The following is a 55,347-nucleotide window of genomic DNA, read 5'->3' on the forward strand; positions in this document are numbered from 1 at the left end:
CGCTGTGAGGCGTTGAGCTAACCAATACTAATTGCCCGTGAGGCTTGACCATATAACACCCAAACAATCTGCCCTCGAAGCAGAGGGTGTCGATGGTGAAGTCGACAGAAAGCCGAAAATTTGCGAGAGCTACAAGCCTCTATCACGTATCCAAGGGATAGCGTCCACGACGAGATCCCAACCGAATTGCTTGACGACCATAGAGCGTTGGAACCACCTGATCCCATCCCGAACTCAGTAGTGAAACGACGCATCGCCGATGGTAGTGTGGTGCTTCACCATGTGAGAGTAGGTCATCGTCAAGCTCCTATACGAAACCCCAGATCGCTAACGCGGTCTGGGGTTTCTTCTTTGCGGCGCGGAAAAGCCTGGCGTAGGGTGCGCTGTGCGCACCGGAACCGAAACTCCGAGCTCAAGGCCATGGTGCGCGCAGCGCACCCTACGCAGGTTCGAGGTGGCTCGATACATACGGAGGTTCGAGCAGCCTGTAGATGCGCTGTGCGCGCCGACACTCCGGCTTCATGGCCACGGTGCGCGCAGCACACCCTACGGGCCAACATGTCAGCCTTTGCCGTTGCTCGGGTAGAATGCGCCGATCCCTGCAGGTGACATGCATGCCCGACTCGACACCCGAATCCTCGCTCTCTACCTTGCCAATCGAGCAGTTGATAGCCTGCCACGAGTGCGATCTGTTGTTGCGCAGGCCCGTGCTGCATGATGGCGAGAGCGCGCAATGTCCGCGTTGTGGCTACGAGCTGTCCAGCCACCGGCTGCATGTGGTGCGGCGTAGCCTGGCATTGGTGCTTACTGCTCTGCTGCTGTATATCCCGGCGAACTTCCTGCCGATCATGCAGCTCAATCTGTTGGGGCAGACCTCTCAGGATACGGTCTGGAGTGGTGTGATCGGCCTGTATGAAAGCGGCATGCAAGGCATCGCCATGGTGGTCTTCCTGTGCAGCATGGCCGTGCCGTTGCTCAAGCTGCTTTGTCAGTTGCTGGTGCTGCTCAGCATCCGTCTGGATCTGGGGCGTAGCTATGGCCTACTGCTCTATCGCATCTATCACCATCTGCGCGAGTGGGGAATGCTCGAGGTCTATCTGATGGGCATTCTGGTGGCCATGGTGAAGCTCAAGGATCTGGCCGATCTGAGTCTCGGACTGGGGCTGTTCTGCTTCATCGCGTTGTTGCTGGTGCAGGTATGGCTGGAGGTGACGATGTCTCCGCAGCAAATCTGGGAAGCCCTGTCGGGGGAGGATATCCATGCGGGCGATTGATGCCGGTTTGCTGGTCTGTCATGAATGCCATCAGCTCAACCCCATCGAGCCAGATGCTCAGCATCAGTACTGCAGTCGTTGCGGTGGTCTTGTGCATGCACGCAGACCCAACAGCCTGGTGCGCACCTGGGCGCTTCTGCTGACCTCGGCGATTCTCTACATTCCGGCCAACCTGTTGCCGATCATGACGGTGAACAGCCTTGGCAAGGGGGATCCGTCCACCATCATGGGCGGTGTCGTCGAACTGCTGCATCACGGCATGTTGCCCATCGCAGCGGTGGTGTTCATCGCCAGTATCCTGGTGCCGACCTTCAAGCTGGTGGGTATCGCGCTGTTGCTGTACTCGGTACAGCGCCACCAGCCAATGTCGGCGCGTCAGCGCATCATCATGTATCGCTTCATCGAATGGATCGGGCGCTGGTCGATGCTGGATATCTTCGTCATCGCGATTCTGGTGGCCGTAGTGAATTTTGGCAGCTTGGCCAGCATCGAAGCTGGAGCCGGTGCTGCTGCGTTCGCCAGTGTGGTGATCCTGACCATGCTCGCAGCCCTGACGTTCGACCCCCGCCTCATCTGGGACAATACGGAAACCGAATATGACTGACCTTCCTCTGGCCAAGACGCGTCCTGCCTCGAACTGGTCTGCCATCTGGGTGCTGCCGCTGATCGCCTTGCTCATCGGTGGCTGGCTGGCCTGGCGCGCCTACAGCGAGGCGGGGATTGAGGTGGAGCTGGTCTTCGCCAGCGGCGAGGGCATCCAGGCCGGCAAGACCGAGCTGGTGTACAAGGGCATGGCCGTGGGCAAGGTCACGGATATCAACCTCGACACCAGTGGCAAGAACCGCGGCGTGGTCGCGAAGCTGGAGGTGAACAAGGAGGTCGAGCAGTTCCTGCGCAGCGAGACGCGCTTCTGGCTGGTCAAGCCCAATGTGAGCCTGGCGGGCATCAGCGGCCTGGAAACCTTGGTATCGGGCAACTACATCACCTTCAGCCCAGGGGAAGGTGAGCCTTCGCGCAGCTTCACCGCTCTGGAGCAGGAGCCACCGATGGGCGACGACGTTCCGGGCCTGCACCTGACCCTGAAGGCCGACCGCCTCGGTTCGCTCAACCGTGACAGCCCGGTGTTCTACAAGCAGATTCAGGTCGGGCGAGTGAAGAGCTACAAGCTCGGCGAGGATCAGAGCACCGTCGAGGTGAAGGTGTTCATCGCGCCGGAATATGCTCATCTGGTGCGCAAACATACGCGCTTCTGGAATGCCAGTGGCATCAGTGTCGATGCCGACCTGTCGGGCTTCAAGCTGCGCAGCGAGTCATTGGCCAGCATCGTCGCCGGCGGTATCGCTTTCGCCACCCCGGAAAACCGCAAGGATAGTCCACCGACCGATCCCAGCCTGCCGTTCCGCCTTTACCAGGACTACGACGAAGCACAGGCAGGCATCAAGGTGGTCGTGACCTTCAGTGACTTCGAGGGGTTGCAGGAAGGACGGACGCCGGTGATGTACAAGGGCATCCAGGCGGGGACGCTGAAGACCCTGAAGGTCAATGCTGACCTTACCAGCGCCACCGCCGAGCTGACCATCAACCCCCTGGCCGAAGACTATTTGGTCGAGGGTTCGGACTTCTGGGTGGTCAAGCCCTCCATTTCGCTGGCTGGCATCACCGGGCTGGAGGCCCTGGTCAAGGGCAACTACATCGCCATGCGGCCAGGGGAAAAGGGCGGCACGCCGGCTCGAAAATTCGTCGCCCGGAGCAAGGCGCCGCCCCTGGATCTCGGTGCGCCCGGGCTGCATCTGGTGCTGTTCTCCGATCAGCTCGGCTCCATCGAGGTGGGCAGCCCGGTGCTCTACCGGCAGCTCAAGGTGGGCTCGGTGCAGAGTTATCAGCTTGCGCGGGACAACCAACAGGTGGTGCTGGGGGTGCATATCGAGCCGGACTACGTGCACCTGGTGAACACCTCGACCCGTTTCTGGAATGCCAGTGGCATCACGCTCAAGGGTGGACTGTCGGGCGTCGAGGTGAAGAGCGAATCGCTGCAGACGCTACTGGCCGGCGGCATTGCCTTCGAGACACCTGATCTGAACGCGGCCAGATCGGATCGGCAGATTCAGCGTTTCGCCCTGCACCCGGATCGCGACAGCGCCTTGCAACTGGGCCAGCAGATCAGCATTCGCGTGGCCGACGGCGATGGCCTGCAGCCGGGGACGGCGGTGCGTTACAAGGGCTTGGAAGTCGGCAAGGTTGAGAATCTGAGCCTGACCGACGACTTGCAGGCGGTGATGCTCAACGTGCGCATCACCCAGGCGGCCGAGCAGATAAACCGTGAGGGCACGCAGTTCTGGGTGGTGCGGCCGGAGTTGAGTCTGACCCGTGCGGCCAATCTCGGCACCCTGGTCAGCGGCCAATATCTGGAGGTGCAGCCGGCGCTGCAGAAAGGGCCACGTCGTACCCAGTTCGTGGCTTTGGACGGCCCGCCGAATCAGGCGGTGAGAGAGGAGGGTTTGCGTCTGGTGCTGAGTGCGCCGCGGCGTGGTTCGATCAAGCCGGGGGTGATCGTCAGTTACCGCGAGGTACCGGTGGGCAAGGTGGTGGATTTCGAGCTGGGGCCGACTTCCGACCGCGTGCTGATCCATATCCTGATCGAGCCACGTTATGCGCCGCTGGTGCGCAGTGGCACCCGCTTCTGGAATGCCAGCGGCATCGGTGTGGACGCGGGGCTGTTCAAGGGAGTGAAGGTGCGTACCGAGTCGCTGGAAGCCTTGATCGAGGGCGGCATCGCCTTCGCCACGCCGGACAATGCAGAGATGGGCGGCCCGGCGCTACCGGGGCAGACCTTCGCCCTGTTCGACGAACCGGGGCAGGGCTGGCTGGATTGGGCGCCGAAGATCGTGCTGGAGCAGTAAGACCGTCTTAGAAACGAAAGGGGCCGCAGTGAGCGGCCCCTTTCATTTTGGCGGCTATAAAAGCTCGCGGCCGAAGCGGAATGCCGCCCAGCCGCTCCTACAGTTGCATCCTGCACCGTGGGAGGGGCTTCAGCCGCGACGAGTCAGGCGGGCTCGGTGGCTTCTTCCTGCTGCGGTGCCTGCGCCTTGGCGCTCTCGCGCGGCTTGATGAACTTCCAGTCCGCCTCGTCGATATAGATGCCGTTGGGGCCGCTACCGCCTTCCAGGTCGATGGCCACGTGCGCCGAGACCTGCGGCTTGACCGACGCCAGGATCGGTACGAAGCCGAGCTGCAGACTGGTTTCGATCAGCGCCTGCTGGTTGCGCTCGTCGATATCCGCCGCCTCGTCGAGGTAGTAGGGCAGGCGCACGCGTCCGGCCTGCTCGCGATCCATCAGGTGCAGCAGCAGGTACATGTTGGTCAGCGCCTTGATGGTCATGGTGGTGCCGTTGGAGGCGGCGCCATCGATGTCCGTGTGGATGACCGGCTGGCCGTGCACCTTGGTGATCTCGAAGGCCAGCTCGAACAGATCCTTCAGACCGAGCTGGTTACCGTTGGCTGCCACCAGGCGCGACAGGTAATCCTTGGCTTCCTCGTTCTTGGCGTCCTGCTCGGCCGACTGCGACAGGTCGAACACCGACAGGGTCTCGCCTTCCTCGTACTGGCCGGCGCTGTGGATGATCTGGTCGATATGGCGCAGGGCTTCCTTGTTCGGCGCCAGGACGATACGGAAGCTTTGCAGGTTGGAAACCTGGCGCTTGTTGATCTCGCGGTTGAACAGGGCCAACTGGTGTTCCAGGTTGTCGTAGTCGCTGCGGATATTGCGCAGGGTACGGGCGATGTCGGTGACCGCCGCACGGCGCGCCTTGGCCAGGGTGAGGGCTTCGTCCTGGCGATGGGCGTAGGCGTTGACCAGCAGTTGCAGGCGGCGCTCGACGTCGTCTTCGCTGTCGAATTTGGCCACGCCTTTCAGGCGCACCTGGGCATAGAGCGCTTCGATCTGGCCGTCGATACGCTGCAACGCCTGCCAGGTGTCCTGGTAGTCATTGAGCAGTGGTAGCAGGTTGTCCAGCGAGTCGTCCACCGGCTCCATGAACGGCGTGCCGAAGGGCAGGTCGGCCGGCAGCAACTGGCGACGGCGCAGGGCGTCCTCCAGGGTGCGTTCCTTGGCTTCCAGATCGGCCAGTTGGCGACCGACCAGTTGCAGCTTGGCGGAAATCTGCTGCACACGTTCGGCGAAGGCATCGCTGGCGCGCTTGAGTTCGTCCTGAGCGGCTTCCAGTTCGGCCAGGCGCTCCAGCTTCTGTGGCTCCTCGGCAGCCAGGGTCTGGCTCTTGCGGAAGTCTTCCAGGGCCTTCTGCGCATCCAGCACGGCCTGGTACAGCGTCTCGGCCTGGGCCTTGCTGGCGGCGCGGTCGGCGGCCACCGACTGCTGAGTCTTGAGCTGCTTGAGCTCGCGTTCCAGGCGATCCTTCTGGTCACGCAGGGCGGCGCGGTCGGCCAGGGCCTGCAGCGCCGGCGGCTCGATATGGCTGAGGTCGATGGACAGGCCCGGCACGGCGAAGGTGTCGCCCTTGAAGCGATCCAGCACCGCTTCGACGGCCTTGACCCAGTCGTCGCCCTCGGCCTGGATGCCTTTCTCACCCAGCGGCAGACTGAACAGTTGGCCGTTGAACAGGCGCATCAGGCGGTCGACGTCCTGCTGGCTGAACTCCTCGCGCAGGCGCGAGTAGCTGTTGTTGTCGGCGTGATCGAGCTGCTGCTTGACCGATTTGAGGCGTTTTTCCAGGTCGCGCAGGCGTTCGTCCAGATCTTCGCTGGAGAACTGCCGCGACTGCGCCAGGGCGCCGGCCAGTTCGTCGTGGGCGTCCTTGGCGGCGAGCAATTGCTCTTCCAGCACCTTGGCGTTTTCCACCAGGGCGAAGCGGTTTTTCAGCACCGCCAGTTCGCCCAGCCAGCGTTGAATTTCGCTGATCTCACGCTCCAGGCGCATCAGCTCATTGGTACCGCCGCGCTGCTCGTTCTGCAGGCCGTCCTGCTCGTTACGATAGTGTTCGGCCTGGATCACCAGCTCTTCTTTGCGTGCATCGGCGTAGTCGTGCCAGGTGCCCAGCAGGTTGTCGAGCAGAGGCGAGAGACGATGCAGCTTGCCACGCAGCATGTCGCGCTGGTTGACGCCCGAGGCCAGGGCTTCGATCAAGGGGCCGGCGGTGACCAGGGCCTGGTAGTCCTGCTCCATGCGGCGCACGTCACGGAAGGCTTCCTCGGTGGCGGCGATATAGTCGACGCTACCCGAGCGCAGGCTGTGCTCGAAGGCATCGAGGAACAGCTGCTTGAGTTTGGCGGCGGTGATCTCGCGCATGTGCAGCAGGTTGATAAACAGCGCGCGGAAGGTTTTCAGGCTCTGCTCGCTGGTGGAGCGCAGCGGGATCAGGGTCAGATCCAGCGGGATGCTGGTGTGGCCACCGACCAGCAGGCGACGCAGTTCGTCGGGCTTGAGCTCGTAGGCGGTGATGCCGGCCTGGCCGAGGTTCTTGAACAGCTCGCGCTGACGCAGGCAGGTGCCGTTCTGCTGATAGTGCTCAAGATCCAGCTCGCCAGCGTAGGCGAAGAACTGATGGCCGAAGCCGCCGCCCGGGCCACGCCCGGCCACGCCGATCACGTGCGGGCCATGGGGTAGGGACACTTCGACGAGAATGTAGCTGGTGTCGCTGGCGAAGTAGAACTTGCGCGAGGCCTCCAGGCTGTACTTGCCGAAGCTCATGTCCGACATGCGCGCCAGGATGGGGAACTGCAAGGCGTTGATCGAGGCGGACTTGCCCAGGTTGTTGGCGCCGTAGACCGACAGCGGGTTTTCCAGCGGGAACAGTCCGAGGCTGTAGCCGGCGGTATTGAGCAGGGCAAAGCGGCGAATACCATAGCGTTCCTGGGTCATGCGTCTTGCTCCTGTGCGGCACGTTCTTCGGCCATGGCGCGGGCCAGGGCGTCTTCCTCGGATTCTTCGCTGTCGGTGACAGCCGTGTCGGCGTCACCGTCATCGTCCAGCAGCATCGGGGCCGGCAGCGGCAGGTCGCTGCTGTGCAGGCTGGCGGCCAGGTCGCGGTCGTGCTGCACCGACAGGCAGACGTCTAGGAAGCGGTGCATCGGTGGCAGGAAGCGGTACACGCCGTTGCTGTCCTCGGCGAAGCCGAGTTGGGTCAGGCGACGGATGATCTTGTCTTCCAGCTCCTCGAAGGTGGTGACTTCGGCCTGCAGGAACAGGTCGCGGTACTTCTCCAGCAGCGCCGGCAGCTCGTCACGGCCGATGCTGCCGCCGTCGAGCACGGAGAGCGGATCGCGCCCCTGGTCGGCCAGGTGTTCGACCAGGATGAAGGTGAACAGCGCCAGACGCTGGGCGGTCTTGTTCACCTGCGGTGCGACCTGCTCGGGGACGAAGTAGTAGAAGCCGCGCGGGTCGCAGACCAGCTCGAAGCCGAGGGCGCGGAACAGCGCGCGGTACTGGTCCTGCATGCTGGACAGCTGGGCGTAGCACTCCGGCTCGCTGCGCGAGATGTGGTAGCCCTTGAACAGGTCGCGGAAGGCGGCCGCGAGCTGGGTCATTTCTTTTAGATCGATGTTCATACGCAATGCTCACGGGCAGTCGTAGGGTGCGCTGTGCGCACCATGTCGTCGGTTGCGGTGCGCACAGCGCACCCTACGGGCAGCTCAGCCATTGGGCTGGCCTACCAGGGCAAAGGAGGCAAGGCTGACCTCGTGCTCGCGGGTCAGATACTGACGGCGCTCCAGGCGTTCACGCTGGAAGCGCGACTCGCGTGACAGGCGCGAGAACCAGTAGAGCAACTCGTCGGTGGCGCCTTCCGGCTCCTGTTCCAGCAGCCAGGCCATCAGATCCGGCAGCGGCAGGGCCTGTTCGCAGCGCTCGATCATCTCCCGCGCGGTCTTCGGTGCCTTGGGCGCGCCGCCTTTGCGGCTGCCGCTGGCCTTGGGGAAGTGCGCCGGCTTGGCCTCGAAGCGGGCCAGGGCGTAGACGTAGGCCTCGACCTGACTGGCCGAACCCAAGAAGTTGCTCTGCGGCCGGGTGAACAGCGGCATGGCGGCCTGCGGCACGGCGTCGATACCTTTCTTGCGGATCACCGACAGCGCCAGCGCCGCGCCACGGGTCACCGCGTTGTGCCGGCGCGCTTCCTCACGCAGCGGCAGCAGCAGTTCGCGGGCCTTGCGCAGGGTTAGCTGGGCGGTGGTCTGCATTTCCAGGATGCGCGCGTGGGTGCGCAGCAGCAGGTCGTCGTCCACCAGTTGGCCAAGACGCTGCTGATCGCCGAGCAGACGCAGCAGCACCTGTTCTACACGGCGCACGCCCTGCTCGAAGGCCCCGTCGGCGGCGACCAACTGGATCATCGGCTCGACGTATTCGTCCCAGGTGGCCAGCACCTCGGCGTAGCGCTGGCGCAGGGGAATCTGCCGGTCACTGGTCTTGGCCCGGTCGGCCACGCCAACCAACGCCTGTTCATCGTTGGCCAGCTTCTTCAGCACGTCGCGCACGCGCATGTCGAGCAGGCGCAGTTGCCGCGCCAGGTCGTTGGCGTCGCGCACCTCGAAGGCGTCCTGGATATAGCCGGCCAGGCGTTCCAGATGGCGCAGATAGGCTTCGATCTCCAGGCACAGGCCGAGGCGGTGCTCGCGGCGCAGGTAGGCCAGGAAGTCATGAATCTGTGCGTTGAGCTCGAAGCGGTTGGGGCTTTTGGCCACCGGCACCAGGATATCCAGGCGGATCCAGGTGTCGAGCAGGGCGGTGGTGTCGCTGGGCGTGGCGTCGGGCAACTGCGTGGCGAGCTGGCTGCGCAGCTCGACCAGGCTCAGGGTGCCGGCGTCGAAACGCTCACAGAGCGGTTCGAGCAACGTCCAGTGTTCGGCGAGGGCGCGCAACACGCGCTTGGGATCGATCATCGGGGCGCCGGGTTCCAGGCAAGTGAAAGGCGGCGATTGTACTGCATGGTGAGGGGTGGGTTTGAGTCCGAATCGATCGGAGGCTGATATGGCACGCTCCGTGACGAGTGCCGGTGGCCAGTCCTGGCTTGTTGGCGGGCGCGGTGACGCAACTGTTGCTGCTGGTAACACCTTCGTCACGTCTGCAGTGCTTGGCCTGGGGTTTTCTCGACTATGGGTCGGGTCGCCGCTCAGGGGTGGCCACTATAGTGGTACTCAGAGGCGGAACCAGCCGCCCGACCAGGAGGAACCTGTCATGCGTCCGTCCCGCCGTCTCTTGCAACCTGCCTTCGCCCTGCTGTGTTCGGCGATGCTGCTTGGCACCGCCGAGGCGGCCATGGAGCCGCTGGACGACAGCGAACTCGCCGAAATCAGTGGTCAGGCGCTGATCAATCTGGATGCGCTGACCTACAACGGCTTCGAGTACACCCGTATCAATTTTGGCACCGACATCGACATGCTGCTCAACGTCGATGAACTGCGCCTGGGCAACTACCCACGCTCTGATGGCAATACCGTGTCGAACCAGCCGGCCGATATCTGGATCGACAACTTCGCCCTGGGTCGTGTCGACAATGCCAACTCCCCCAACGCCAGCGTCGTGCCTTTCCAGGTACGTGACCCCTATCTCGAACTTGCCTTCAAGACCAACGCCAGTGGTGTGCGCGAGGTAGCAGGTGTACGCATTGGTTTCGGTCGTGCCCGTGGTGATCTGTCCGGTGATATCCGCTCGTTGACAGGCGTGATGCAGGGCCTGACCACAGGCTCTGCGTCCACGGCGCGCGAGTACTACATGAAGCAGAACAACCTCAACAACGCTACATGTCTTCTCAACGCTAACTGCCTGGCGTTGACCGTGGCGGGTGATGCGGAAATCCACGCCCAGGTCGAATTGCTCAAGTCCGGAACGGGAGAAACTACCGTCAATGGTCAGCCGATCAATCGTGCGACCGAAATCGGTGTGCCCAAAGGTCAATCCTTCCATACCGACAACGCCTTGCTCGAGGCGCTGTTGCCCGCGCTTTCCACCAACAACGGTGACTGCAAGGCATCCGGTTTGCCGGCCTGCTTTCCCCTGCTCAACTACAAGAGCATCTTCGTCGGGGATCGTACCCAGGCCGACCTCAATGTCGGGGGGGCGCAAGGCATCTTCTTCGCGCTGCAGAACCAGAATGTGCCCTGGCAGGATCTGGCCTCCAGTACCGGTAATTTCATCGAGACCCAGAAAGGCGCCTTCGCCAACTTCGCCAAGACCGGAACGGGTGCCGATGCCATCTATCCATTCGTCATTTCGCTGTACGAGGCGCTCAACGGTGCGGCGCGAGTGCCCACCTGCATGGGTGGCCAGGGCAAGGGGTGCTGAGATGAAAGTCTGCATAGGGAGTGCGATCCTGCTGTTGCTGCCTGGCCTGGCAAGTGCCATGCAGTCCTTGGATGACGCGGAACTGAGCCAGGTGAATGGCGCCGGGGTGGGATTCTTCCTCGACGACTTCTATTACGACCAGGGCAGTGCCACTGCACAGTTGAGCGATATCAAGGACAGCCAGGGCAACCCGATTACCGTCGATATCGAGCGCAGTTACGTCAAGGGGGAGGGGAGCCAACGTGGTGCGCTAGATACCCCGGCACGTCTGGGCACGCCGTTGCATCCCTTCAGCCTGCGGGTCGGTGGTACCGAGCTGGCGCCGAGCCTGCCGGCTGGCGCCACTGCCTTGCAGATCCGCACGCCGACCTGGAGCGACCCGCTCAACGATACCCACCAGTATGGCCTGTGGGCTTATTACCAAGGCTGCCTGTATGGCGAGCCCGGCTGTACCGACCCGATGCGTGCACAGGCTGCCATCGATCAGGAACTCAGTGCGCTTGGTGGTCGGCGTGACGAGATCATGGCGCGCTACCAGAATGTGGGTTTTCTTACCCTCAAGAGCGGTATCGATCAGGACATGCAGACGGTCAACCAGCGTCGTGCCCAGGTCGACCAGGAAACCCAGGATGTGCAAACGGCTCGCGGCACCATGCGAACCCGTTATGATGCCGCACCTGATAGTACCGGTCTCTTTGGTATTTATAAAAAGCCGGCGTTCGGTGAAAAATACGGCTGCGGTGATCTTTGCACAAACAGCGCCGTGCGCGCTTACAACCAGTCGGTGGACGACTACCAGAATCAGGTCAGCGAGCTTGCCGATGCGCAGAAGGCTCTGGGCGAAGCCTGGAGCGTCGAGCGTAACGGCTACACCCTCAACCAGCGGGTCACCGATTACGACGAGTTCACCGGCCTCTGTGGTACGCCGACAGCCGAGTCGCCTAGCTGCGTCATGGGCCGCATCAAGAAAACCGAGGACAATCGCACTGTGCTGACCCTGGTCGCCACCACCCTGCAGGCAGGTGGCAAGCGGGTCAAAGGCATGGACGTCGGGGTGGAAACCACCTTCAACCTGCCTAGCGTCGCTTACAGCAAGGATGGCAACGGCAATATCGTCAAGGGCGCTACCACCAGGCGCCAGGATTTCTTCTCCATCAACCTGGAAGGGTTCACCCTGCATGGCGCCTACCTCAACCTCTGGGGGGACAACAATGGCCTGCAAGGTGAAGCCAGCCTACAGATGTATGCCGATAAACTGGTTCTGGGTGGCTGCCGTAACTGCACCGATGCCAACCGCATGGTGGCGAAGAACCTGTATTTCGACATCAACCTTGGTCACGGCAAGTACCAGCCCTTGAGCCTGGCTGTGCAGTCCAATGGTGAGCTGCGCCTGACCCTGCCGGCTGTCACCTGGGAAAATCACCAAGCCTTTTACCAGCAGGTGCCCAAGAGCAATATCAGTGTCGGTAACCTCAGCATGAGTGGCGTCGACCTCGGCTCCCAGGTGGTGCGTGGCATGCGCCTGGACTATCTGGATGTACGCACGGTCAACCTGCCGCGATGAAAAGGAGCATGCTCATGTCGATCAGACCGCTATGCCTCGCCCTGTTGTTCGTTGCTGGGCCTGTAGCCGCCGAGCTGCAACCCTTGCAGGAGGATGAAATGCAGCAGGTCAGCGGCCAGGCCGGGTTGAGCATCGCCGCCAACCTGAACTTCGCCGCCAACCCGGCGCAGACCCGCTGCCCGGGCGGTTGCGGTACACGCGTGGCGATCCGGCCGGGCAACAGTGCTGGGGTCATAGTGCTGGACAATATTCGCGGCATGTTCAGTTTCGACGGCGTGACCATCGACATGGAGAAGCTCAACAGCGGCTTCGATGGCGATGGTGCAGCCTTCAATTCGGGTGTCATGCGCGTTGGTTTGAGCAATGTGCGCTTCGGCGACTTCCGCTTCACCCTGGGCGGCTCCAATAGCGAGACAGGTACTCCCACGGCGGGTTTTCAACAGACCAACCTGCTTTCCTTCCGCGCCAATGGCGAGGCGCGTCTGCATGGCAATGTCTACATCATGGGCCTGCCCTGAGTGGCTTTTGCTGCCTCGCGCATGCGCCTGTAACAAAGTCTGCGTCATCCTCTCCCTCGATTCGTTGGCAAAATCCGTGCTCGGCCGTGTAGGCTGGCCGAGCAATCGATAAGCGCCCGTTGTACAAAAAATCCTCAATGCCCTTTCGATATGCGCCGGTTATCGGCACAATTCGCGTCCACTTTTTTCTGGGGGCATTGAGCACCCCATTGGCCGATCTAGCTGGGGCGACGAGATGATCCAGACGCCGTACTACCTCATCGACAAACAGAAGCTCTTGGTCAACCTGGAGAAGATCGCCTACGTGCGCGAGAACTCCGGCGCCAAGGCGCTGCTGGCGCTGAAATGCTTCGCCACCTGGTCGGTGTTCGACCTGATGCAGCAGTACATGGACGGCACCACGTCCAGCTCGCTGTACGAGCTGAAACTGGGCCGGCAGAAGTTCGTCGGTGAAGCCCACGCCTACAGCGTGGCCTGGGCCGACGACGAGATCGAAGAGATGGTCGCCAACTGCGACAAGATCATCTTCAACTCCATCGGCCAGCTCGAGCGCTTCGCCGAGCGGACGGAAGGCACCATCCGTGGCCTGCGCGTCAACCCGCAGGTGAGCAGCTCCGACTACCTGCTGGCTGACCCGGCGCGCCCGTTCAGCCGCCTCGGTGAGTGGGATCCGACCAAGATCGAGCAGGTCATGGGGCAGATTTCCGGCTTCATGTTCCACAACAACTGCGAGAACGGCAGCTTCGAGCTGTTCGACAAGATGCTGACCACCATCGAGGAGCGCTTCGGCCACCTGATCGCCCAGGTCGAGTGGGTCAGCCTCGGTGGCGGCATTCACTTCACCGGCGAGGGCTATCCGATCGATGCCTTCTGCGCGCGGCTGAAGGCCTTCTCCGAGAAATACGGTGTGCAGGTGTACCTGGAACCGGGCGAAGCGGCGATCACCCTCAGCGCCTCGCTGGAAGTGACCGTGCTCGATACCCTGTACAACGGCAAGCACCTGGCCGTGGTCGACAGCTCCATCGAAGCGCACATGCTCGACCTGCTGATCTATCGCCTCAACGCCAAGATGGCGCCGAATGACGGCGAGCACACCTACATGATCTGCGGCAAATCCTGCCTGGCCGGCGATATCTTCGGCGAGTACCAGTTCGACAAGCCGCTTGAGATCGGGGATCGCCTGTCGTTCATCGATGCCGCGGGTTACACCATGGTCAAGAAGAACTGGTTCAATGGCCTGAAGATGCCATCCATCGTGGTGAAACAACTCGACGGTAGCATCGAGGTGGTTCGTCAGTTCGAGTTCGACGACTACCTGTCCAGTCTGTCGTGATATCCCGCAGGATGGATGGTGTTTTTCTCATCCACCCTGGCGAAGGTATTCGGTGGACGGGCGAAGCGTCGTTCACCCTACGGCAAAGCGCTTTCTTTCCAACGCAGCAATTGTCCTGAAACGCAGTACCGAGGAGGTGAAACAATTGAAGAAGAATGTCCTGATCATTGGTGCAGGAGGTGTTGCCAAGGTGGTGGCCCATAAGTGCGCGCAACACAACGACGAACTCGGTCGTATTGCGATTGCGTCGCGCAACATCTCCAAATGCCAGGCCATCATCGACAGTGTGCAGGCCAAGGGCGGACTCAAGCAGCCCGGCGAGATCAAGGCCTATGCACTGAACGCCCTGGACGTGGAAGCGACCAAGGCGCTGATTCGTGAAACCGAGTCGCAGATCGTCATCAACGTGGGCTCCGCTTTCCTCAACATGTCCGTGCTGCGTGCCTGTATCGATACTGGCGTGGCGTACCTGGACACCGCGATCCACGAAGACCCGAGCAAGATCTGTGAAACCCCACCGTGGTACGGCAACTACGAATGGAAGCACCTGGCCGAATGCCAGGAAAAAGGCGTGACCGCCATCCTTGGTGTCGGCTTCGACCCAGGCGTGGTCAACTCCTATGCCGCCCTGGCGCAACAACAGTACTTCGACAAGATCGAGTCGATCGACATCCTCGACGTCAACGCCGGTTCGCACGGCAAGTACTTCGCCACCAATTTCGACCCGGAAATCAACTTCCGCGAATTCACCGGCACGGTCTACAGCTGGCAGAACAGCCAGTGGGTGAGCAACCGCATGTTCGAAGTCAAACGCACCGACGATCTGCCGGTGGTGGGCGAACAGAACCTGTACCTGACCGGCCATGACGAGGTGCACTCGCTGTCCAAGCACCTCGACGTACCGAACGTCCGCTTCTGGATGAGCTTCGGCGATCACTACATCAACGTCTTCACCGTGCTGAAGAACCTCGGTCTGCTCTCCGAGCAACCGGTCAAGACCGCCGAAGGCCTGGAAGTGGTGCCGCTGAAAGTGGTCAAGGCCGTGCTGCCCGATCCCGCCTCGTTGGCGCCGGGCTACAGCGGCAAGACCTGCATCGGCGACCTGGTCAAGGGCACCAAGGATGGCCAGCCGCGCGAGCTGTTCATCTACAACGTGGCCGACCACGAAGACGCCTTCGCCGAGACCGACAGCCAGGGCATTTCGTACACCGCCGGCGTACCGCCGGTTGCCGCCGCGCTGCTGGTGGCACGTGGCGAGTGGGATGCCAAGCGCATGGTCAACGTCGAAGAGCTGCCGGCCGAGCCGTTCCTGGGCCTGCTGGATGTGATGGGCCTGCCCACGCGCATCAAGGACGAGCACGGCGACCGCCCGTGGAATCAGCCTGCCTGATTCGCCCCGCAGCATGAAAAAAGGATCGCCTCGGCGATCCTTTTTTCATGGGCGTTAATGCGAAGCGGTGTTTTCTTCGGGCGCCTGGCCATACAGACGCCGTACCAGTGGCCCGATGGACAGGCCCTGCAACAGAATCGACACCAGTACCACGATATAGGTCAGGCTCAGCAGCAGGTCGCGCTCCTCGCCCAAGGGCAGCGATAGCGCGAGTGCCACCGACACGCCGCCGCGCAGCCCGCCCCAGGTGAGAATGCGGATGGCGCCGTGGGACACCTGACGGCGGCCGCCAGCGGTACGCCGGATCAGCAAGACGGTGGGCGCCACGGTCAGCAGGCGGGCGATCAGCACGGCACCGCCGAGGCCGAACGCCGCCACCACATGCAGCCAGGAGAATGGCAACAGCAACAGCTCCAGGCCGATCAGGGCGAACAGCAGGGCATTGAGAATCTCGTCCACCAGTTCCCAGAAGCCGTCGACATAACGCCGCGTCTCTTCCGACATGGCGTGACTACGTCCCAGATTGCCGATCAGCAGACCGGCCACCACCATCGCCAGCGGCCCGGACACATGCAGCCGCGAGGCCAGCGCCGCACCGCCGAAGACCAGTGCCAGGGTCAGCATCACCTCGACCTGATACTGATCGATGCTGCGCAGCATCAGCAGCACGCCATAACCGATCACGGCGCCCAGCAGCAACCCCCCGACGGCTTCGTGAATGAACAGCCAGCTCACCGTGCCCAGCGTAGGCGTGCTGCCCAACTGCAGGATGCCGAGCAGGATGGCGAATACCACCACGGCGGTACCGTCGTTGAACAGCGACTCGCCGACTATGGTGGTGGCCAGCGGTTTGGGGGCGCCGGACGACTTGAGAATGCCCATCACCGCAATCGGATCGGTCGGCGAGATCAGCGCGCCGAACAGCAGGCAGTAGATGAAGTCCACGTGCCAGCCGAACAGGTCGAACAGGGTATAGGCGAAGGCGCCGATCATGCCGGTGGCCAGCAGTACGCCGAACGTGGCGAGCAAACCGATCGGCAACTTGTGGCTGCGCAGGTCGCGCAGGTCGACATGCAGCGCACCGGCGAACAGCAGCGCGGGCAGGAACCAGGTCATGAGAATGGCGGAGAAGTCGATGCGGCGGATGACTTCCTGGGCTTCATGTTCGATCAGCGGATAACCGATCAGGCTCAGGCCCTGAGCCAGTAGCGAGAAGACCAGCGCGGTGGCCATGACGCCGATACTCGGCGGCAATTTGACGAAGCGGTAATTGACGTAGGTAAGCAGGGTGGTGAGAACGATGAAGGCAGCGACGAGATCCAGCACGGGGGCTCCTTGGCACAGCGGTTACAGCCAGCGCCGCCATCCTGACGAGCGCCACGAGCCCTGATCATACCGGCGCTGTAACAGGATGTGTGCCTTTGTCTCGCGCCGCTGGTGGCCAAAAGGGGCTGTAACCCCCTTTTGGCGTCTGCCTCAGAGCGATACGACGCCCAGCAACAAGGCGGCTGCCAGCATCACCAGGCTGATGCCCCAGGCCCACAGCGCGGTGTAGCGGATGTGCTTGTACAGCTCGACACCGGCCAGGCCGATGGCCAGGTACACGCTGGGTACCACCGGGCTGATGCCGAAGCCGGTGTTCTCGCCGATCAGCATGGCCTTGGCCACTGCGGCCGGGTCGACACCCGCCGCCACGGCGACATCGCGGATCACCGGCAGCAGGGCGAAATAGTAGGCATCGGGCGAGAACAGCATGCCCAGCGGCACGCCGAAGGCGCCGATGATCACATGCAGCCAACTTGCAGAGCCCTCCGGCAGCACGTTGATCATCCAGTGCGCCATGCCGTTGGACATCCCCGAACCCGAGAGCACGCCGAGCAGGATGCCGGCGGCGAGCATCACCAGAGCCATCTGCAGGGCATCGCTGGCGTGGCGCATCACCGCTGCATTCTGTTCGTTCAGGTTGGGATAGTTGAGCACCAGGGCCAGCCCCAGGCCGACCATGAAGCAGGCGAACAGCGGGAAGGCGCCGGTGAACAGGCAGACGAGAATCGCCAGGGTAAGCCCCAGGTTGCCCCAGTAGCGCCAGCTACGCGGGCTGAGCTGGGTCGTGTCGTCGCTGGCCGAGGTCGCCGCCGCGTGCGCGTCGATGTCGCCAATGCCGGCCAGGCTGCGTTGTGCACGGCGGCCGAGGAACACCGCCAGGCCCATCACCAGCGCCAGGCCGATCAGTTGAATCGGGATCAGCGAGATCCACAGCTGCGAGGCGTCGATGCCGGTCACCGCCGAGGCACGGGCGGTGGTGCCGCCCCAGGGCACCATGTTCATTACTCCGGCGCTGAGCACCACCAGGCACAGCAGCATTTCCCGTTTCATGCTCAGGCGCAGGTACAGCGGCAGCAGGGCGGGAATCACCAGCAGGAAGGTGGCGGCGCCGATGCCGTCCAGGTGGGTTACCGCAGTCACCGCGACGGTCACCACCGCCACGGCCAGCGGTCTGCCGCCGGTGCTGCGCAGCAGGAAGTTGACCAGCGGGGCGAACAGGCCACGCTCGCGCATGATGCCGAAGTAGAGGATGGCGAAGATGAACAGCGTTGCCGTCGGGGCCACGGACTTCAGCCCCTCGGTGATGAACTTACCGATTTCGGCCGGAGTGAAACCGGCCAGCGCACAGGCGATGACTGGCAGCAGGGTGAAGGCGACCAGCGGGGTGATACGTCGCATCAGGATCAGGGCGACGATGACGAACATCAGGGTAAAGCCGAGGGCAGTGATCATGCCGATGTCTCCGATTTTATTGTTGTTGGAGTCGAGGTGAGCGAGGCGTGGCGGTTAGCCTGGCGGCGGCAGCCTCAGATCGAGTAGCAGGTAGCTCAGGCTCTTGCCGTGCCGGTCGATGCCGGGGCTGGCGTTGACGCCGCCTTCCAGGGCGTCGTCGACGACGAAGTTGAGGCCGCCCAGGTTGGGCAGCTCGTAACGCCGCACCTGGCCGGTGCGCCGGTGCGCCAGGCAGGCGGCGACGCGCTCGGCGGTGAGTTGGGCGGCCAGCCAGGGATAATGCGCGGCGTCATAGGCGAATACCGCGACGCTCAGGGTGTTGCCCTTGTCGCCCGCGCGGGCGTGGGCGTAGTCGCACAGCAGCACTTCGGCGCTCATCAGAACCACTCCACATGTTGTTGAACCTGATCGCGCGCGATAAGAAAGCTCGCGGTGGACAGCGACTCGCTCAGGTAACGGCGCACGCCGCCGCCGCCGGCCGGGCCATTGGTGTAGAGCGATTCGGCGTCGAGCAGCAGGCGTTCGAGCAGCGCCTTGTCGCGGTCGATAAAGCTGATGCGCAGGCGCACGTCCTGCGCCTCCTGCGTGTCCGCCAGGCGGGCATCCAGCCACTGGCCGGCGCGGTCATTGAATAGGCTGGCGACGCCGATCAGGTCGATCCAGGGCGTCAGTTGTGGCGCCAGGCGCGCGCTGCGTTGCAGCAGGATGTCGCGGGCCAGGGCGGCGCGGGCCAGGGCGCCGGGGCCGGCGTAGGAGATTTCCGCCTCGGCGAACCATTTGCCGCGCAGGCCTACCAGCCCTTTGAGACGCGCCGGGCGGGGATGGCCGCGTACACCCTCGACCGCGACCTGGTCGGCGGCCACCTGGCGCACGCGCACCTGGCTCAGGTCGAGGGTCACGTCCGGGGTCAGGTAGGCCGCCGGGTCGTGGACTTCATACAGCAGTTGCTCCTTGACCGTCTGCTCGGTGACGCAGCCGCCGGTGCCAGCGGCCTTGCCGATGATGATTTGCCCATCGGCAGTCACCGTGGCGATGGGGCAGCCAGGGTTGGCCGGATCCGGCACGTCCTTCAGGCCCGGATGGGCGAAGTAGCCGCCTGTGACCTGGGTGCAGCATTCGAGCAGATGGCCGACGCTGGTGGCCAGCGCCAGGCGATCCCAGTCATCGGCCTGCCAGCCGAAGGCGTGGCACAGCGGGCCGACGGCCAGGCTGGGGTCGGCGACTCGGCCGCAGAGCACGATATCGGCGCCTTCGTTCAGCGCCTGGGTGATGCCTTCGGCACCGCTGTAAACGTTGACCGACACCACCTCGCCATCCAGGGATTCGGGTAGCCACTGCTGCAGGTCGATGTCGCCGGCCAGCAGATCGTCGCCCAGCACGCAGGCGATGCGTGCCGCCGCGTGACCTGTGCTCTGCAGGTGCTGGCGCAGGCGTCGGGCAGCCGCTGCCGGGTTGGCCGCGCCACCGTTACTGATGATCGGGATGCCGGCGTCCAGGCAGGTTTCCAGCACCGGTTCGAGAAACTCGAACAGGCGTGTGGCGTAGCCGCTGTCGGCATCGTGCAGGCGGCGCAGTTGCGCCTCGGCCAGGGTGCGCTCGGCGAGCAGTTCGAAGAACAGGAAGCGTCGCCCTTCGCGGCCTGTCAGGTCATTGGCCAGGGCCAGGGCGGCATCGGGGCGGTCGTTGGCAAAGCCTGCGCCACAGCCGATATGCACGGTTTTTGTCATGGTCGAGCCCGTTGGCAATTCGCTATGGCAGCCATCCTGCGTGGGTTCGATTAAGTTGTGAATTAGAAATGTGGTATCAATTGATAAGATATTTTTATAAGAGGTGGCGCTGTGGACGTCAGCTTTCGCCAGTTGCAGGCCTTCGTGCTGATCGCCGAACACCGCAGCTTCAGCCGCGCCGCCGAGCGCATTCACCTGTCGCAGCCGGCGCTCAGTTACAGCTTGCGCAAGCTGGAGGACGCCCTCGGTCTGGCCTTGCTGGCGCGCAACACGCGCAGCGTGGAGTTGACCGAGGCCGGGCTGCGTTTTCTCGAACAGGCGCGGCGCTTGCTGCGCGACATGGACAACGCCGTGCACGATGCGCGCGAGCAGTTGCATCTGGAAAGCGGCTCGCTGCGCATCGCTGTGCTGCCCTCGGTGGCCATCGACCCGCTGCCTCGGGTGCTGCAGGAGTACCGGCGGCGTTATCCCGGTATCGACATCAGCCTGAGCGACGGCCGTGCCGGGGAGATCCGTCAGTGGGTGAGCGCCGCCGAGGTGGATTTCGCCATCACCTCGACGGTGGACGATCTCGGCGCGCTGGATTTCCAGCCGCTGTACGACGACAGTCTGGTGTTGCTGGTGCGTGGCCATGAGCGCCTGCGTGGCAAGGCGCTGCTCGCTGCGCTGCGCGAGCAGGACTACATCGCCATGACGCGCGACACCAGCCTGCGCGGCATGGCTGATGTAACGCTGCAGCGCATGGGGCTGCTGCACGAACCGGCGTGGGAAGTGGCGTACATGAGCAGCGCCGCTGCCTTGGCGCGCGCGGGGTTGGGCTTTGCGCTGTTGCCGGCCAGCGTCGCCGACACCTTCAACAGCGACGGCAGCCTCGCGGTGCACGTATTGAGCGAGGCGCCGGCGCGCAGTATCGGCCTGCTGCAACGCAAGCCGTGCTATCTGAGCCCGCCGGCGCAGGCTTTCGTCGCCCTGCTGCGCCAGCAGACGGGCACCGCTCAGGGGCTATCCGCGACCGCCGATTCACGCGACAATCGCCCCCCTCTGAAATGACCGCACGGGATACTGCTGCTTTGAACGCCGAGCTGCGCCGCCGCGCCTACCTCGATGCCATGCAGGTGACCACCTGGCTGCCGCGTACCGAGCTGCCCTTTGCTGCGCCATCGCGCGCCGAATTGCTCGCCCCGCCGCCGGCCGAAGCGCCGCAGGAGGTGGCAGTCGAGCCTGTGGTGAAGGTTGCCGAGGCAGTGCGAGAGGCACCGGTCGAGCGGCTGAAAATCGAAATTCCGCGCCCAGGCACGCAACCGCGCCAGGCTGCTGTCGAGCCAGCGGCAGAGCCGGAGCCAGTGGAGGAAAAACCGGCTCGGGTCAGCGCGCCACCGCCACGCTTCGCCCTGCAGTTGCTGCGTGCCGGCGATTGTGCCCTGCTGGTGGAACTGCCCACTGGCGAGCCGTTCCAGAGCCGCGACCCGGCCTACATCCTGCTCAAGGACTTGCTGCGCGCTGCCGGCCTGCCGGACAGCCCGCAACTGCTCGGCGAGCCGGTGCGTTGGCCGCTGTTGGTACGCGGCCAGATGGATCAGGGCCCGGAGGCGGCGCTTGAGTTCGTGCAGAGCTTCGTCGCCGCGCGCCTGGAAGAGCAGCCCAGCGCCTGCCTGTGGCTGGTCGGGCTGCCGGCCATCCGTTTCGCCGGCGAGGGCGACGAGCACAGCTACAACCGCGAACTGCAGGTCGAAGGCCTCGGCGCCTGCTGGGCCTTGCCAGGGCTGGAGCTGCTGATGGACGAGCCCGCGCGCAAGCGCGAGCTGTGGCAGGCCATGCGGCGAATCCGTCAGCGCTGGCTGGCTCCCGCTCACTCCTGAGAATACTGTCCTTGCGCCTGAGTGACGCCCAATGAGCGATGCGATTTCCTTCCGTCCGATGACCGAGGCGGATCTCGATGCCGTGCTGAAGGTGGAATACGCCGCCTTCAGCCACCCTTGGACCCGTGGCATCTTCAGCGATGCGTTGAAGTCCTATGACTGCTGGCTGATGTTCGAGGGCGGGCAGCAGGTCGGCCATGGCGTGATCAACCTGATTCTCGACGAAGCGCACCTGCTCAATATCACCGTCAAGCCGGAGAGCCAGGGTCGCGGGCTCGGCCTGCGTCTGCTCGAACACCTGATGCAGGAGGCCTATAAGCAGGGCGGGCGTGAGTGCTTCCTCGAAGTACGCGCCAGCAACCAGACGGCCTATCGGCTATACGAGCGATTCGGCTTCAACGAAGTGGGCCGCCGTCGTGACTACTACCCGGCGGTGGGCGGGCGCGAGGATGCGCTGGTGATGGCCTGTACCTTGATCGATTAGCAGGCCGTTGAAAAACGTAGGCGAGGCAGGAAAGACAAGGAAAAAACAGCCGAAAAAGCGCAGTTTACGCGTTGTAAATGAGCATTTTGAGGCTGTTTTTAACGCAGTATTGCCAACGCAGGTAGTTTTTCAGCAGCCTGCTAGCTCCAGCGATCCCTGCGCCAGGTGCTACGCGCCTCGCCATCCTTGAAGCTCCAGGCCACCAGGCGGCTCTGCTTCTGCCCCTGGGACATGCCGAGGATGCGCACCTCGGCTGCGCCGGCCCGATCCAGCCAGCCTTGCAGCAATTCGACGTTGCTGACCTTGGACACCAGGCTACTGAACCACAGCACCTGTTCGGCGATCTGCGCGCTCTCGCTGGCCATGCGCTTGAGGAAGGCCGCTTCGCCGCCTGGGCACCACAACTCGGCGGCCTGCCCGCCGAAGTTGAGCAGCGGCAGCTTGCGCTTGGGGTCGAGCTTGCCGAGGTTGCGCCATTTGCGCGTGCTGCCACTGCTGGCTTCGGCGGCGCTGGTGTGGAAGGGCGGGTTGCACAGGGTCAGGTCGAAGCGCTCATCGCTGTGCAGCAGGCCAAGAAAGACATGCTCGGCATTGGCCTGCTGGCGCAGTTCGATGGCGCCGCTCAGTTGCCGGTTGCCGTCGACGATGGCGCGCGCCGAGTCCAGGGCGGCGGCTGCGGTATCGGCACCGAGAAAATGCCAGGCGTATTCGCAATGGCCGATCAACGGGTATATGCAGTTGGCGCCGACGCCGATATCCAGTGCGCGGATGCGCTCGCCACGAGGAATCTGCTCGTCGTTGTCGCTTGCCAGCAGGTCGGCGAGGTTGTGCAGGTAGTCGGCGCGGCCGGGAATCGGCGGGCACAGATAGCCGTCGGGAATGTCCCAGTGCTCAATGCCGTAGTACTGGCGCAGCAAGGCGCGGTTGAACACCTTGACCGCTGCCGGGTCGGCAAAGTCGATGCTCGGTTTGCCGTAGGGGTTGGTGATGACGAAACGGCCCAGTTCGGGACTTGCCTCGATCAGCGCGGGAAAGTCGTAGCGTCCCTTGTGGCGATTGCGTGGGTGCAGCTCACCCTTGGCCGGTGCCGTCTTCACGGCTGCGGTGGCGGGTTTGCGGGGGCGCTTCGGTGATTGCGGCATGCTGGTCGTCTGGTCTGGCGGTCGCGGGATTTTCCCATGCTTTGCGCGCAAACCGTAGCTCGGTGAAGAAGCACGTGATCTGTGCTCTGGTTAACGGAATTTCGCAGGTGCCATAAAGCAGCGGAGCATGCGTTGACCCAGGTCAATTTGGCGCCGGCCTGAGGCTCTAGACTGCCGCATCTTCGATCTGCAGCAAGGAGGCACCATGGCATATCTGCAGTGGAGTGACGACCTCGATACCGGCATCACGGTAATCGACGATCAGCACAAACGTATCGTCGCGATGATCAATCAGCTAGACGACGCTCAGCGCAGCGCCAACAAGGCGAAGGTGGGCGCCGTCATCGACGAGTTGATCGACTATACCGTCTCACATTTCGCCTTCGAGGAGGCGATGCTCGAAGAGGCTGGTTATGCCTTCACCAAGGCACACAAGCGGGTGCACGCGTTGTTCATCAAGCGTGTGGAAGACTACCGCCAGCGCTTCAACGGCGGTGAGGATATCGCCGACGAACTCAAGGGGCTGCTGGGACGCTGGTTGTTCAGCCATATCCGCAGTGACGACCGCAACTACGTCGAGGCCGTCAACGATAACCTGCGTCGGCTGAGCGCCGACGTCTCCGAAGGTGGATGGCTACGCCGCGCCGGGCGACGCTTCTTCCGTGGTGCCGCGTAAGCGCTTTCAGAGCGGAAAGAGCAGCGGCACCAGCACCACGCTGACCAGCATCACCAGCAGGGTGAAGGGCACACCGATGCGCACGAAGTCGCCGAAGCGGTACTGGCCGGGGCCGAGCACCAGAGTATTCACCGGCGAAGAAATCGGTGTCATGAAGGCCGCCGAGGCGGCCAGGGCGACGGTCATGGCGAAGGGCAGCGGCGAGGCGCCCAGCGCCTGCGCCGTGGCGATGGCCACCGGCGCCATCAGCACCGCCGTGGCGGTGTTGGAAATGAACAGGCCGATCACTGCGGTCAACGCGAACAGGCAGGCGAGGATCAGCCGTGGCCCGGCGTCGCCCAGGCCACCCACCAAACCCTGCACCGCCAGCTCGACGCCGCCGGTTTGTTGCAGCGCCTGGGCGAAGGGCAGCATGCCGACGATGAGGATCAGCGTCGGCCAGTGGATGGCGCGGTAGGCACTGTCCAGATCGATGCAGCGAAACGCCCCCAGCAGCAGGCAGGCGATCAGTGCGGCCTGTACGTTGGGCACCAGGCCGCTGACCATCAGCCCCACCATCACCGCCAGGCTGAGCAGGGCATAGGGCGCCTTGCGCGCAGCAGGTGCCACCTCGGCCACCTCCGCCGGCAGGCTGAGCACCAGAAAATCGCGGCTCAGCCCCTGCAGACGGTGGATGTCGCGCCAGGCGCCGGCCACCAGCAGGGTGTCGGAAGCCTTGAGCTTTTCGTCCACCAGCACGCCTTCCAGCGCCTGACCCTGGCGGCGCAGGCCGACCACATTGAGCTTGTGCCGCGAGCGAAAGCCCAGCTCCTGGATGCTCTTGCCCGGCAGTTGCGACTCCGGTGGCAGCGCCACCTCGGCCAGGCCCAGTTCATGGGCGTGCAGGCTGAAATAGGAGTGCGGCAGCGGCATGGGTTCCAGGCCCAGGGCCTGGTAGCTGCCGAGCAGGCCGATGGTGGGGCTGGCAATGTCCACCAGCAGCACGTCACCCGGCTCCAGCAGGGTGTTGCCGCTGGCCATCAGCAGCAGGGTGCGCAGGCGTTGGCGGCGCTCGACGGCGATGACGTTGATGCCATGCTCGCGGCGCAGTTGCAGCTCGTTGAGTATCTGGTTGGCCAGGGGCGAATCGGCGCGCACCTGCAGGCGCCGCTCGCGCTCACCCAGGCGGTAACGCTCGGCCAGGTCGGCCAGGGTCAGGCGTGGCGGCTCGGCATTGCCGCCTGGTGCGCTGCGCACCAGCCAGCGCCGCGCGACCAGCATGTAGCCGACACCCAGCACCAGCACCGCCAGGCCGATGGGGGTAAAGGCGAAGAAGTCGAAGCCATCCAGCCCGGCGCGGCGCAGCTCGGCATGCACCACCAGATTCGGCGGTGTCGCCACCAGGGTGAGCATACCGCTGATCAACCCGGCGAAGGCCAGCGGCATCATCAATCGTGCCGGGGCGATGCGCAGGCGTGCAGCCACACCCAGCACCACGGGGATGAAGATGGCCACCACGCCGGTGGAACTCATCACCGAACCGAGGCCAGCCACCGCCAGCATCAGCAGGATCAGCAGGCGCGTTTCACTGCTGCCGGCGCTGGTCACCAGCCAGTCGCCCAGGCGGTAGGCGATGCCGGTGCGCACCAGGCCATCGCCGATGATGAACAGCGCGGCGATCAGGATGACGTTGGCGTCGCTGAACCCGGCCAGGGTCTGCTGCAAATCGAGCACGCCAGTCAGCGGCAGGGCGACCAGCACCAGCAGGGCCACCACGTCCATGCGTGGCTTGCCGATGACGAAGAGGGTTACGGCGCCGGCCAGCAGGCCCAGCACCCAGAACAGATCAGGATTCATCACGCTTCCCATTGAACAGGGAGGCGATTATCTCAGGGATAACCGAGCGTAGCCTTGATCTGCTGCAGGTTGGCGGCGATCCAGTGCTTGTCGAAAGGCCCCCAGTCGCGGATGCGGTAGTGCCCGGCATTGTTGCGCTCGCCTTCGGCCTGCTCGAACTGGCAGTCGATATCCAGCTCGGCCAGGGCGGTGAGGGTGTCCTGCGCGGTGCGCCGGGGCATGCCGGTGGCCGCCATCAGCGCCGGTACGCTGACGGCCTGGCCGCTGTCGATCAGCCAGGCCACGTAGAGGCGGCGGTAGAAGCTGGTTCTGGTCTTGCTCACGTCCATGTCGGGCTCCCGCTTACAGGCTAGCGAGCAGCATATAGGTGCCGGCGCCGGCCAGGTAGCCGAGGAACGCCAGGCCAGTGATGCGCTTGAGATACCAGATGAAATTGATCTTCTCCATGCCCATGGCCGCCACGCCAGCGGCCGAGCCGATGATCAGGCAGCTACCGCCGGTGCCGGCGCAGTAGGCGAGCATTTCCCAGAAGTGGCCATTGACGACGAAGCTGCCGAGCCAGGATTGCTCGGCGACGTCGGCCAGTTGCAGTGCCTCGGTACTGACCAGCGGGTACATCTTCATGGCCCCGGCCACCATGGGCACGTTGTCCACCACTGCCGAGAGCAGGCCGATGGACAGGGCGATGCTGTAGACGTTGCCCAGGCTGTCCTTGAGCAGCGTCGCCACCTGAGTCAGATGGCCGGCGCTGGACAGCGCCGACACCGCCAGCAGGATGCCGAGGAAGAACAGCACGCTGGTGATGTCGATGCGCCGTAGCACGCCCACCACCGACAGCGGATCCTTCTCTTCGCTGTTCTTGCTGCGGTGGATGATCTCGGTGGTGATCCACAACAGGCTGAGGCCGAAGAGAATGCCCATGTACGGCGGCAGGTGGGTGACGGTCTTGAAGATCGGCACGAAGATCAGCGCACCCAGGCCCAGGCCGAAGATCAGGTTGCGCTCGAAGGGTGTGGTCGGGTCGCGGCGGCTTTCGCTGCTTTCCTTGAGCCGAGGGGGCGCGACTTCGCCCTTGAGGATGAAGCTCATGACAATCAGCGGCAGCAGCAGGCACATCAGGCTGGGCAGGAAGAGCTGGACAACGATGCCACTGGCAGTGATCTGGCCGCCGATCCACAACATGGTGGTGGTCACGTCACCGATGGGCGACCAGGCGCCGCCGGCATTGGCGGCGATCACCACGATGCCGGCGTAGAACCAGCGTTCGTGCTGCTCGGCGATCAGCTTGCGCAGCAGCGAAATCATCACGATGGTGGTGGCCAGGTTGTCCAGCGCCGAGGACAGGAAGAAGGTGATCAGCCCCACCAGCCACAGCAGATGCACGCGCTTCTGGGTGCTGATGCGGTCGGTGATGACCTTGAAGCCTTCATGGGCATCGATCAGCTCGACGATGGTCATGGCGCCCATGAGGAAGAACAGGATCTCGGAAATCTCGCCCAGATGATGGCGCAGTTCCTCGATGGCGTGATGGGTATTGGTGCTGGAGCCGGCGGTGCCCGAGCCGATCATCGGCAGGATGCTGTCGGCGCCCATCACCAACAGCGTCCAGGCGATGACGGCGGTCAGCAGCGCGGAGGCGGCCTTGTCGATCTTCAGTGGATGTTCCAGGGCTATGCACAGATAACCGAGGACGAACACGAGTGCCATCAACGCATACATGGGGATCCGCCTGTTGTTTCTTATCGATGAGGTAAAGGTCGGTAGGCGGAGGAAGATGCCTGAAACACCTTGTAAAAGGGAAGGCTTTTATAGCTAAAAGTGCAGGAACGACAAGGCCCGCGCTGTGGTGGGCGCGGGCCTTGTCGGGATGAAGCAGGAAGGTGCCGCTATCAGAGCGCGGCGATCTTGCCGCGCTGCTCGACCATCTTGGCCAGGGCCTGCTCGGCCTCGGCCAGCTTGGCGCGTTCCTTCTCCAGCACTTCGGCCGGGGCCTTGGCGACGAAGCCTTCGTTGGCCAGCTTGCCGCCGACACGCTTGACTTCACCTTCCAGGCGGCCGATCTCCTTGTCCAGGCGCGCCAGTTCGGCGTCCTTGTCGATCAGCCCGGCCATCGGCACCAGCACTTCCATCTCGCCGACCAGAGTGGTGGCGGACATCGGTGCTTCTTCACCTGCAGCCAGCACACGCACCGACTCCAGCTTGGCCAGCTTGTTCAGCAGCGGCTCGAAGTCGGCCAGGCGGCGTTGATCTTCCGCCGAAGCGTTGGCCACGATGATATCGATGCGCTTGGCCATGGAAATCTTCATCTCGCCACGGATCTGGCGTACGCCGAGCATCAACTGCTTGACCCACTCGATGTCGCCTTCGGCGGCGGCGTCGATGCGGCTGTCATTGGCCACCGGCCAGGGTTGCAGCATCAGGGTCTCGCCCTGCACGCCGGCCTGGCCCTTGATGCGCTGCCAGATTTCTTCGGTGATGAAGGGCATGAAGGGGTGAGCCAGGCGCAGGATCACTTCCAGCACGCGCACCAGGGTGCGGCGAGTGCCACGCTGGCGCTCGATGGGCGCGTTCTCGTCCCACAGCACCGGCTTGACCAGTTCCAGGTACCAGGCGCAGTACTGATCCCAGACGAACTCATAGAGCGCCTGGGTAGCCAGGTCGAAGCGGAAGGCGTCGAGCTGGCGGGTGACTTCGGCTTCGGTGCGCTGCAACTGGCTGATGATCCAGCGATCCACCGAGGACAGCTCGACTTCTTCGCCATTCACGCCGGTGTCCTGGCCATCGGTGTTCTCGATGACGAAGTTGGCGGCGTTCCACAGCTTGTTGCAGAAGTTGCGGTAACCCTCGACGCGGCCCATGTCGAACTTCACGTCGCGGCCGGTGGTGGCCAGCGAGCAGAAGGTGAAGCGCAGGGCATCGGTGCCGTAGCTGGCGATGCCTTCGGGGAACTCGGCCTTGGTCTGCTTGGCGATCTTCTCGGCCAGCTTGGGCTGCATCATGCCGCTGGTGCGTTTTTCCAGCAGTTCGTCGAGGGTGATGCCGTCGACGATGTCCAGTGGGTCGAGCACGTTGCCCTTGGACTTGGACATCTTCTGCCCCTGGCCGTCACGCACCAGGCCGTGCACGTACACGGTCTTGAACGGAATCTGCCCGGTCAGGTGGGTCGACAGCATGATCATCCGGGCGACCCAGAAGAAGATGATGTCGAAGCCGGTGACCAGCACGTCGGTGGGGTGGAAGGTCTTGAGGAAATCGGTCTGCTGCGGCCAGCCGAGGGTGGAGAAGGTCCACAGGCCGGAGCTGAACCAGGTGTCGAGCACGTCTTCATCCTGGCGCAGAACAGCATCGCCGAGGTTGTGCTTGGCGCGTACTTCCGCTTCGTCACGGCCAACATAGACGTTGCCGGCCTCGTCGTACCAGGCCGGAATGCGGTGGCCCCACCACAGCTGACGGCTGATGCACCAGTCCTGGATGTCGCGCATCCAGCTGAAGTACATGTTTTCGTACTGCTTGGGCACGAACTGGATTTCGCCACTCTCGACCACGGCGATGGCCTTCTCGGCCAGTGGCTTGGTGGAGACGTACCACTGGTCGGTCAGCCAGGGTTCGATCACGGTGCCGGAGCGGTCGCCTTTCGGCACCTTCAGCGCGTGGTCTTCGATCTTTTCCAGTAGGCCGGCGGCCTCGAAGGCGGCGACGATCTGCTTGCGCGCCTCGAAGCGATCCAGCCCGGCGAACTGCGCCGGAATGTTGGCTTCGATCTGCTCGTTGACGCTGCCGTCGAGGTTGAACACCTGGGCAGTGGCCAGCACCGCGGCGTTCTTGTCGAAAATGTTGATCAGCGGCAGGTTGTGGCGCTTGCCCACTTCGTAGTCGTTGAAGTCGTGCGCCGGGGTGATCTTCACGCAGCCGGTGCCGAATTCCGGGTCGCAGTAGTCGTCGGCGATGATCGGGATGCGACGGCCCACCAGCGGCAGTTCGACGTAGCTGCCGATCAGCGCCTTGTAGCGCTCGTCTTCCGGATGCACGGCCACGGCGCTGTCGCCGAGCATGGTTTCCGGGCGGGTGGTGGCGACGATCAGGTAGTCATTGCCTTCGGCGGTCTTCTTGCCGTCGGCCAGCGGGTAGCGCAGGTTCCACAGCGAGCCTTTCTCGTCGTGGTTTTCCACTTCCAGATCGGAGATGGCGGTGTGGAACTTGGTGTCCCAGTTGACCAGGCGCTTGCCGCGGTAGATCAGGCCATCGTCGTGCAGGCGGACGAAGGCTTCCTTGACCGCTTCGGACAGGCCGTCGTCCATGGTGAAGCGCTCGCGCGACCAGTCCACCGAACTGCCCAAACGGCGGATCTGCCGGGTGATGGTGCCGCCGGACTGGTTCTTCCATTCCCAGACTTTCTCCAGGAATTTCTCGCGGCCCAGGTCGTGACGACCGATGCCCTGCGCGGCGAGCTGGCGCTCCACCACCATTTGCGTGGCGATACCGGCGTGGTCGGTGCCCGGCTGCCACAGGGTGTTGCGGCCCTGCATGCGGCGGAAGCGGATCAGCGCATCCATGATGGCGTTGTTGAAGCCGTGACCCATGTGCAGGCTGCCGGTGACGTTCGGCGGCGGGATCATGATGGTGTACGGCTCACCATGACCTTGCGGGGCGAAGTAGTTGTTCTTCTCCCAGGTCTGGTACCAGTTGGATTCGATGGCGTGCGGCTGGTAGGTCTTGTCCATGCGCGGCGGGACCCTTGTGACGGCTGATCAGGAAAAACCGGGGATTATAAAGGCAAAGCTGTATTTATGGGCTGAGAGTTTGCGGCTCGCGCCGTAGCTCGGACGCAATCTTGCGAGGTTCCCCGGATTGCATCCGGGCTGCGGGGCTTGGATGGGTTACTTGCGCGGCGGCAGCAGGCGCGGCAGACGGGCTTCGAGGCGGCGCTTGAGCTCGGCTTCGATCTGCGGCACGAAATCGTCGATCACATCCTGCAGGATCAATTGCGCGGCGGCGCGCAGTTCGCCGCTCAGGTGCTGCAGCTCGCGGGCGCTGTCGTGCAGGCGCGGCTCCAGGCTGGCTCGCACGGCCTCACGGGTCGGCGCGGTGGTGGCTTTGGGCGCTGGCGCGGGCTTCGCGGGCGGCGTCGCGTGGAAGGGCGGCGGCGGCCCTGGTGGCGCGCTGACGATATCGGACAGCACGGGGATGCTGTCCGGGTCGAGCGAGTCGATCAGCAGTGACGGCTCGCTGCTGTTGTCGCCCAGCAGCTCGCGAATCGACTCCAGGTCGTGCAGTAGCTGAGCGGGCTTTTGCGGAGGCTTGGGGGTGTCCATGGTGATCGACGCAGCGGGTAAGAGGGCTGGGGTGACGAGAATTGTGAGCGTCGCTGCAGGCTAAAGTTCGACGCGCTTGGGATCATACCCGCGCTGGCGATAGGTACGGAAATTCTCGCGACAGGCGCTGAGCAGTTCGGGCTGCTGGTTGACGATCTCGATGATGCGGGAAAACCGTTCGACATGGGGCGACAGGCTGCTGCCGAGGTTGATCAGCACGCCCTGTTCGCTGCTGGGTACTTCGTCGGTGCCCAGTACCACCGGCGACAGCGGCGCGTCGGCATGCAGATCGTGGGGCACGAAACGTTCGGCCTTGAAGCGCCAGAGCAACTCGTCGAGCTCGCCGCACTGTGCCTCGTCGCTGCCACGCAGGAACACCGGCAGGCCGGCGCTCCAGGCCTTCAGCGCCAACTGGCAGGCCGCGCGCAAGCGACCTTCGGCATCAGCAGAGGAGAGGACGTAGAACTCGATTCTGGGCATGGTGGGCAAGTCTCAAGCTTCAAGCGGCAAGCTGCAAGAAAAAGCAGGGGCACGTCGATGTTCCGAAGTGCCCCGTTGGCTGGGTTGCAGGGCTGTTACTTGGCGCTTGCGGCTTGCGGCTTGCGGCTGCTTTCGCTGCGATCCAGCAGATACTGGGTCAGCAGCGGTACCGGTCGGCCAGTGCCGCCCTTGTCCTTGCCGCCGCTGATCCAGGCGGTGCCAGCGATGTCCAGGTGCGCCCAGTGGAAGTTCTTGGCGAAGCGCGACAGGAAGCAGCCGGCGGTGATGGTGCCAGCCTTCGGCCCGCCGATGTTGGCGATGTCGGCGAAGGGGCTGTCCAACTGCTCCTGATACTCGTCGTACAGCGGTAGTTGCCAGGCGCGGTCGTCGGCGCTTTCACCCGCCTTGAGGATCTGCTTGATCAGCGTGTCGTTATTGCCCATCAGGCCGGAGACGTTGCTGCCCAGGGCGACGATGCAGGCGCCGGTGAGGGTGGCGATGTCGATCACCGCCTGCGGCTTGAAGCGCTCGGCGTAGGTCAGGGTGTCGCACAGCACCAGGCGGCCTTCGGCGTCGGTGTTGAGGATTTCCACGGTCTGCCCGCTCATGGTGGTGACGATATCGCCGGGGCGGGTGGCGCGGCCGCTGGGCATGTTCTCGGCGCAGGCCAGCAGGCACACCAGGTTGATCGGCAGTTGCAGTTCGAGCACCGCCTTGAGGGTGCCGAACACACTGGCGGCGCCGCACATGTCGTACTTCATCTCGTCCATGCTGGCGGCCGGCTTGATGCTGATGCCGCCGGTGTCGAAGGTGATGCCCTTGCCGACGAGGGCGAAGGGTTTGTCGTCCTTCTTGCCGCCCTGGTAGTGCATGACGATCATCCGTGGCGGCTGCTCGCTGCCCTGGGCCACGGCGAGGAAGGCGCCGGCGCCCAGCTCCTTGAGCTTCTTCTCGTCGAGGATTTCCACCTTGAGGTTCTTGTGCGCCTTGCCCAGAGCCTTGGCCTCTTCGGCCAGGTAGCTGGGGTGGCACAGGTTCGGCGGCAGGTTGCCCAGATCCTTGGTGAAGGCCACGCCCGTGGCGATGGCGCGGGCATGCTGCAGGGCGCGTTCGGCATCGGCCAGCTCGGCCTTGTCGACCACCAGCGTGATTTTCTTCAGGGCACGCGGGTCGCTCTTCTTGCTCTTGAACTGCTCGAACAGGTAGCTGCCGTCGGCCAGGGTTTCCATGATCAGGCGAGTCTTGCCGTAGGCATCACGGCCCTTGACCTTGAGCTCGCCCAGAGCCAGCAGGGCGTCGCCGCCGCCCAGGCCCTTGAGCACACCGTGCACGCTGGCAACCAACTTGCGCAGTTGGCGGTCGGACAGATCGCCCTTGCCACAGCCCACCAGCAGCACGCGCTCGGCCTTGAGCCCCGGCAGACCGTGCAGTAGCAGGGTCTGGCCCGGCTTGCCAGCGAGGTCGCCACGCTTGAGTACCGCCGTGATCGCGCCGTTGCTGGCTTGGTCGACGGCCTTGGCGGCATCACCCAGCTTGCGGCCTTCGCCGATGGTGACGACCAGGGTGGCGGTCTTCAGGGTTTCCGGGCGGGTGCTTTTGACGAGAAATTCCATATTGAGCTGTCCCCAAGACAAAGAGTCGGGTTTGACGGATAATGGCCGCCATTTTTTCGAGGGCCCACCCTGCGGTGGGCCGGCAAGTAGGTGCGGCTAGTTTGAGCGCTCGCGCCTGAGCCTGACAACCCTGGAGCGTCCGGTTTGATCGTCTTCCGTTATCTGTCCCGCGAAGTGTTGGTGACCCTCAGCGCGGTGAGCGCCGTGCTGCTGGTGATCATCATGAGCGGTCGTTTCATCAAGTACCTGGCCCAGGCGGCGCAGGGCGTGCTCGACCCGAGCGTGCTGTTTTTGATCATGGGCTACCGGATTCCCGGTTTCCTGCAACTGATCCTGCCGCTTGGCCTGTTCCTCGGCTTTCTGCTGGCATACGGCCGCCTGTATCTGGACAGCGAAATGACCGTGCTGTCGGCTACCGGCGTCAGTCAGCAGCGCCTGACTGTCTACAGCATGGCGCCGGCCCTGATCGTCGCCCTGCTGGTCGGCTGGCTGAGCATGGGCCTGGCGCCGCAAGGCGTGGCCGGGGTGGCGCGCATTCTCAGCGAGCAGGATGCCCTGACCGAACTGGATACCCTGGTGCCCGGGCGCTTCCAGTCGCTGCGCGATGGTTCGCGGGTGACCTACTCGCAGGAGCTGTCTGCCGATCGCAGCGAGCTGCGTGGTGTGTTCATGTCGGAGAAGCGTTTCTCCTCCGACGGCCGCTCCGAGCGCGGCACCACCGTGCTGGTGGCTGAAAGTGGCCGCCAGGAAATTCACCCGGACGGCAGTCGCTATCTGATACTGGAGAACGGCTATCGCTATGACGGTGAGCCGGGCGAGGCCGATTACCGTGCCATTCGCTACGACACCTACGGTGTGCTGCTGCCCAAGCCCGAGGTGGCACTCGAGGCCAACGAGCGCGAGGCGATCCCGACCCGCGACCTGTTCGGCAGCGACGATCCGGTGATGCAGGCCGAGCTGCAATGGCGTCTGTCCCTGCCGCTGCTGGTGTTCGTGGTCACCCTGTTGGCGGTGCCGCTGTCCAAGGTCAATCCGCGCCAGGGGCGCTTTCTCAAGCTGCTGCCGGCGATCTTCCTCTACATGACCTACCTGGGCTTGCTGATCGCCGCCCGTGGCGCGCTGGACAAGGGCAAGCTGCCGCCAGCCTTGGGCTTGTGGTGGGTGCACCTGATCTTCCTGGCCATCGGCCTGATCCTGCTTTATTGGGAGCGTTTGAGCCTGTGGTGGGCCAGTCGTCGCGTGTCGGAGGTGGCCCATGGCTAAGCTGGATCGTTATATCGGTGTGCAGGTATTCATCGCCATCCTGGCGGTGCTGGGCATCATCCTCGGCCTGGCGCTGCTGTTCGCTTTCATCGACGAGCTGGGTGATCTGAACAAGGGCGACTACGGCCTGCCGCAGGCGCTGTGGTACGTCCTGCTGACCGCGCCGCGCCGCGCCTACGACATGTTGCCGATGGCCGCGTTGATCGGCTGCCTGATCGGGCTCGGCTCCCTGGCCAGCAGCAGCGAACTGACCGTCATGCGTGCCGCGGGTGTCTCCATCGCGCGTATTTCCTGGGCGGTGATGAAACCCATGCTGGCCTTGCTGTTGGTCGGCATTCTGATCGGCGAATACGTGGCGCCCTGGACCGAGAACCAGGCCCAGGCCAGCCGCGCCATCGCTCAGGGTGGTGCGCAGGCGCAGAGTTCCAAGCGTGGCCTGTGGCATCGCCAAGGGCAGGAGTATGTGCACATCAACGTGGTACGCGCCGATGGCACCCTGCTGGGGGTGACCCGTTATCGCTTCGACGACGAGCGCCGCCTGCAGTCCTCCAGCTTCGCGCGCCGTGCCGAATTCAATGACGGTCACTGGTTGCTGCAGGATGTGAAGACCACGCACCTGTATGCCGATCACTCCGAGGTCAGTCAGCAGGACGAGGAACGCTGGGACATCGAACTCAATCCGCAACTGCTGGGCACGGTGGTGATGGAGCCAGAGGCGCTGTCGGTCACCGGCCTGTGGCAATACATCCACTACCTGGCGGATCAGGGCTTGAACAACGCACGCTACTGGCTGGCGTTCTGGAGCAAGGTGCTGCAGCCGCTGGTTACCGCTGCACTGGTGCTGATGGCGATTTCCTTCATCTTCGGTCCGCTGCGTTCGGTGACCCTGGGACAGCGGGTCTTCACCGGTGTACTGGTGGGCTTCATCTTCCGCATCGCTCAGGATCTGCTGGGGCCGTCCAGCCTGGTGTTCGGCTTCTCGCCGCTGCTGGCGGTGCTGGTGCCGGCCGGTGTCTGTGCCTTGGCTGGGGCCTGGTTGTTGCGACGCGCTGGCTGAGGTTGGCGGACATGAAAAAGCCGGTTCACTGAACCGGCTTTTTTGTGCCTGTGCCGGGCTATTTCTTATGCACGTTCTTCGGCAGTTGCACCATGCGGCTGTCCGAATAGGCGTCATGCCAGGTGCGGCCCTGCTTGTCCCAGAGCATCCACAGGAAGCCGAGGCCGGCGAACAGCCAGGAGCCGATGGCGACCACGAAACGCAGCAGGGCCTGCCACAGGTCGATGGCCGTGCCGTCGGCGTTCTGGATGCGCAGTCCCCAGGCTTGCATACCCAGGGTCTGACCGTTGTGCGTCCAGAACTTGGCGAAGAAGCCGAACAGGCTCAACAACACCAGGCTGGCCAGCAGGGGGTCGTGGTCGAGCGCACCCTGTTGCGACATGGTCAGCAGTTTGTCGCTACCGAAGATCAGGCGCAGGATGCCCTGTTGATAGATGAGCGTGACCACCATCATCAGTGCGACGCAGAGCAGGGAATCGTAAAAGAGGGCAGCCAGTCGGCGGATCGGACCGGCAGAGGGGAAGTCGCCCTGTGGGCGTAGCTGATGTCTCGGCATGATGAGCTCGCTGTAATGGACTGCGCGCCATTCTAACCGGGACTGCTGGCAGGATATAAAAAACCCCTGATGTTGCCATCAGGGGTTTTCGAGGAAGTCTCAGCTGACTACCTGAACCTTGTCAGCCTGCATGCCTTTCTGGCCTTGCACGGCTTCAAAGGTGACCTTCTGGCCTTCTTTCAGGCTGCGGAAGCCAGTGCCTTCGATAGCGCGGAAGTGCACGAACAGATCCGGACCGCTTTCGGGAGTGATGAAGCCGAAGCCTTTCTCGTCGTTGAACCACTTGACGGTGCCGGTTTGACGATTCGACATGTCTTTTTCCTTGAAACTAGTAGTTGATGACAGCCTCCAGCGAAATGCCATGGAGGACTGAGACTGGTTGCAAGGAGTAATAGAAGTCGAGCGGGATGTAGCGGATCAAATGATCTGCCGCACCTGAGTCACGATTCACGGCGACCCATGCAAACAGTTCGGCCACTCTACGCTAACTTTTATGCACTTGCCAACCCCCTGCCAGCGCTGCTGCGCCAGGGTTTGCAAGGGTATCGACGTGCCTTGTCGAATGCGTGTTGAAGAGGTGTTGCGCAAGGCTGCTGAAGAGCCTCGAGAAGATGATGGTGCCCCGGGGGAGACTCGAACTCCCACTCCTTTCGAAAACGGATTTTGAATCCGCCGCGTCTACCGATTCCGCCACCGGGGCACAATGGCGGCGCAGTATAGGGATGCGCCTGGCGCCGGTCAATCGGCGTCTTTGCAGCTTCGATCTGCCGCACCTGAAGTGCTGTGCAGGATTGATAACTTAGTCGCGCTGTATGACGAGCCAAGGAATAAAATCTGGCCTGTCATAAAGATTGGCAGGCATCTCGTTTATAGCGGTGCTTTCGGAAGTGGAATTCGTTCTCAGGGGGGAGGGGGCTTGGCTAATGTTTGGCGACAGTCCGTGTTCGTTATGCTGCTGGCATTCGTCCCGCTGGTGCAGGCCGAAACCCTGACCTATGCGGTGACGGATGAAGGCTGGGAGCCCTACTGGATCGTGGAGGACGGGCGCGTCGAGGGCATTCTGCACGATGTCATGCTCGCGCTGGGCGAGCGTCTACCCGTGCAGCTCGAGGCCAGCCATCCGCTGCCGCCGCTGCGTGCGCAGAAGCTGTTTCGTGAGGGGCATCTGCAGATCGAATGCTGTGTGAGCCAGTTGTGGCGCGCGGAGCCAGAGCAGGCCGAGGCGTCGTTGTGGACGGTGCCGGTGCTCGAGGCGCAGGAGATCCTGCTGTTCCCGCCCGGCAAGGCCTTTCCCTATCGGGGGCTCGAAGATTTGCGCGGGCGCGCCATCGCCACGGTGCGCGGTTATGGCTATGCCGGGGCCGGCACCTTCACGCGGGTCGATGGTGCCGATGCGGCTGCCTTGATCTATCTGGTGGCTCAGGGGCGAAGCGAGGCTGGCATCATCGACCGCCTGGAGTGGCGCTATCTGCTGCGCAAGGACGCGCGCTTGAGTTTGCCGCGCTGGCAGGTCGAGCAAGGGCCAGTCATCCACAGCTCGCAGTTGCGGCTCAGGCTGCATCGCGATTACCGGCAGTGGCTCGGCAGCATGGATGCGGCCATCCGCAGCATGCAGCAAGACGGCACCCTGGCGCGTATCGTCGCCCGCTACGCGCCCTGACCACTGCCAGGCCCACATGGTCGGGGAGGGGGAATTCCGGTAAGCTTTGCCGCCCTGCTGAATGACCCTCCATTGCCCATGCGTGTTGCCGACTTCCATTTCGATCTTCCCGAGTCGTTGATTGCCCGTCACCCTCTGGCCGAACGCCGAGCCAGCCGCCTGTTGCAGCTCGACGGGCCGACAGGAGCGCTGCGCCATGGCCGTTTCACCGATCTGCTGGAGCAATTGCGCCCTGGCGATCTGATGGTGTTCAACAACACCCGGGTGATTCCGGCGCGGCTGTTCGGGCAGAAGGCCTCGGGTGGCAAGCTGGAGATTCTGGTCGAGCGGGTGCTGGATCAGACCCGGGTGCTGGCGCACGTGCGGGCCAGCAAGTCGCCCAAGCCGGGCTCGAGCATCCTCATCGAGGGTGGTGGCGAGGCGCAGATGGTGGCGCGTCACGATGCCCTGTTCGAGCTGGACTTCGCCGAGCCGGTGCTACCGTTGCTGGAGCGGGTCGGGCACATGCCGCTGCCGCCTTATATAGACAGGCCGGATGACGAGGCTGACCGCGAGCGCTATCAGACCGTCTATGCGCAGAAGGCTGGAGCCGTGGCGGCGCCAACCGCTGGTCTGCACTTCGATGACGAGCTGCTGGCGGCGATCCGCGCCAAGGGCGTGGACAGCGCCTTCGTCACCCTGCACGTGGGCGCCGGCACCTTCCAGCCGGTGCGGGTCGAGCGCATCGAGGATCACCACATGCACAGCGAATGGCTGGAGGTGAGCCAGGACGTCGTCGATGCCATCGCCGCCTGCCGGGCGCGTGGCGGTCGGGTGATCGCGGTGGGCACCACCAGCGTGCGCTCGCTGGAGACGGCAGCGCGCGATGGCGAGCTCAAGCCCTTCAGCGGCGACACCGATATCTTCATCTACCCAGGGCGCCCCTTCCATGTGGTCGATGCCCTGGTGACCAACTTCCACCTGCCCGAGTCGACCCTGCTGATGCTGGTGTCGGCCTTCGCCGGCTACGCCGAGACCATGGCGGCCTACCGCGAGGCGGTGGCGCAGGGCTATCGCTTCTTCAGTTACGGTGATGCCATGTTCATCACCCGCAATCCCGCCGCGCGCGGGCCCGAGGTTTGAGTATGTCGCGCACCTGTCGCATGTCCTTCGAGTTGCTGGCCACCGACGGCAAGGCCCGCCGTGGCCGCCTGACCTTCCCGCGTGGCGTGGTCGAAACCCCGGCCTTCATGCCGGTGGGCACCTATGGCACGGTCAAGGGCATGTTGCCGCGCGATGTCGAGGGCATCGGCGCGCAGATCATCCTCGGCAATACCTTCCACCTGTGGCTGCGTCCGGGCATGGAGGTGATCAAGAAGCATGGCGACCTGCACGACTTCATGCAGTGGCAGGGGCCGATCCTCACCGACTCCGGCGGCTTCCAGGTGTTCAGCCTGGGGGCGATGCGCAAGATCAAGGAGGAGGGCGTGTACTTCGCCTCGCCGGTCGATGGCGCCAAGGTGTTCATGGGGCCGGAAGAGTCGATGCAGGTGCAGCGTGACCTGGGCTCGGACATCGTGATGATCTTCGACGAGTGCACGCCATACCCGGCCGAGTTCGACGTGGCCAAGCGCTCCATGGAGCTGTCGCTGCGCTGGGCCAAGCGCTCCAAGGTCGCCCATGGCGAGAGCACGGCGGCGCTGTTCGGCATCGTCCAGGGTGGGATGCATGAAGAGCTGCGCATGCGCTCGCTGGAAGGGTTGTGCGAGATCGACTTCGACGGCCTGGCCATCGGCGGGTTGTCGGTGGGCGAGCCCAAGGAAGAGATGATCCGCGTGCTGGATTTCCTGCCACCACAGATGCCGGCGGACAAACCGCGCTACCTGATGGGGGTGGGCAAGCCGGAGGATCTGGTCGAGGGTGTGCGCCGTGGCGTGGACATGTTCGACTGCGTGATGCCGACCCGTAATGCGCGCAATGGCCACCTGTTCGTCGATACCGGGGTGGTGAAGATCCGCAACGCGGTGCACAAGCACGACGACTCGCCGCTGGATCCAACCTGCGACTGCTACACCTGCAAGAACTTCTCCCGCGCCTACCTGCATCATCTGGACAAATGCGGCGAAATGCTCGGTAGCATGCTCAATACCATCCACAACTTGCGGCATTATCAGCGGGTCATGGCTGGTTTGCGCGAGGCTATCGGACAGGGTACATTGGCCGCCTTTGTCGAAGCCTTCTATGCCAAGCGCGGCCTGCCTGTGCCGCCCTTGGACTGACCCTCTCACGTTTTCAAGAAGTCCTTTCCCATTAGGAGTGTTACATGAGCTTTTTCATTCCCGCCGCCTACGCTGACACCGCTGCGGCTGCAGGCCCTGCCGGCACTGGTTTCGAGTGGGTGTTCCTGATCGGTTTCCTGGTCATCTTCTACCTGATGATCTGGCGCCCGCAGGCCAAGCGTGCCAAGGAGCACAAGAACCTGCTCGGCAGCCTGCAGAAGGGTGACGAAGTGGTCACCAGCGGCGGTATCGCCGGCAAGGTGACCAAGGTGGCCGACGACTTCGTGGTGATCGAGGTGTCCGACAGCGTCGAGCTGAAGTTCCAGAAGCAGGCCATCGCCGCGACCCTGCCCAAGGGCACGCTGAAAGCCATCTGATTCGGTTATTGGTTCTTTCCATTCCACGGGGCGCTTTCAGCGCCCCGTGTCTTAGACGGGTAGCCCGTTCATGCTCAATAAATATCCTCTGTGGAAGTACCTGTTGATCCTCGCCGTACTGGCGGTGGGTCTGGTGTATTCCATTCCCAACCTCTATCCGGACGATCCTGCCATACAGATCAGTGGCGCCAGCACGGCGCTGAGCATCCAGCAGGCGGATCTCGATCGTGCCAGCAAGGCGCTGCAGGACGCCGGCATCGCGGTCAAGGCCGCTAGCCTGTCCCAGAGCGGCCATGCCGGCCTGATCCGCCTGACCAAGCAGGATGACCAGTTGCCGGCCAAGGACGTGGTGCGTCGTGTGCTCGGCGATGACTACGTGGTGGCGTTGAACCTGGCGCAGACCACGCCCGACTGGCTGCGCAGCCTGGGCGCCAGCCCGATGAAGTTGGGGCTGGATCTGTCCGGTGGCGTGCACTTCCTGCTGGAAGTCGACATGGACAAGGCGCTGGATGTACGCCGCAAGGTCTACGAAGGCGAAATCAAGAGCCTGCTGCGCAAGGAGCGCGTGCGCTATCGCAGCATGCCGGAAAGCAATGGCCGCATTCAGCTCGGCTTTGCCGACAGCGATACGCTGGACAAGGCCGAGCGCCTGATCCGCAAGGATTACAAGGACTTCGAGCTGAGCACCGTCGAGCGCGGTGACCAGCAGGTGCTGCAACTGGCGCTGACCCAGGCGAAGATCGCCGAGATTCGTGAATACTCGATCAAGCAGAACCTGACCACGGTGCGCAACCGGGTCAACGAACTGGGCGTGGCCGAGCCGCTGGTACAGCGCCAGGGCGCCAACCGCATCGTGGTCGAGCTGCCCGGTGTGCAGGACACCGCCGAGGCCAAGCGTATCCTCGGCAAGACCGCCAACCTGGAATTCCGTCTGCAGGCGCCGCTGGATGCCTCCAGGGCTTCGACCGAAACCTTCGAGTTCCGTGAGGCGGGGCGCCCGCCCGTGCAGCTCGAGCGCGATCTGATCATCACTGGTGATCAGGTCACCGATGCCCAGGCCAGCTTCGACGAGAACGGTCGCCCGCAGGTGAACATTCGTCTGGATGGGCATGGCGGCGACCTGATGAGTCGCGCCACGCGCAACAACGTCGGGCGCAGCATGGCCGTGGTGTTCATCGAGCAGAAGCCGGTGACCCGCTATGTGCGCAAGACCGTCAACGGTGTCGAGCAGGAAGTGGCGGTGCCCTCGTTCGTCGAGGAGAAGAAGGTCATCAGCCTGGCAACCATCCAGTCGCCGCTAGGCAGCCAATTCCGCATCACCGGCCTGAACGGCCAGGGTGAGTCCTCGGAACTGGCGCTGCTGCTGCGTGCCGGTGGCCTGGCCGCGCCGATGTACTTCGCCGAAGAACGCACCATCGGCCCGAGCCTGGGCGCCGAGAACATCGCCAAGGGCATCGAGTCCACCGAATGGGCGATGATCTTCGTCACCCTGTTCATCATCGCCATCTATCGCTTCTTCGGTGTGCTGGCGGCTGTGGCGCTGGCCTTCAACTTGGTGTTGCTGGTCGGCATGATGTCGATCTTCGGCGCCACCCTGACCCTGCCGGGTATCGCCGGTATCGTACTGACCCTGGGTATGGCGGTGGATGCCAACGTGCTGATCTTCTCGCGCATACGCGAGGAGCTGGCCAATGGCCTGCCGGTGCAGCGTGCCCTGCACGAGGGTTTCGACCGTGCCTTCTCGGCGATTCTCGACAGTAACCTGACCACGCTGCTGGTCGGTCTCATTCTGTTCTTCATGGGCACTGGCCCGGTCAAGGGCTTCGCCGTGACCATGTCGATCGGCATCGTCACCTCGATGTTCACTGCCATCATATTCACCCGTGCCATGGTCAATCTGATCTTCGGTGGTCGTAACTTCAAGAAGCTGTGGATCTGAGGGGCCAGCCATGACCAAGTCAACCATTCGTTTCATGGCGGTGCGCAACATCGCCTTTTCCATTACGGTCGTACTGACGCTGATCGGCCTGGGCGCGTTGTTCGCCAAGGGCCTCAACTTCGGCCTGGATTTCACTGGTGGTACGCTGATCGAACTGCAGTTCGAGCAGGCGGCCAATCTGGATAACATCAAGGCCGAGCTGGGCCAGGCCGGTTATGCCGATGCCATGGTGCAGAACTTCGGTGCCAGCACCGATGTGCTGGTGCGCCTGGCTGGTGACGAGGCCGATCTCGGTAACCGTGTCGCCGAGGCGCTGCGCGCGGCTGACAGTGCCAAGTTCGAGGTCAAGCGGGTCGAGTTCGTCGGTCCGCAGGTCGGCGAAGAGCTGCGCGACAAGGGCGGTATCGCCATGCTCCTGGCGCTGGGTGGTGTGCTGCTGTACCTGGCCTTCCGCTTCCAGTGGAAGTTCGGCATGGGCGCCATCGCCTCGCTGGTGCATGACGTCATCATCACCCTGGGTGTGCTGGCCTTCTTCCAGGTGCCCTTCGACCTGACGGTGCTGGCTGCAGTGCTGGCGATGATCGGTTACTCGCTCAACGACACCATCATCATCTACGACCGGATTCGCGAGAACTTCCGCATGCTGCGCAAGGCGTCGCTGATCGAGAACATCGATATCTCGGTCACCCAGACCCTGCTGCGTACCATCGCCACGTCGCTGTCCACCGCCCTGGCGTTGCTGGCGCTGCTGTTCTTCGGTGGCGACGCGCTGGCAGGCTTTGCCCTGACGCTGCTGATCGGTGTGGTGGTCGGCACCTACTCCTCGGTGTATATCGGGGCCGTGGTGCTGGTGTGGCTGAAGCTGACCGTGGAAGATCTGATCCCGCCTGCGGTCGAGGCCGAGGCTGACGACGGACGGCCCTGAGGCCCGTATCGCCTGGGGCTCAGGCGATGTGATGGAGTTCATGAAACCTGACGAAGGCCGCGGCAAGTCGAACTTGCCGCGGCCTTCGGCTGTCCTAGGCAGGGAGAAGGGCGCACCGCGCCGTGCTAGGAGACAATAATCATGAACAAGTCGATGTTGGTAGGTGCCGTACTGGGTGCTGTGGGTGTGACGGCGGGTGGGGCGGTTGCCACTTACAGCCTTGTCGATCGTGGCCCGTCTTACGCAGAGGTGCTGGCGGTCACGCCAGTCAAGGAAACCATCAAGACCCCGCGCGAAGTGTGCAAGGACGTTACCGTGACGCGCCAGCGTCCGGTGCAGGATCAGCACCAGATCGCCGGTACGGCGATCGGCGCTATTGCCGGTGGTCTGCTGGGTAACCAGATCGGCGGTGGTAACGGCAAGAAGATCGCCACTGTTGCCGGTGCCATTGGTGGTGGTTATGCCGGCAACAAGGTTCAGGAAGGCATGCAGGCCCGTGACACCTATACCACTACGGAAACCCGCTGCAACACGGTCACCGACACCAGCGAGAAAGTGGTCGGCTATGACGTGAAGTATCAATTGGGTGAGAAGGTCGGCAACGTGCGCATGGATCGCGATCCCGGCAGCCAGATTCCAGTCAACAAGCAGGGCGAGTTGGTGCTGGTGCAGCAGGCGCAATAAATTCAGTGCAATAAAAAACGCCCCTCGGGGCGTTTTTTATTGGCGTTGCATCGGGCTCGGGCCGCGTCAGCGCTTCATCGAGGGCGCCAGGTGCGGTTGGATCGCGGTCAGCACGGCCTTGAAGCACTTGGTGTTGCCGGCGACGATCTGGCCTTTCTCGAGGAATTCGTGGCCGCCAGTGAAATCGCTCACCAGGCCGCCGGCTTCCTGGATCAGCAGGGCGCCTGCAGCCATGTCCCACTCGGATAGGCCGAATTCCCAGAACGCATCGAAGCGGCCAGCGGCGACGTAAGCCAGATCCAGGCTGGCGGCACCGGCGCGGCGTATGCCGGCGGTCTGCCCGGTCAGGCTGCGGAACATGCCCAGGTAGTTCTCCAGGTGGTCGAGCTGGCCGTCACGGAAGGGGAAGCCGGTGCCCAGCAGGGCGCCATCGAGGCTCTTGCGGCTGCTCACGCGCAGGCGGCGGCCATTGAGGGCGGCGCCACGGCCGCGGCTGGCGGTGAATTCTTCCTGGCGCACCGGGTCGAGGACGATGGCGTGCTCGAGGCGCCCGCGATATTTGCAGGCGATGCTGATGGCGAAGTGCGGTACGCCGCGGACGAAGTTGGTGGTGCCGTCGAGTGGGTCGATGATCCACTGATAGTCAGCGCCTTCGCCACTGCCTTCCAGCACGCCGCCTTCCTCGCCCAGGAAGCTGTGGGTCGGGTAGGCCTTGCGGATGGCCTGGACGATCATCAGCTCGGCGGCCTTGTCGACTTCGGTGACGTAGTCCTTGGCATCCTTCTCGTCGACCGAGATGACATCCAGGCGCTCGATGGAGCGAAAGATCATTTCACCGGCGCTGCGGGCGGCGCGCAGGGCGATATTCAGCATGGGCTGCATGGGAGGTTCACCTGGGGCGTTAAAGAAAGCCGGCCATGTTAGCAGAAAAGCGTGGCCGATGAAGCGTCGCCTGCACGCCGATCGTCATGTCGCAGGCCTGCCCGAGGCGGCGCTGCATGGTAATGGTTGTGTGGCTTCGGTAAGATCGTTGGCCCTTTTGCTTGCGTGGATGGTTTGGCCTTGCTGGAAAGAATTCGTGTTGTGCTGGTCGGCACCAGTCATCCGGGTAACATCGGCGGTGCGGCGCGGGCAATGAAGAACATGGGCCTTTCGCGGCTGGTGCTGGTGGCGCCGGAAGATTTTCCCAGCAGCGACGCCGTGGCGCGTGCCTCGGGTGCCACCGATATCCTCGATGCCGCACAGGTGGTCGACACGCTGGAGGAGGCCCTGGTGGGCTGCACCTTGGTAGTCGGTACCAGTGCGCGGGATCGGCGTATTCCCTGGCCCATGCTTGATCCGCGCGAGTGCGGCGTGACCAGTTGCGAGCAGGTCGCTGGCGGTGGCGAAGTGGCGTTGGTGTTCGGTCGTGAATATGCCGGCCTGACCAATGAAGAGCTGCAGCGATGTCAGTATCACGTGCACATTCCATCGAATCCTGAGTTCAGTTCGCTCAATCTGGCGGCAGCGGTGCAGGTGTTGAGCTACGAAGTGCGCATGGCCTGGCTGGCGGCCGAGCAGTTGCCGACCAAGGTGGCCAAGCTGGAAACCACGGCCATGCTCAATACCCAGTTGGCCACAGCCGATGAGCTGGAGTCCTTCTATGGGCACCTGGAGCGCACGCTGGTGGCCATCGGTTTTCTCGATCCGGAGAAGCCGCGGCACCTGATGAGCCGCCTGCGTCGCCTGTACGGGCGCAGCGATGTGAGCAAGCTGGAAATGAACATTCTGCGCGGCATCCTGACCGAAACCGAGAAGGCGGCGCGCGGGGAGCATCACAAGCGGGGAAATACAGATGTTTGAGCGCATGCGGGAAGATATTCAGAGCGTATTCCATCGGGATCCGGCGGCGCGTAATGCCTTTGAGGTGGTCACCTGCTATCCCGGCCTGCACGCCGTATGGCTGCATCGCCTTGCTCACGCCCTGTGGACGTCGGGCTGGAAGTGGCTGGCGCGTGTGGTGTCCAACTTCGGCCGCTGGATGACCGGTATCGAGATCCATCCGGGGGCGAAAATCGGGCGGCGTTTCTTCATCGACCATGGCATGGGTATCGTCATTGGCGAGACCGCCGAGATCGGTAATGACGTGACCCTCTATCAGGGCGTGACCCTGGGCGGCACCAGTTGGAACAAGGGCAAGCGCCATCCCACTTTGGAAGATGGCGTGGTGGTCGGTGCCGGGGCCAAGGTGCTCGGCCCGTTCACCGTCGGTGCCGGGGCCAAGATCGGTTCCAACGCCGTGGTGACCAAGGCAGTGCCGGCTGGCGCCACGGCAGTCGGCATTCCCGGCAAGATCATCGTCAAGTCCGATGACGAGCAGGAAGCCAAGCGTCAGGCCATGGCCGAGAAGATCGGTTTCGATGCCTATGGCGTCGGTCAGGACATGCCCGATCCAGTGGCGCGCGCCATTGGCCAGCTACTCGATCACCTGCATGCCGTCGATGGTCGCCTGGAAGGCATGTGCAAGGCCTTGACCGCACTGGGTAGCGATTACTGCGCCAAGGATCTGCCGGTGCTGCGCGACGAGGATTTCGCTGGCGTGTGCAAGGATCAGCAGCAGGCGGACGACAAGCCGGCGGCCTGATGCGTGTAGGGGTGGCCTCTGCTATCATGCCGCCCCTTCTCCCCGGTTCTCCCGGTCAAACCCGAGTAAATTGATAGGTCTTATAGTTGACTTAAATACTCGGAAAAGCGCATACTCGCCCCCATTCAAATGAATCGTGGTAGAGAGCCATGCGACTGACCACCAAAGGCCGTTACGCCGTTACCGCCATGCTCGACCTGGCGCTGCACGCGCAACATGGGCCTGTCTCTCTCGCTGATATTTCCGAGCGTCAAGGTATCTCCCTGTCCTACCTGGAGCAGTTGTTCGCCAGGTTGCGCCGCAGCAGTCTGGTTTCCAGCGTGCGTGGCCCGGGTGGTGGTTACCAGTTGTCGCGCGAGATGCGCAGCATCCAGGTGGCGCAGGTGATCGATGCGGTCAACGAGTCGGTCGATGCCACGCGCTGCCAGGGGCAGGGCGATTGCCATTCCGGTGACACCTGCCTGACCCACCACCTGTGGTGTGACCTCAGCCAGCAGATTCATGAGTTCCTCAGCGGCATCAGCCTGGCCGATCTGGTCGCGCGCCATGAGGTGCAGGAAGTCGCGTTGCGCCAGGATCAGCGTCGCTGCACTGGCAGAGCCCCGCGTCTGGATCTGGATAAGATTGAAGCGTCCGCCATCGAGTGAGCAGGGCGTTGCCTGATAGGAGAAACCCAATGAAATTACCGATCTATCTCGATTATTCCGCTACCACGCCGGTCGACCCGCGCGTGGCGCAGAAGATGAGCGAGTGCCTGTTGGTCGACGGTAACTTCGGCAACCCGGCTTCGCGCTCCCACGTCTTCGGCTGGAAGGCCGAGGAGGCGGTGGAAAACGCCCGTCGTCAGGTCGCCGAGCTGGTCAATGCCGACCCGCGCGAAATCGTCTGGACCAGCGGTGCCACCGAGTCCGACAACCTCGCCATCAAGGGTGTCGCGCACTTCTACGCCAGCAAGGGCAAGCACATCATCACCTCGAAGATCGAGCACAAGGCGGTGCTGGACACCACCCGTCAGCTCGAGCGTGAAGGCTTCGAGGTCACCTATCTGGAGCCGGGCGAAGATGGTCTGATCACTCCGGCGATGGTTGAAGCAGCGCTGCGCGAGGACACCGTGCTGGTGTCGCTGATGCACGTCAACAACGAAATCGGCACCATCAACGACATCACCGCCATCGGCGAGCTGACCCGCTCTCGTGGTGTGCTGCTGCACGTCGATGCCGCGCAGTCCACCGGCAAAGTGGAGATCGATCTGGAAAAGATGAAGGTCGATCTGATGTCCTTCTCCGCACACAAGACCTACGGCCCGAAAGGCGTCGGCGCGCTGTACGTGCGCCGCAAGCCGCGCGTGCGTCTGGAAGCGCAGACCCACGGTGGTGGTCACGAGCGTGGCATGCGCTCGGGCACCCTGGCCACGCACCAGTGCGTCGGAATGGGCGAGGCCTTCCGTATCGCCAAGGAAGAGATGGCGGCGGAAAATCAGCGCATCACCGCACTGCGTGACCGTTTCTACCGTCAGCTCGAAGACATGGAAGAACTCTATGTCAACGGCAGCCTGACCGCGCGCGTACCGCACAACCTGAACCTGAGCTTCAACTACGTCGAGGGTGAGTCGCTGATCATGGCGCTCAAGGATCTCGCCGTGTCCTCCGGTTCGGCCTGCACCTCGGCTTCCCTGGAGCCCTCCTACGTGCTGCGCGCCCTGGGCCGTAACGATGAGCTGGCGCACAGCTCGATCCGCTTCACCTTCGGTCGCTTCACCAGCGAAGAAGAAGTCGACTACGCCGCTGCCAAGGTGCGCGAAGCCGTGGACAAGCTGCGTGAGTTGTCGCCCCTGTGGGATATGTTCAAAGAAGGTGTCGACCTTTCCTCCGTGGAATGGGCAGCACACTGACAAGCTGCCGAGGCGGATCGCTCGATGGGCGGCCCGCCTGAAGAGCGGCACCTGATGAGAGAGGAAGTACGACATGGCATACAGTGACAAGGTCATCGACCACTACGAAAACCCGCGCAACGTCGGCAAGCTCAATGCCGAGGATCCCGATGTCGGTACCGGCATGGTCGGTGCGCCGGCCTGCGGCGACGTGATGCGCCTGCAGATCAAGGTCAGCGAGAGCGGCGTGATCGAAGACGCCAAGTTCAAGACCTACGGCTGCGGTTCGGCCATCGCCTCCAGCTCCCTCGCCACCGAGTGGATGAAAGGCAAGACCCTGGACGAGGCCGAGAGCATCAAGAACACCCAGCTCGCCGAAGAACTGGCGCTGCCGCCGGTGAAGATCCACTGCTCGGTGCTCGCCGAGGACGCCATCAAGGCGGCCGTGCGCGACTACAAGCAGAAGAAAGGTTTGCTCTGACACGAGGTACGCAATGGCCATCACCATGACTGAAGCTGCCGCTCGCCATGTGCAGCGCTCCCTCGAGGGGCGTGGCAAGGGTGAGGGCATTCGCCTCGGTGTTCGCACCACCGGTTGTTCCGGCCTGGCCTACGTGCTGGAGTTCGTCGACGAACTGGCGGCCGAGGATCAGGTGTTCGAGAACCATGGCGTCAAGGTGATCATCGATCCCAAGAGTCTGGTTTACCTCGACGGCACCGAGCTGGATTTCGTCAAGGAAGGGTTGAACGAAGGTTTCAAGTTCAACAACCCCAACGTGCGTGGCGAATGCGGCTGCGGCGAAAGCTTCAACGTCTGAGGTCGCTGTGGGTAAGCCCTGTCATTTCGCACTGTTCGACCTGCAGCCGACCTTCCGTATCGATCTCGATCAACTGGGCGCTCGTTATCGCGAGTTGGCGCGCCAGGTGCACCCGGATCGTTTCGCCGACGCCGAAGAACGCGAGCAGCGCCTGGCGCTGGAACGCTCGGCCAGCCTCAACGAGGCCTATCAGGTGCTCAAGAGCCCATCGCAGCGTGCCCGCTACCTGCTGACCCTGCGCGGTGGCGAAGTGCCGCTTGAGGTCACGGTGCAGGATCCGGACTTCCTCTTGCAGCAGATGCAGTGGCGCGAAGAGCTGGAAGAGCTGCAGGACGAAGCCGATCTCGATGGCGTTGCGCCCTTCAAGCGCCGACTCAAGAGTGCCCAGGAACAACTGGCCGAGCGTTTCGCCGCCTGCTGGGACGACGATACCCAGCGCGAGGAAGCCGAGCGCCTGATGCGCCGCATGCAGTTCCTCGACAAGCTGTCTCATGAAGTGCGCCAGCTGGAAGAGCGCCTCGACGATTAACCTGTAGGTTGCCTCGGCAGCCTGCCTGATGATTTCACAACGACCATGGCCTTATTGCAGATCGCTGAGCCAGGACAGAGCCCGCAACCCCATCAGCGTCGGCTGGCGGTGGGCATCGACCTGGGTACCACCAATTCTCTGGTCGCTGCCGTGCGCAGTGGTCTGGCCGAGCCCCTGGCCGATGCCGCAGGTGCGGTCATCCTGCCTTCGGCCGTGCGCTACCTCGACGGCGCCATCGAAGTGGGCGAAGCGGCCAAGTCCGCCGCCGCGCAGGATCCCTTCAATACCGTGGTGTCGGTCAAGCGCCTGATGGGGCGTGGCCTGGCCGATGTCCATCAGTTGGGCGAGCAGTTGCCCTACCGCTTCAGTGCTGGCGAATCGCACATGCCCTTCATCGAGACGGTGCAGGGGGCGAAGAGCCCGGTAGAAATTTCCGCCGAAATCCTCAAGACACTGCGCCTGCGCGCCGAACAGGCCCTGGGTGGTGAGCTGGTGGGGGCGGTGATCACCGTGCCGGCGTACTTCGACGATGCCCAGCGGCAGGCCACCAAGGATGCCGCGCGTCTGGCCGGCCTCAATGTGCTGCGCCTGCTCAACGAACCGACGGCTGCGGCCGTGGCCTACGGCCTGGATCAGAAGGCCGAAGGCGTGGTGGCCATCTATGACCTGGGCGGCGGCACCTTCGACATCTCCATCCTGCGCCTCAGTGGCGGGGTGTTCGAGGTGCTCGCCACGGGTGGCGACAGCGCGCTGGGTGGTGACGATTTCGACCACGCCGTGGCGGACTGGATCATCCAGGAGGCCGGGCTGTCCCATGACCTCGACCCGGCTGCTCAGCGCAGGCTGCTGCAGGCCGCCTGTGCGGCAAAGGAAGCGCTGACCGAGCAGGCGCAGGTCGAGGTGAGCTACGGTGACTGGCACGGTAGCCTGTCGCGCGAGCATTTCGAGAGCCTGATCGAGCCGATGCTGGCGCGCAGCCTCAAGGCCTGCCGGCGTGCGGTGCGGGATTCGTCCGTCGAGCTGGAAGAGGTCAGCGCCGTGGTCATGGTGGGTGGTTCCACTCGCGTGCCGCGCGTGCGTCAGGCGGTGGGTGAGCTGTTCGGTCGCGAGCCGCTGACCAATATCGACCCGGATCAGGTGGTGGCCATCGGCGCCGCGATTCAGGCCGATACCCTGGCGGGCAACAAGCGTGGCGACGGTGAGGAACTGTTGCTGCTCGACGTCATCCCGCTGTCGCTCGGCCTGGAAACCATGGGCGGGCTGATGGAGAAGGTGATTCCGCGCAACACCACCATCCCTGTGGCTCGCGCGCAGGACTTCACCACCTACAAGGACGGCCAGACGGCCATGATGATTCACGTCCTGCAGGGTGAGCGCGAGCTGATCAGCGGCTGTCGTTCCCTGGCGCGCTTCGAGTTGCGTGGCATTCCGCCGATGGTGGCGGGGGCGGCGAAGATTCGCGTGACCTTCCAGGTCGATGCCGACGGTTTGCTCAGCGTCGCTGCCCGTGAGCTGGCCTCCGGCGTCGAGGCGAGCATTCAGGTCAAGCCGTCCTATGGCCTGACCGATGGCGAGATCGCGCGCATGTTGCAGGATTCCTTCCAGCATGCCGGTGGCGACAAGGCCGCCCGCGCCCTGCGTGAACAGCAGGTGGATGCCGAGCGCTTGCTCGAAGCCGTACAGACCGCCTTGGATGCCGATGGTGAGCGCTTGCTCGAGGCCGAGGAGCGGCTGGCCATCGAGGCGCAGATGGAGGCTTTGCGTGAGCAGGTGGCCGGCAGCGACGTGCAGGCCATCGAGCAGCAGGCCAAGCGCCTGAGTCAGATTACCGATGCCTTCGCGGCGCGCCGGATGAACGCTACCGTCAAGGCGGCCCTGGCCGGCCGCAGCCTTAACGAGATCGAGGAATAAATAGCCCATGCCACAGGTGATCTTTCTGCCGCACGAGCGTTTCTGCCCGGATGGCCTGGTAGTCGAGGCCGAACCCGGTATCTCCATTCTCGAGCTGGCCCATGAACACCATATCGAGATGGAAAGTGCCTGCGGCGGCGTATGTGCCTGCACCACCTGCCATTGCATCGTGCGTGAGGGCTTCGATTCGCTGAACGAAGCCGACGAGTTGGAAGAAGACTACCTGGACAAGGCCTGGGGGCTGGAGGCGCACTCGCGCCTGGCCTGCCAGGCGATCGTCGGTGAGGAGGATCTCACCGTCGAGATTCCCAAGTATTCGCTCAACCATGCCGCCGAAGCGCCACACTGATCCCGGGGAGCGTCATCATGAGTCTGAAATGGAATGATGTGCTGGATATCGCCATCGAACTGAGCGAGCAGAAGCCGGACGTCGACCCGCGCTACGTGAACTTCGTCGACCTGCATCGCTGGGTCGTGAGCTTGCCGCAATTCTCCGATGATCCGCAGCGCGGCGGGGAGAAGGTGCTGGAGGCGATACAGGCCGCCTGGATCGAAGAGCAGGACTGACAAGGGGCGCTCATGGCGCATGCCCTACGCTTTTAACCGGAACCCGCGTATAATTCGCGGGTTTAATTTTTCGCTTTAACCCTAAAGTTTCTGGAGCTTCACATGGCTGTTCAACGTACTTTCTCCATCATCAAGCCTGACGCCGTTGCCAAGAACGTCATCGGGGAGATCACCACCCGTTTCGAGAAGGCCGGCCTGCGCGTCGTGGCATCGAAGATGGTGCAACTGTCCGAGCGTGAGGCTGCAGGCTTCTACGCCGAGCACAGCGAGCGTGGCTTCTTCAAGGATCTGGTCGCCTTCATGACTTCCGGCCCGGTCATCGTGCAGGTTCTGGAAGGCGAAGACGCCGTCCTGAAAAACCGTGAACTGATGGGTGCCACCAACCCGAAAGAAGCCGCTGCCGGCACCATTCGCGCCGATTTCGCTGTGTCCATCGACGAGAACGCCGTTCACGGTTCCGACTCCGAAGCGTCCGCCGCTCGCGAGATCGCTTACTTCTTCTCCGCTACCGAGCTGTGCGCACGCATTCGCTGATTGGCGAATGAAGCGAGGGTGAAGCCATGACCAATACCACCGGCAAGATCAACCTGCTGGGCCTGACCCAGCCGGAAATGGAACGCTTCTTCGAGTCCATCGGCGAGAAGCGCTTTCGTGCCGGCCAGGTGATGAAGTGGATTCACCACTTTGGCGTCGATGATTTCGCCGCCATGACCAATGTCGGCAAGGCCTTGCGCGAAAAGCTCGAGGCCTCTGCCGAGATTCGCGGCCCGGAAGTGGTCAGCGAGAATATTTCCGCCGATGGCACGCGCAAGTGGGTGGTGCGCGTGGCGTCGGGCAGTTGCGTGGAAACCGTATACATCCCGCAGAATGGCCGCGGCACCCTGTGCGTGTCGTCGCAGGCCGGCTGTGCCCTGGACTGCAGTTTCTGCTCCACCGGCAAGCAGGGTTTCAACAGCGACCTGACCAGCGCCGAGATCATCGGCCAGGTGTGGATCGCCAACAAATCCTTCGGCACCGTACCGGCGAAGATCGACCGTGCCATCACCAACGTGGTGATGATGGGCATGGGCGAGCCGCTGCTGAACTTCGACAACGTCGTTTCGGCCATGCAGATCATGATGGACGACCTTGGCTATGGCATCTCCAAGCGCAAGGTGACCCTGTCCACCTCCGGCGTGGTGCCGATGATCGACAAGCTGGCCGAAGTGATCGACGTGTCCCTGGCGCTGTCGCTGCACGCGCCCAACGACGAGCTGCGCAACCAGTTGGTGCCGATCAACAAGAAGTACCCGCTGGACATGCTGCTGGCGGCGTGCAAGCGCTATATCTCCAAACTCGGCGAGAAGCGCGTGCTGACCATCGAGTACACCCTGCTCAAGGGCGTCAACGATCAGCCCGAGCATGCTGAGCAGATGATCGCACTTCTGGCCGATATCCCTTGCAAGATCAATCTGATTCCGTTTAATCCATTCCCCTTCTCGGGTTACGAGCGGCCGAGCAATAACGCCATCCGCCGCTTCCAGGATCTGCTGCACAAGGCCGGGCACAATGTCACGGTGCGCACCACTCGTGGTGACGACATCGATGCCGCCTGTGGCCAACTGGTTGGCCAGGTCATGGATCGTACCCGCCGCAGTGAGCGCTACATCGCCGTGCGCCAGTTGGCCGGTGACGCAGCGCCTGCTGCCGCCAATCGAAGCTGAAGAGAGGATGCCGATGCCCTTGCGACCCAGTCTGCTGTTGCTGATTGCCGCCCTGCTCACCGGATGCGTGACCACCGGCGACGTGAACCCCCTGAAGACCGACAAGGGGCGCAAGGCAGCGGTGGATGCCTACGTGCAACTGGGTATCGCCTACATCCAGCAGGGGGATACCCAGCGCGCCAAGGTGCCGCTGAAGAATGCCCTGGATATCGACTCCTCCAATGCCGACGCGCATGCCGCGCTGGCCTTGGCCTTCCAGGTGGAAATGGAGCCCAAACTGGCCGATGAGCATTACCGCAAGGCCCTGTCGCAGCGCCCCGATGATGCGCGCCTGCTGAACAACTACGGCGGTTTCCTGTACGAGCAGGGACGCTACAAGGAAGCTCAGGAGACCTATCTCAAGGCGGCCGAGGACAACCTCTATCCCGAGCGTTCGCGCGTCTTCGAGAACCTCGGGCTGACCGCCCTGCAACTTGGCCAGCGCGAGCAGGCCAAGGAATACTTGCAGCGCTCCTTGCGTCTGAGCAGCCGCCAACCGCGCGCGCTGCTGGAGATGGCGCAATTGTCCTACGAGGATCGTGCCTACGTACCGGCCCGCAGTTACTACGACGCCTATAGCGAGTTGGCGCCGCAGAACGCCCGTAGCCTGCTGCTCGGCGCACGCCTGGCAGAAGTGTTCGAGGATCGTGATAAAGCTGCCAGCCTGGGCCTGCAGTTGAAACGCCTGTATCCGGCGTCTCAGGAATACCAGCAATATCTGTCGGGGAAACGATGAACACGGCGCATACCGAAATCAGCAAGCCAGTGGCCAGCAATCCTGGCGAGACCTTGCGTCAGGCACGGGAGGCCAAGGGCTGGAACGTTGCCGAAGTCGCCGCCCAGCTCAACCTGACTGCCCAGCGTCTGACGCAGATCGAAGCCGGTGACTTCGACAAGTTGCCGGGCACCACCTTCGCCCGTGGTTATATCCGTGCCTACGCCAAGCTGCTGGAGCTGGATCAGAACCGTCTGGTGCTGGAGTTCGACCAGTACACCGGCACCGATGCCACGGGCAGCGAAGTGCATGCCCTGGGGCGCATCGAGGAGCCCGTGCGCTATTCGCAGAGCATCCTGCGCCTGGTCAGCTTCCTGCTGCTGCTGGGCTTGATCGGCACCGGTTTCTTCTGGTGGCAGGAGCAGGGCAGTGATACCGCTCGGCGTCTGCTCGATCCGGGGATGGAGCATGTCGAGGTGGAGGGTGCCGATGGCTCCACGCAGATCCATTCCCTGGCCGAGCCTGAGGATCAGGCCGTGGCCGAGGCCATGGAGCAGCCTTCCATGCCGTTGTTGCTG

The 55,347-nt window shown here is 63.3% G+C and carries 53 protein-coding genes, 1 tRNA gene and 1 rRNA gene (1 of these 55 only partly in view); 36 read left to right on the plus strand and 19 right to left on the minus strand.

The features are described from left to right. The first annotated feature begins 189 nt into the window (after positions 1 to 189). The 4 genes from rrf (at position 190) to ACSVIK_RS09765 (ending at position 4,174) form a co-directional block, all read left to right on the plus strand. Positions 190 to 305, plus strand: a 5S ribosomal RNA gene (rrf, locus tag ACSVIK_RS09750). A 309-nt stretch (positions 306 to 614) separates the two neighbouring features. After that, positions 615 to 1,274: a paraquat-inducible protein A gene (locus tag ACSVIK_RS09755; RefSeq protein WP_442444148.1), complete on the plus strand. Its 660-nt coding sequence runs from the start codon at positions 615 to 617 to the stop codon at positions 1,272 to 1,274. Continuing rightward, entirely contained in the window at positions 1,261 to 1,878 is a 618-nt protein-coding gene (locus ACSVIK_RS09760) for a paraquat-inducible protein A (RefSeq protein WP_442444149.1), read from the plus strand. The genes ACSVIK_RS09755 and ACSVIK_RS09760 overlap by 14 nt, the downstream gene beginning before the upstream one ends. Next, positions 1,871 to 4,174: an MlaD family protein gene (locus ACSVIK_RS09765; protein WP_442444150.1), complete on the plus strand. Its 2,304-nt coding sequence runs from the start codon at positions 1,871 to 1,873 to the stop codon at positions 4,172 to 4,174. The genes ACSVIK_RS09760 and ACSVIK_RS09765 overlap by 8 nt, the downstream gene beginning before the upstream one ends. Positions 4,175 to 4,317: 143 nt before the next feature. On the opposite strand, the gene mksF is transcribed toward ACSVIK_RS09765, so the two are convergent. From mksF to mksB, 3 genes are all read right to left on the minus strand, one after another. Then, positions 4,318 to 7,149: an Mks condensin complex protein MksF gene (gene mksF / locus ACSVIK_RS09770; protein WP_442444151.1), complete on the minus strand. Its 2,832-nt coding sequence runs from the start codon at positions 7,147 to 7,149 to the stop codon at positions 4,318 to 4,320. Next, positions 7,146 to 7,835, minus strand: a complete 690-nt coding sequence (mksE, locus tag ACSVIK_RS09775; protein WP_442444152.1) for an Mks condensin complex protein MksE — start codon at positions 7,833 to 7,835, stop codon at positions 7,146 to 7,148. Before mksE ends, mksF begins: the two co-directional genes overlap by 4 nt. Positions 7,836 to 7,919: 84 nt before the next feature. Further along, a complete protein-coding gene (mksB, locus tag ACSVIK_RS09780; protein WP_442444153.1) occupies positions 7,920 to 9,161 on the minus strand; it encodes an Mks condensin complex protein MksB in 1,242 nt (413 codons plus the stop codon). Between the two features lie 295 nt (positions 9,162 to 9,456). On the opposite strand from mksB, the gene ACSVIK_RS09785 reads away from it, so the two are divergent. The 5 genes from ACSVIK_RS09785 (at position 9,457) to ACSVIK_RS09805 (ending at position 15,368) form a co-directional block, all read left to right on the plus strand. Beyond that, positions 9,457 to 10,563, plus strand: coding sequence for a hypothetical protein (locus tag ACSVIK_RS09785; protein WP_442444154.1), 1,107 nt, complete (start codon positions 9,457 to 9,459; stop codon positions 10,561 to 10,563). Position 10,564: 1 nt separating this feature from the next. Continuing rightward, the gene (locus tag ACSVIK_RS09790; protein ID WP_442444155.1) at positions 10,565 to 12,127 is read left to right on the plus strand and encodes a hypothetical protein; all 1,563 of its coding nucleotides are present in this window, start codon (positions 10,565 to 10,567) and stop codon (positions 12,125 to 12,127) included. A 14-nt stretch (positions 12,128 to 12,141) separates the two neighbouring features. After that, complete coding sequence (locus ACSVIK_RS09795; protein ID WP_442444156.1) at positions 12,142 to 12,645, plus strand: DUF6160 family protein; 504 nt, start codon at positions 12,142 to 12,144, stop codon at positions 12,643 to 12,645. Positions 12,646 to 12,880: 235 nt separating this feature from the next. After that, positions 12,881 to 13,978 (plus strand): carboxynorspermidine decarboxylase, encoded by a 1,098-nt coding sequence (locus ACSVIK_RS09800; protein WP_442444157.1) that lies wholly within the window; start codon positions 12,881 to 12,883, stop codon positions 13,976 to 13,978. A 145-nt stretch (positions 13,979 to 14,123) separates the two neighbouring features. Then, positions 14,124 to 15,368, plus strand: a complete 1,245-nt coding sequence (locus ACSVIK_RS09805) for a saccharopine dehydrogenase family protein (protein WP_442444158.1) — start codon at positions 14,124 to 14,126, stop codon at positions 15,366 to 15,368. A 54-nt stretch (positions 15,369 to 15,422) separates the two neighbouring features. Here ACSVIK_RS09805 and ACSVIK_RS09810 read toward each other — a convergent pair whose 3' ends face one another. From ACSVIK_RS09810 to ACSVIK_RS09825, 4 genes are all read right to left on the minus strand, one after another. Next, positions 15,423 to 16,694, minus strand: coding sequence for a cation:proton antiporter (locus ACSVIK_RS09810; protein ID WP_442444159.1), 1,272 nt, complete (start codon positions 16,692 to 16,694; stop codon positions 15,423 to 15,425). 150 nt (positions 16,695 to 16,844) lie between these two features. Continuing rightward, entirely contained in the window at positions 16,845 to 18,146 is a 1,302-nt protein-coding gene (locus ACSVIK_RS09815) for a CitMHS family transporter (protein ID WP_442444160.1), read from the minus strand. 54 nt (positions 18,147 to 18,200) lie between these two features. Continuing rightward, on the minus strand, positions 18,201 to 18,524 hold the full coding sequence (locus ACSVIK_RS09820; RefSeq protein WP_442444161.1) for an AtuA-related protein: 324 nt from the start codon (positions 18,522 to 18,524) through the stop codon (positions 18,201 to 18,203). Then, positions 18,524 to 19,873 carry an acyclic terpene utilization AtuA family protein gene (locus ACSVIK_RS09825; protein ID WP_442444162.1) on the minus strand — a complete coding sequence of 450 codons (1,350 nt, stop codon included), beginning with the start codon at positions 19,871 to 19,873 and terminating at the stop codon, positions 18,524 to 18,526. Before ACSVIK_RS09825 ends, ACSVIK_RS09820 begins: the two co-directional genes overlap by 1 nt. A 111-nt stretch (positions 19,874 to 19,984) precedes the next feature. On the opposite strand from ACSVIK_RS09825, the gene ACSVIK_RS09830 reads away from it, so the two are divergent. The 3 genes from ACSVIK_RS09830 to rimI are packed head-to-tail and all read left to right on the plus strand — an operon-like array spanning position 19,985 to position 22,216. Further along, the gene (locus tag ACSVIK_RS09830; RefSeq protein ID WP_442444163.1) at positions 19,985 to 20,923 is read left to right on the plus strand and encodes a LysR family transcriptional regulator; all 939 of its coding nucleotides are present in this window, start codon (positions 19,985 to 19,987) and stop codon (positions 20,921 to 20,923) included. 20 nt (positions 20,924 to 20,943) lie between these two features. Further along, positions 20,944 to 21,732 carry an energy transducer TonB gene (locus tag ACSVIK_RS09835; protein WP_442444164.1) on the plus strand — a complete coding sequence of 263 codons (789 nt, stop codon included), beginning with the start codon at positions 20,944 to 20,946 and terminating at the stop codon, positions 21,730 to 21,732. 31 nt (positions 21,733 to 21,763) lie between these two features. Then, the gene (gene rimI / locus ACSVIK_RS09840; RefSeq protein ID WP_442444165.1) at positions 21,764 to 22,216 is read left to right on the plus strand and encodes a ribosomal protein S18-alanine N-acetyltransferase; all 453 of its coding nucleotides are present in this window, start codon (positions 21,764 to 21,766) and stop codon (positions 22,214 to 22,216) included. Positions 22,217 to 22,356: 140 nt separating this feature from the next. Here the strand turns inward: rimI and rlmF are convergent, their stop codons facing one another. Next, positions 22,357 to 23,358, minus strand: a complete 1,002-nt coding sequence (gene rlmF, locus ACSVIK_RS09845; protein ID WP_442444166.1) for a 23S rRNA (adenine(1618)-N(6))-methyltransferase RlmF — start codon at positions 23,356 to 23,358, stop codon at positions 22,357 to 22,359. Positions 23,359 to 23,563: 205 nt separating this feature from the next. On the opposite strand from rlmF, the gene ACSVIK_RS09850 reads away from it, so the two are divergent. Then, the gene (locus tag ACSVIK_RS09850) at positions 23,564 to 24,034 is read left to right on the plus strand and encodes a bacteriohemerythrin (RefSeq protein ID WP_442444167.1); all 471 of its coding nucleotides are present in this window, start codon (positions 23,564 to 23,566) and stop codon (positions 24,032 to 24,034) included. 6 nt (positions 24,035 to 24,040) lie between these two features. Here ACSVIK_RS09850 and ACSVIK_RS09855 read toward each other — a convergent pair whose 3' ends face one another. From ACSVIK_RS09855 to ACSVIK_RS09885, 7 genes are all read right to left on the minus strand, one after another. Then, the gene (locus ACSVIK_RS09855) at positions 24,041 to 25,870 is read right to left on the minus strand and encodes an SLC13 family permease (RefSeq protein ID WP_442444168.1); all 1,830 of its coding nucleotides are present in this window, start codon (positions 25,868 to 25,870) and stop codon (positions 24,041 to 24,043) included. A gap of 32 nt (positions 25,871 to 25,902) precedes the next feature. After that, positions 25,903 to 26,199: a winged helix-turn-helix domain-containing protein gene (locus ACSVIK_RS09860; RefSeq protein ID WP_442444169.1), complete on the minus strand. Its 297-nt coding sequence runs from the start codon at positions 26,197 to 26,199 to the stop codon at positions 25,903 to 25,905. 13 nt (positions 26,200 to 26,212) lie between these two features. Continuing rightward, entirely contained in the window at positions 26,213 to 27,589 is a 1,377-nt protein-coding gene (gene nhaD, locus ACSVIK_RS09865; RefSeq protein WP_442444170.1) for a sodium:proton antiporter NhaD, read from the minus strand. A 170-nt stretch (positions 27,590 to 27,759) separates the two neighbouring features. After that, the gene (locus ACSVIK_RS09870) at positions 27,760 to 30,591 is read right to left on the minus strand and encodes a valine--tRNA ligase (protein ID WP_442444171.1); all 2,832 of its coding nucleotides are present in this window, start codon (positions 30,589 to 30,591) and stop codon (positions 27,760 to 27,762) included. 156 nt (positions 30,592 to 30,747) lie between these two features. Next, on the minus strand, positions 30,748 to 31,182 hold the full coding sequence (locus tag ACSVIK_RS09875; RefSeq protein ID WP_442444172.1) for a DNA polymerase III subunit chi: 435 nt from the start codon (positions 31,180 to 31,182) through the stop codon (positions 30,748 to 30,750). Positions 31,183 to 31,242: 60 nt separating this feature from the next. Beyond that, positions 31,243 to 31,662, minus strand: coding sequence for a DNA polymerase III subunit chi (locus ACSVIK_RS09880; RefSeq protein WP_442444173.1), 420 nt, complete (start codon positions 31,660 to 31,662; stop codon positions 31,243 to 31,245). Positions 31,663 to 31,757: 95 nt separating this feature from the next. Beyond that, positions 31,758 to 33,275 carry a leucyl aminopeptidase gene (locus tag ACSVIK_RS09885; RefSeq protein ID WP_442444174.1) on the minus strand — a complete coding sequence of 506 codons (1,518 nt, stop codon included), beginning with the start codon at positions 33,273 to 33,275 and terminating at the stop codon, positions 31,758 to 31,760. Between the two features lie 144 nt (positions 33,276 to 33,419). Here ACSVIK_RS09885 and lptF point away from each other — a divergent pair, with 144 nt between their 5' ends. Together lptF and lptG are read left to right on the plus strand one after the other, a co-directional pair. Then, complete coding sequence (lptF, locus tag ACSVIK_RS09890; RefSeq protein ID WP_442444175.1) at positions 33,420 to 34,538, plus strand: LPS export ABC transporter permease LptF; 1,119 nt, start codon at positions 33,420 to 33,422, stop codon at positions 34,536 to 34,538. Continuing rightward, entirely contained in the window at positions 34,531 to 35,595 is a 1,065-nt protein-coding gene (gene lptG, locus ACSVIK_RS09895; RefSeq protein ID WP_442444176.1) for an LPS export ABC transporter permease LptG, read from the plus strand. Before lptF ends, lptG begins: the two co-directional genes overlap by 8 nt. Positions 35,596 to 35,653: 58 nt before the next feature. On the opposite strand, the gene ACSVIK_RS09900 is transcribed toward lptG, so the two are convergent. The 3 genes from ACSVIK_RS09900 to ACSVIK_RS09910 form a co-directional block, all read right to left on the minus strand. Next, positions 35,654 to 36,151 carry an RDD family protein gene (locus tag ACSVIK_RS09900; protein ID WP_442444177.1) on the minus strand — a complete coding sequence of 166 codons (498 nt, stop codon included), beginning with the start codon at positions 36,149 to 36,151 and terminating at the stop codon, positions 35,654 to 35,656. A 99-nt stretch (positions 36,152 to 36,250) separates the two neighbouring features. Further along, positions 36,251 to 36,463, minus strand: a complete 213-nt coding sequence (locus ACSVIK_RS09905; RefSeq protein WP_268178777.1) for a cold-shock protein — start codon at positions 36,461 to 36,463, stop codon at positions 36,251 to 36,253. A 303-nt stretch (positions 36,464 to 36,766) separates the two neighbouring features. Continuing rightward, a tRNA-Leu gene (locus ACSVIK_RS09910) sits at positions 36,767 to 36,851 on the minus strand. Positions 36,852 to 37,100: 249 nt separating this feature from the next. Between ACSVIK_RS09910 and ACSVIK_RS09915 the strand changes: the two genes are divergently transcribed. The 7 genes from ACSVIK_RS09915 to ACSVIK_RS09945 all read left to right on the plus strand — a co-directional run bounded on the left by ACSVIK_RS09915 (position 37,101) and on the right by ACSVIK_RS09945 (position 43,994). Beyond that, a complete protein-coding gene (locus ACSVIK_RS09915; protein ID WP_442444260.1) occupies positions 37,101 to 37,811 on the plus strand; it encodes a substrate-binding periplasmic protein in 711 nt (236 codons plus the stop codon). Between the two features lie 78 nt (positions 37,812 to 37,889). Beyond that, complete coding sequence (gene queA, locus ACSVIK_RS09920) at positions 37,890 to 38,933, plus strand: tRNA preQ1(34) S-adenosylmethionine ribosyltransferase-isomerase QueA (RefSeq protein ID WP_442444178.1); 1,044 nt, start codon at positions 37,890 to 37,892, stop codon at positions 38,931 to 38,933. Between the two features lie 20 nt (positions 38,934 to 38,953). Continuing rightward, the gene (gene tgt / locus ACSVIK_RS09925) at positions 38,954 to 40,069 is read left to right on the plus strand and encodes a tRNA guanosine(34) transglycosylase Tgt (protein WP_442444261.1); all 1,116 of its coding nucleotides are present in this window, start codon (positions 38,954 to 38,956) and stop codon (positions 40,067 to 40,069) included. Between the two features lie 44 nt (positions 40,070 to 40,113). Then, entirely contained in the window at positions 40,114 to 40,446 is a 333-nt protein-coding gene (gene yajC / locus ACSVIK_RS09930; protein ID WP_442444179.1) for a preprotein translocase subunit YajC, read from the plus strand. Positions 40,447 to 40,516: 70 nt separating this feature from the next. Further along, the gene (gene secD / locus ACSVIK_RS09935) at positions 40,517 to 42,385 is read left to right on the plus strand and encodes a protein translocase subunit SecD (RefSeq protein ID WP_442444180.1); all 1,869 of its coding nucleotides are present in this window, start codon (positions 40,517 to 40,519) and stop codon (positions 42,383 to 42,385) included. Between the two features lie 10 nt (positions 42,386 to 42,395). Further along, positions 42,396 to 43,310, plus strand: coding sequence for a protein translocase subunit SecF (gene secF / locus ACSVIK_RS09940; protein WP_442444181.1), 915 nt, complete (start codon positions 42,396 to 42,398; stop codon positions 43,308 to 43,310). A 141-nt stretch (positions 43,311 to 43,451) separates the two neighbouring features. Further along, positions 43,452 to 43,994 (plus strand): glycine zipper 2TM domain-containing protein, encoded by a 543-nt coding sequence (locus tag ACSVIK_RS09945; protein ID WP_268178773.1) that lies wholly within the window; start codon positions 43,452 to 43,454, stop codon positions 43,992 to 43,994. Between the two features lie 66 nt (positions 43,995 to 44,060). On the opposite strand, the gene suhB is transcribed toward ACSVIK_RS09945, so the two are convergent. Then, positions 44,061 to 44,876, minus strand: coding sequence for a type III secretion system regulator SuhB (gene suhB / locus ACSVIK_RS09950; RefSeq protein WP_442444182.1), 816 nt, complete (start codon positions 44,874 to 44,876; stop codon positions 44,061 to 44,063). Positions 44,877 to 45,056: 180 nt separating this feature from the next. On the opposite strand from suhB, the gene trmJ reads away from it, so the two are divergent. From trmJ to ACSVIK_RS10020, 14 genes are all read left to right on the plus strand, one after another. Then, a complete protein-coding gene (trmJ, locus tag ACSVIK_RS09955) occupies positions 45,057 to 45,836 on the plus strand; it encodes a tRNA (cytosine(32)/uridine(32)-2'-O)-methyltransferase TrmJ (RefSeq protein ID WP_442444183.1) in 780 nt (259 codons plus the stop codon). After that, entirely contained in the window at positions 45,829 to 46,617 is a 789-nt protein-coding gene (gene cysE, locus ACSVIK_RS09960; protein WP_442444184.1) for a serine O-acetyltransferase, read from the plus strand. Before trmJ ends, cysE begins: the two co-directional genes overlap by 8 nt. Positions 46,618 to 46,766: 149 nt before the next feature. Beyond that, positions 46,767 to 47,264, plus strand: a complete 498-nt coding sequence (gene iscR / locus ACSVIK_RS09965) for a Fe-S cluster assembly transcriptional regulator IscR (RefSeq protein ID WP_268178769.1) — start codon at positions 46,767 to 46,769, stop codon at positions 47,262 to 47,264. A gap of 29 nt (positions 47,265 to 47,293) precedes the next feature. Then, a complete protein-coding gene (locus ACSVIK_RS09970; protein WP_442444185.1) occupies positions 47,294 to 48,508 on the plus strand; it encodes an IscS subfamily cysteine desulfurase in 1,215 nt (404 codons plus the stop codon). A 73-nt stretch (positions 48,509 to 48,581) separates the two neighbouring features. Further along, positions 48,582 to 48,968 (plus strand): Fe-S cluster assembly scaffold IscU, encoded by a 387-nt coding sequence (gene iscU / locus ACSVIK_RS09975; RefSeq protein WP_017362576.1) that lies wholly within the window; start codon positions 48,582 to 48,584, stop codon positions 48,966 to 48,968. Between the two features lie 13 nt (positions 48,969 to 48,981). Then, positions 48,982 to 49,305, plus strand: coding sequence for an iron-sulfur cluster assembly protein IscA (iscA, locus tag ACSVIK_RS09980; protein WP_268178766.1), 324 nt, complete (start codon positions 48,982 to 48,984; stop codon positions 49,303 to 49,305). A gap of 7 nt (positions 49,306 to 49,312) precedes the next feature. Further along, a complete protein-coding gene (gene hscB / locus ACSVIK_RS09985; protein WP_442444186.1) occupies positions 49,313 to 49,834 on the plus strand; it encodes a co-chaperone HscB in 522 nt (173 codons plus the stop codon). A 45-nt stretch (positions 49,835 to 49,879) separates the two neighbouring features. Then, a complete protein-coding gene (gene hscA, locus ACSVIK_RS09990; RefSeq protein WP_442444187.1) occupies positions 49,880 to 51,745 on the plus strand; it encodes a Fe-S protein assembly chaperone HscA in 1,866 nt (621 codons plus the stop codon). Positions 51,746 to 51,752: 7 nt separating this feature from the next. Then, complete coding sequence (gene fdx / locus ACSVIK_RS09995) at positions 51,753 to 52,094, plus strand: ISC system 2Fe-2S type ferredoxin (RefSeq protein WP_442444188.1); 342 nt, start codon at positions 51,753 to 51,755, stop codon at positions 52,092 to 52,094. A 17-nt stretch (positions 52,095 to 52,111) separates the two neighbouring features. Further along, positions 52,112 to 52,312: a Fe-S cluster assembly protein IscX gene (gene iscX / locus ACSVIK_RS10000; RefSeq protein ID WP_442444189.1), complete on the plus strand. Its 201-nt coding sequence runs from the start codon at positions 52,112 to 52,114 to the stop codon at positions 52,310 to 52,312. Positions 52,313 to 52,414: 102 nt separating this feature from the next. After that, complete coding sequence (gene ndk / locus ACSVIK_RS10005) at positions 52,415 to 52,846, plus strand: nucleoside-diphosphate kinase (protein ID WP_072426064.1); 432 nt, start codon at positions 52,415 to 52,417, stop codon at positions 52,844 to 52,846. 26 nt (positions 52,847 to 52,872) lie between these two features. Further along, a complete protein-coding gene (gene rlmN / locus ACSVIK_RS10010; RefSeq protein WP_442444190.1) occupies positions 52,873 to 54,015 on the plus strand; it encodes a 23S rRNA (adenine(2503)-C(2))-methyltransferase RlmN in 1,143 nt (380 codons plus the stop codon). A 13-nt stretch (positions 54,016 to 54,028) separates the two neighbouring features. Continuing rightward, positions 54,029 to 54,790 (plus strand): type IV pilus biogenesis/stability protein PilW, encoded by a 762-nt coding sequence (pilW, locus tag ACSVIK_RS10015; protein ID WP_442444191.1) that lies wholly within the window; start codon positions 54,029 to 54,031, stop codon positions 54,788 to 54,790. Next, positions 54,787 to 55,347 carry the 5' portion of a RodZ domain-containing protein gene (locus tag ACSVIK_RS10020; protein ID WP_442444192.1) on the plus strand. 420 nt of this gene lie beyond the right edge of the window, so the window shows 561 of its 981 coding nt (coding positions 1–561); its start codon is at positions 54,787 to 54,789; its stop codon lies beyond the right edge, outside the window. The genes pilW and ACSVIK_RS10020 overlap by 4 nt, the downstream gene beginning before the upstream one ends.

Source organism: Pseudomonas sp. NCHU5216, assembly GCF_052156495.1.
Classification (GTDB): domain Bacteria; phylum Pseudomonadota; class Gammaproteobacteria; order Pseudomonadales; family Pseudomonadaceae; genus Aquipseudomonas.

What these genes read in the sequence shown, in the direction of transcription:
- ACSVIK_RS09755 (WP_442444148.1), top strand. Translation starts at nt 615, where the DNA reads ATGCCCGACTCGACACCCGAATCCTCGCTCTCTACCTTGCCAATCGAG.
- ACSVIK_RS09760 (WP_442444149.1), top strand. Translation starts at nt 1,261, where the DNA reads ATGCGGGCGATTGATGCCGGTTTGCTGGTCTGTCATGAATGCCATCAG.
- ACSVIK_RS09765 (WP_442444150.1), top strand. Translation starts at nt 1,871, where the DNA reads ATGACTGACCTTCCTCTGGCCAAGACGCGTCCTGCCTCGAACTGGTCT.
- mksF (WP_442444151.1), bottom strand. Translation starts at nt 7,149, where the DNA reads ATGACCCAGGAACGCTATGGTATTCGCCGCTTTGCCCTGCTCAATACC.
- mksE (WP_442444152.1), bottom strand. Translation starts at nt 7,835, where the DNA reads ATGAACATCGATCTAAAAGAAATGACCCAGCTCGCGGCCGCCTTCCGC.
- mksB (WP_442444153.1), bottom strand. Translation starts at nt 9,161, where the DNA reads ATGATCGATCCCAAGCGCGTGTTGCGCGCCCTCGCCGAACACTGGACG.
- ACSVIK_RS09785 (WP_442444154.1), top strand. Translation starts at nt 9,457, where the DNA reads ATGCGTCCGTCCCGCCGTCTCTTGCAACCTGCCTTCGCCCTGCTGTGT.
- ACSVIK_RS09790 (WP_442444155.1), top strand. Translation starts at nt 10,565, where the DNA reads ATGAAAGTCTGCATAGGGAGTGCGATCCTGCTGTTGCTGCCTGGCCTG.
- ACSVIK_RS09795 (WP_442444156.1), top strand. Translation starts at nt 12,142, where the DNA reads ATGTCGATCAGACCGCTATGCCTCGCCCTGTTGTTCGTTGCTGGGCCT.
- ACSVIK_RS09800 (WP_442444157.1), top strand. Translation starts at nt 12,881, where the DNA reads ATGATCCAGACGCCGTACTACCTCATCGACAAACAGAAGCTCTTGGTC.
- ACSVIK_RS09815 (WP_442444160.1), bottom strand. Translation starts at nt 18,146, where the DNA reads ATGATCACTGCCCTCGGCTTTACCCTGATGTTCGTCATCGTCGCCCTG.
- ACSVIK_RS09820 (WP_442444161.1), bottom strand. Translation starts at nt 18,524, where the DNA reads ATGAGCGCCGAAGTGCTGCTGTGCGACTACGCCCACGCCCGCGCGGGC.
- ACSVIK_RS09825 (WP_442444162.1), bottom strand. Translation starts at nt 19,873, where the DNA reads ATGACAAAAACCGTGCATATCGGCTGTGGCGCAGGCTTTGCCAACGAC.
- rimI (WP_442444165.1), top strand. Translation starts at nt 21,764, where the DNA reads ATGAGCGATGCGATTTCCTTCCGTCCGATGACCGAGGCGGATCTCGAT.
- rlmF (WP_442444166.1), bottom strand. Translation starts at nt 23,358, where the DNA reads ATGCCGCAATCACCGAAGCGCCCCCGCAAACCCGCCACCGCAGCCGTG.
- ACSVIK_RS09850 (WP_442444167.1), top strand. Translation starts at nt 23,564, where the DNA reads ATGGCATATCTGCAGTGGAGTGACGACCTCGATACCGGCATCACGGTA.
- ACSVIK_RS09855 (WP_442444168.1), bottom strand. Translation starts at nt 25,870, where the DNA reads ATGAATCCTGATCTGTTCTGGGTGCTGGGCCTGCTGGCCGGCGCCGTA.
- ACSVIK_RS09860 (WP_442444169.1), bottom strand. Translation starts at nt 26,199, where the DNA reads ATGGACGTGAGCAAGACCAGAACCAGCTTCTACCGCCGCCTCTACGTG.
- nhaD (WP_442444170.1), bottom strand. Translation starts at nt 27,589, where the DNA reads ATGTATGCGTTGATGGCACTCGTGTTCGTCCTCGGTTATCTGTGCATA.
- ACSVIK_RS09870 (WP_442444171.1), bottom strand. Translation starts at nt 30,591, where the DNA reads ATGGACAAGACCTACCAGCCGCACGCCATCGAATCCAACTGGTACCAG.
- ACSVIK_RS09875 (WP_442444172.1), bottom strand. Translation starts at nt 31,182, where the DNA reads ATGGACACCCCCAAGCCTCCGCAAAAGCCCGCTCAGCTACTGCACGAC.
- ACSVIK_RS09880 (WP_442444173.1), bottom strand. Translation starts at nt 31,662, where the DNA reads ATGCCCAGAATCGAGTTCTACGTCCTCTCCTCTGCTGATGCCGAAGGT.
- ACSVIK_RS09885 (WP_442444174.1), bottom strand. Translation starts at nt 33,275, where the DNA reads ATGGAATTTCTCGTCAAAAGCACCCGCCCGGAAACCCTGAAGACCGCC.
- lptG (WP_442444176.1), top strand. Translation starts at nt 34,531, where the DNA reads ATGGCTAAGCTGGATCGTTATATCGGTGTGCAGGTATTCATCGCCATC.
- ACSVIK_RS09900 (WP_442444177.1), bottom strand. Translation starts at nt 36,151, where the DNA reads ATGCCGAGACATCAGCTACGCCCACAGGGCGACTTCCCCTCTGCCGGT.
- ACSVIK_RS09905 (WP_268178777.1), bottom strand. Translation starts at nt 36,463, where the DNA reads ATGTCGAATCGTCAAACCGGCACCGTCAAGTGGTTCAACGACGAGAAA.
- ACSVIK_RS09915 (WP_442444260.1), top strand. Translation starts at nt 37,101, where the DNA reads ATGCTGCTGGCATTCGTCCCGCTGGTGCAGGCCGAAACCCTGACCTAT.
- queA (WP_442444178.1), top strand. Translation starts at nt 37,890, where the DNA reads ATGCGTGTTGCCGACTTCCATTTCGATCTTCCCGAGTCGTTGATTGCC.
- tgt (WP_442444261.1), top strand. Translation starts at nt 38,954, where the DNA reads ATGTCCTTCGAGTTGCTGGCCACCGACGGCAAGGCCCGCCGTGGCCGC.
- yajC (WP_442444179.1), top strand. Translation starts at nt 40,114, where the DNA reads ATGAGCTTTTTCATTCCCGCCGCCTACGCTGACACCGCTGCGGCTGCA.
- secD (WP_442444180.1), top strand. Translation starts at nt 40,517, where the DNA reads ATGCTCAATAAATATCCTCTGTGGAAGTACCTGTTGATCCTCGCCGTA.
- secF (WP_442444181.1), top strand. Translation starts at nt 42,396, where the DNA reads ATGACCAAGTCAACCATTCGTTTCATGGCGGTGCGCAACATCGCCTTT.
- ACSVIK_RS09945 (WP_268178773.1), top strand. Translation starts at nt 43,452, where the DNA reads ATGAACAAGTCGATGTTGGTAGGTGCCGTACTGGGTGCTGTGGGTGTG.
- suhB (WP_442444182.1), bottom strand. Translation starts at nt 44,876, where the DNA reads ATGCAGCCCATGCTGAATATCGCCCTGCGCGCCGCCCGCAGCGCCGGT.
- cysE (WP_442444184.1), top strand. Translation starts at nt 45,829, where the DNA reads ATGTTTGAGCGCATGCGGGAAGATATTCAGAGCGTATTCCATCGGGAT.
- iscR (WP_268178769.1), top strand. Translation starts at nt 46,767, where the DNA reads ATGCGACTGACCACCAAAGGCCGTTACGCCGTTACCGCCATGCTCGAC.
- ACSVIK_RS09970 (WP_442444185.1), top strand. Translation starts at nt 47,294, where the DNA reads ATGAAATTACCGATCTATCTCGATTATTCCGCTACCACGCCGGTCGAC.
- iscU (WP_017362576.1), top strand. Translation starts at nt 48,582, where the DNA reads ATGGCATACAGTGACAAGGTCATCGACCACTACGAAAACCCGCGCAAC.
- iscA (WP_268178766.1), top strand. Translation starts at nt 48,982, where the DNA reads ATGGCCATCACCATGACTGAAGCTGCCGCTCGCCATGTGCAGCGCTCC.
- hscA (WP_442444187.1), top strand. Translation starts at nt 49,880, where the DNA reads ATGGCCTTATTGCAGATCGCTGAGCCAGGACAGAGCCCGCAACCCCAT.
- fdx (WP_442444188.1), top strand. Translation starts at nt 51,753, where the DNA reads ATGCCACAGGTGATCTTTCTGCCGCACGAGCGTTTCTGCCCGGATGGC.
- iscX (WP_442444189.1), top strand. Translation starts at nt 52,112, where the DNA reads ATGAGTCTGAAATGGAATGATGTGCTGGATATCGCCATCGAACTGAGC.
- ndk (WP_072426064.1), top strand. Translation starts at nt 52,415, where the DNA reads ATGGCTGTTCAACGTACTTTCTCCATCATCAAGCCTGACGCCGTTGCC.
- rlmN (WP_442444190.1), top strand. Translation starts at nt 52,873, where the DNA reads ATGACCAATACCACCGGCAAGATCAACCTGCTGGGCCTGACCCAGCCG.
- pilW (WP_442444191.1), top strand. Translation starts at nt 54,029, where the DNA reads ATGCCCTTGCGACCCAGTCTGCTGTTGCTGATTGCCGCCCTGCTCACC.